A 57,671-nucleotide genomic window follows, 5' to 3' on the forward strand; every position below is an offset into this window, starting at 1 on the left:
GGTGATCGTAAAGCTTTCACCTTCGATAACGCTCTTCTCTGTCGGGGAGACGGTGATGCCCGTTACCTTGACCTCTTTCTTGGTGACGGTTACTTGGCAGGTGGCTGTCTTACCGCCGTCTGCCGTTGTGGCAGTGATGGTCGCACGCCCCGGCTTGTGTGTGGTAACATGACCATTGTCATTAACGGAAGCAATCTCCGAAGCCGAACTGCTCCACGTTACCGTCTTGTTGTCCGCATCGGCAGGAAGCACTGTGGCAGTGATGGTAAATGCTTCACCCTCTTTTACGCTCTTCTCCGTCGGAGAGACGGTGATGCCGGTAACCTTGACCTCTTTCCTCTTCACCGTTACCCGGCAGGTGGCTGTCTTACCGCCATCCACGGATGTCGCAGTAATGGTCGCGCTGCCTTCCTTATGCGTGGTTACCTCTCCGTTGCTGTCAACAGATGCCACCTCCGACTTGTCCGAACTCCACGTTACAGCCTTGTTCGGAACATCCGCAGGTGAGAACGTTACCTGAATCTTGAACTTCTCGCCCTCTACCACGCTCTTTTCCGTAGGAGATACAGCGATGCCTTCCACCACCTTCACCAGGGTTACTTTCACCTCCTGCCCGTAAGCCGTACCGGCGGAATTGGTTGCNACGCTCTTTTCCGTAGGAGATACAGCGATGCCTTCCACCACCTTCACCAGGGTTACTTTCACCTCCTGCCCGTAAGCCGTACCGGCGGAATTGGTTGCATACGCACGAGCATGGTAGACCTTGCCCGAAGTAAGGTTGCCGATGCTTACCTTGAAGCTGCCGGTCCCGGAGCCTCCGGAGACTTTATCGTTGGAAATAGTGGGAGACGAACTCATGGCATAGCAGACACCACGATCCGTAACCGCCGCTCCGCCATCTGCGGAGACATTCCCCTCGCACTCGAAACTTGTTGTTGTGATGTTGGAAACAGAGCCGGTTGCTACCGTGGGAGCTTTTGCAGGCTCTTTGGGATCTTTCTTGCATCCCATAACAGACAGGGATACAGCCAGTAATANGGTTGCTACCGTGGGAGCTTTTGCAGGCTCTTTGGGATCTTTCTTGCATCCCATAACAGACAGGGATACAGCCAGTAATAAAAATAGTACTCTTTTCATAACAACTCATTTTATTGTTTTCTCATTTAATAATCTAATTGAACAAAACGCATAACAGAGAAGACGACAGACAGTGAGCCGTATTCCAACGCATGATTGTTCCTTAATACTTACAAAGGTATTGTAAAAATATCACTATTCAAAATCATATATCGAATACTGAAACAACTTGAGATAAACGCTTATAAAACTTCCTCTGAATAGTTTTGCTGTCTGAAATCATGCCTTGACTGACACAATTCATCGCTTGAGTGCTGCAACTCGCGCCTTGTTCTCGACCAATCAAACCTCAATGTCCGATAATCACGCCCTGCTTTAGATCTCCGAAAGGGTTCAACCAAAGTTCTAAACCTGTTTGTTCTACTTTCTGAACAGATTCAGACGCAAAAGCCTCCACAAAAAAAAGAGCAGAAAGCGATGCTCCTGCATCTGCTTTCCGCTCTTCTATCGTTTCCTTCAGAAGGATTATCTTCTCCGTCTGCTATTACCTCTTTTTCCCTCGCACCGCCTTGGAGTTACGCTTTGCGCACCATGATGCCTTGCGATCCTACTTCAAAATCCCTGTAAGCCTGCGATAGATCGCCATACAGAGAGTGTCTCGTAACTGCCGGAGAAGGATGGGGTTCATTATCGGTAAATATCCCTATCTTTGCAGATGTCTAAAGCCGGGATAAGGCTTTGGGCAAAGAATGAAACACTCATACACAGACGGCTTACAACATAGATGTTAGGAACAAAAAGGCTTTACGTATATACGCTTCAAAAGTTTTTCCCACTCTTGGCTATGAACTTTCTCATCGCATGGTTCGTAGTGGTGATGCGGGCTCTTTGGAGTATCGTGGAGGATGTTGTGGGCAAGGGAATAGACGGATTTTTGCTATTCGAACTGATCTTCTATGCTGCCGTATCGGTGGTTCCGCAAGCACTCTTTCTAGCGGTGCTGCTCGCTTCGCTGATGACCTTCGGCAGTCTGGGCGAGAAGCTGGAACTTTTGGCAATAAAGACAGCCGGGATTCCGCTCTATAAGGTAATGCAGCCGGTCTTTGTGGTGGTGGTTCTGCTGGCAATAGGAAGCTATACGTTTCAGAACGACTGGCTGATCAAGAGTCAGGTTAAGTTTTATACCCTTTACTTTTCGGCGAGTAATAAAGCTCCGGAACTGGAGATTCCGGAGGGTTCATTCTATAGTCGCATTCCGCACATGAGCATCTACGTCAAGAAGAAAGATGTCCAGAAAAAGATGCTAAGGGATGTGATCATCTACGATTTTTCGCAAGGACATTCGGATGCACGCATTATTCTGGCGGACTCTGCACGTCTCTTCTCCTATGCGGAGAGCAACAAGCTGGTCATGCGACTTTATAGTGGTGAGTCTTTTGAGAATCTTCGAGGACATGCTTCCGACCCTTATGGAGAGCTTGTTCCGTATCGTCGGGAAATTTTTGAACAGAAAGATCTTGTCTCTGCATACGATGCCTCTTTCAGCCTGATGGATCAAGACGTGATTTCATCCCAGTTTGTCGGAAAGAATATTCAACAGCTCGGACACTATACGGACTCCATGAGGTTTGTGGTGGACTCTCTTCAGGCAGAGGTGGCAACGCTGATGCTCAACAAATCTTACCTCAAGACATTTGCTTCGGAACGCACCGTGCGTACGCCGAGCCGGGTCTTTGAAAATCCGGAAGAGGGGTCGGATATCATCCAAACGGAAGAAGAGTTTCTTGCCGCTTCTTATGCCGAGGGCTTCAACGAGGACAGCATCGCTGCAGGTTCGGATACAGCTACGGATACGGCTGCTTCGCAAATGGAGCAAGGGGTTGTCTATCCCGAAATGCCTGATCTCAGCGGTACGGACCAGCAGAAAAAAGAGGTCTCGAATGCCTCTGAAAATACCTCGGAGATCGTCTTGGCAAATCCCGAAAACAGATATGCCAAACTTTCGGATGAGGAGAAAGAAACGTTCAATGTATATAAGAAATTAGAGAAGGCAGATCTTGAGAAACGTCTTTTCATAATATCTCAAGCTCGTGAGTCGCTCAGCTCGAACAGAGAGTCCATTGCATTCGATCAGACGATAGTGGAGGATCAGAGCCGTGTGTACAGACGAAATCTAATAGAGTGGCATAAGAAACTGACCATACCTATTGCCTGTATCGTCTTCTTCTTTATCGGGGCCCCGCTTGGTGCGATCATTCGTAAGGGCGGACTCGGTACTCCATCCATCATAGCAGTGCTCTTTTTTATCTTTTACTTTATCATGGATTCCATCGGATACAGAATGGGACGTGACGGAAAGTGGATGGTGTGGTTCGGTATTTGGCTTCCGACAATGGTGTTGATACCGATAGGCATTTGGCTGAGCTACATTGCGACCAAAGACTCTTCCAAACTGAATGTGGATGCGTATATACTCTTTGTTAAGAAGCTATTCGGATCGGCTACGGCTCGTAAGGTAGAGTTCAAAGAAGTTACCATGGTCGATGTGGAGAAGAGCAGAGCTATGGCTGAAATAGATGATCTCGATCGCTTGGTAAAGCAAGAGCAGGAAGCTCCGCGTCTTAGCTATCGGGCTCTCTTCTTGGACAAAGATGCGCAGAAGTCCAGACGAAATCTTGTGATGCGTACAGAGCAGCTTGTGGAGTATTTGGCTAATAGCCGGGATCTGCTGTTGGTATCCAAACTGGCAGAAGTACCCTTGCTCTCGACAATAGCGTTCTTGCCTCAGTCAAGGTTTGGATGGCTCAATAAATTATTGATGATACTTCTTCCTTTGGGGCTAATGGTTTTCGGATATTACTATATACGTACTCGACAACTTCGTAAATCGCTCAAGCAGATGCAGGTAACACTGACATCGCTTCGGGAATATGCCAGTAGAGAAGCATAAAAACGGACATATAACATATTAAACATATAAATAACTCGGAAAGGAAAGCTATGGAATTCCAACTTGCCAGCGTAGAACAGGCTATTGAAGATATAAAACAAGGTAAGATTGTTATCGTTGTGGATGATGAAGACCGCGAAAATGAAGGCGACTTTGTGATAGCGGCAGAGAAGGTTACTCCTGAAATCATCAACTTTATGATGCGATATGGTCGCGGTGTATTGTGTGCTCCAATATCCGAAACCAGGGCTGCGCAACTTCAGCTCCCTATGCAGGTGCAGGATAATACTTCTCTGCACGAAACCCCATTTACTGTGACGGTGGACTTGATAGGTAAGGGGTGTACCACGGGTGTATCCATGTATGATAGAGCAATGACGATACTGGCTCTTGCCGATCCTGCGACTACACCCAATATGCTTGCAAGACCCGGACATATAAGTCCTCTGAGGGCAAAGGAAAAAGGGGTACTTCGTCGTGCCGGACACACAGAGGCTTCGGTAGATCTCTGTAAACTTGCAGGTCTTGAACCGGTGGCGTGTCTTATAGAAGTGATCAATGATGATGGTACCATGGCTCGTCTGCCACAGTTGATAGAGATCGCCAAGCAGTTTGAGCTCAATATCATTACCATCAAAGATCTCATTCAATATCGTCTCCGCTACGACTCGATAGTGGAGAAAGGAGCCTCCGCCCATCTTCCGACGCTGTATGGAGACTTTACAATAGTCCCATTCAAACAGAAATCAAACGGATTGGAGCATATAGCCATCATCAAGGGAGATATTGCAGACGGAGAGCCGGTGCTGGTTCGTGTTCACTCTTCTTGTGCAACAGGGGATATCTTCGGATCTATGCGCTGTGAGTGTGGAGAACAGCTTCACTCCGCATTAAGAAAGATAGAAGAAGAAGGACGAGGTGTGGTAATCTACTTGAATCAGGAAGGACGTGGAATAGGTCTGATGGCTAAGATAGAAGCCTATAAATTGCAAGAAGAGGGCTTGGATACAGTAGATGCAAATTTACATCTGGGCTTCAATGCCGATGAGAGAGACTATGGAGTGGGAGCAAGTATGCTACATCTGTTGGGTGTACAGAAGATGAGACTCATGTCCAACAATCCTGTAAAGCGCATCGGACTTGAAGCCTACGGGCTCGAAGTAGTAGAGAATGTGCCCATAGAGGTAACACCCAACAAGTACAACTATCAGTATATGATCACAAAGAAAGAGCGTATGGGACATAACCTTTGCAAATTGTAAAGAGGGCAAAAGCCATTTGGACTTTCTTTCTGTAAATTCTTTGGTAACTTTGTACTTGGAAACGGATATAAATATACCTCACAACACCAGTAAAGATATGAGAACAACAGCTGCAAGACTTGAACAAAAGCAACCGATGGATTTCGGTACCAATGTATGGTATGGAGCCACGTTGGATAAGCTTAAAAGCCATCTGATAGAACAGATAGATATAATATCTTCTTATCCGGAAAGGGATGCCAAGTCGCTTCGTCGTCTGTTGGCCCGTCGCTATGAACTCAAGGATGGCAATCTGATCATTACGGCAGGAACTTTCACTGCTGTCAATGTGATAGCTCGGATATTTGATCGAAAGAAATCTCTCTTTGTTACGCCTTGCGGTGGTAAGCTTATAGAGGGATGCGAGGCAAGTAATCACGAGATAGTTCTTTCGGGTGAGATCAATAGTTTGTCCGAGTTGGACTTTACGGGAATAGATCTCTGCTGGATGGCAAATCCGAACACGGTTTCCGGTAAGCAGTACAGGAGAAAAGATATTTTGGATATGGTGGATAGCCACCCCAATGTAACTTTTATCTTTAATATTACCTATGGAAATTACGTCTTGGACGATCCATTAAAGCCATCGGATATGGGCAAGAGGAGCAATATGATCATGTTCTCTTCTGTATCCAAAAGTTACAATCTACCCGGACTTCGCTTAGCTTATATTGTTGCTCCGGAAGGCATTGGAAAGGTGTTGCAGAAGCAAGTGGCTTCTTATAGTATAAGCACTATTGCACAAGAGGCAGGGAAGTATATTTTTGTGCATCCGGCTCAGTTTGTTATTCCTTTGAGAAAGTGGTTGCGCAATGCGGAGGAGTTTCGCTCTACTCTTGCAGCAATACCGGAGATAGAGGTTTTACCATCAAATACTCCTTACTTCTTGATCAAGCTGAATGTCGGAGACGGAAGAGAACTGGCACGTTTCCTTGCAGAGCATCGCAATATCAATATTCGGACAACGGATGATGTTTGTGGCTTGAGCAATCAGTTTATAGGGGTAAGTACACGCTCCTCTGAAGAAAATAGCCTGCTTGTAGCAGCGATTAATGAATGGATAGCGAGCAAAGTGAAGTAACATAAAAGTAGCTCTTTATTCCCTATCTTGCTTATATGCAAAGTTCTTAGTATCTTTGCACACCAAAGTAGAGCTTGCTCTCCTTTCCATTAAATCAAGTTTGGATACAATAATAAAATAATAGCTATATACACAAATCATGATTGTAGTACAATTGAAAGAGGGCGAGAACATAGAAAAAGCCCTAAAGAAGTTCAAGAGAAAATTTGAACGTACTGGTGCCGTTCGCGAGCTTAGAGCACGTCAGGCTTTTACTAAACCTTCTGTAACTAAGAGAAAACAGATGGAAAAGGCCAGATATGTTCAGAAGCTTAGAAGCGTAGAAGAGTAAGAGAAGCTCTCTTCTTCGTGCGTTTTGCAGTACGAGTATGGGCAATCTTCGGATCCTACTACGTCAGATCAGCTTATAGTATATATTTTTAGAGCAATCCCAAAAGCTACTTTACAACGTGAATTTTTCCGTTGTAAAGTAGCTTTTTCGTATCTTAGAGGTTACAAAAACTTAAGTTATGAATCAGAAACAAATTACTATACCATATTATCTGCATCCTAATGACAAGTTGTCGGACACGGAGCAGGCTCTTGTAGCTAAAGCCCAAGAGGCTGCGGAAAAAGCTTATGCCCCTTACTCTGGATTTCATGTCGGGGCTGCCGTTCTTCTTTCCAATGGGGAGATTGTTTCCGGATCCAATCAGGAGAATGCGGCTTATCCATCCGGGATATGTGCCGAGCGGACAACTCTCTTCTATGCAAATGCACAATATCCGGATGCTTCCGTAGAGGCCTTGGCTATCATAGCCATTCACGGTGGAGAGGTAGTACCATTCATATCTCCATGTGGAGCATGCAGGCAGGTCATGGTAGAGGTATCTTATCGCTACAATAAACCGTACAAGGTTATTCTTGCAGGAAAAGATAAAAGTGTTGTCTTGGAAGATAACAGAATGCTTCTCCCTTTTACGTTCTCCGGAGACGACCTTAAATAGTATCTGATATGATTATCAATAATACTTTATTGGTATCTTTGTTCGGTTAAAAAAGTCGTGTGTAGATAAAATTTCTTTCCGGAGTAGAAAAAGTATTTATGGAATCTATCAAACAGATATATAAGATAGGCAATGGCCCATCTTCAAGTCATACCATGGGACCTAAAAGAGCCGCAGAGATCTTCATACAGGATCTGCCTGAGACGGTAGCATCTTTCCGCACAACGTTGTATGGGAGTCTTGCTGCTACGGGTGTTGGTCACATGACAGATGTTGCGGTGTTGGATGTCCTGCGCCCGATAGCTCCTACAATAATCGTGTGGGAACCCAAGACAGAGTTGGACTTCCATCCCAATGGGATTCGATTTGAAGCTTTTGATGCAGAAAACAATCTTATCAAGGAGTGGCTGGTGTTCAGTGTCGGCGGTGGTTCTCTTGCCAATGAGGAGTTTGACGAGCGCACATCCCAAGAAATCTATCCGCATAATACTATTACGGAGATTATGGACTATTGTAAGACCAACAGTCTTCACTACTGGGAGTATGTGGAAAAGTACGAAGGTCCTGAGATCTGGGAACATTTGGACGAAGTGTGGAAAGTGATGAAGGAGGCTGTGGAGAGAGGACTCGATGAAGTAGGAATCCTTCCCGGCGGATTGAATCTGCGTCGAAAAGCAGGGGATTATATGATTCGAGCCAAAGGATATGGCAGTAATGTACAGAGTAGAGGATTGGTTTACTCGTATGCTCTTGCCGTATCGGAAGAGAATGCAGCGGGAGGCCGTATAGTTACAGCCCCTACTTGTGGTTCTTGTGGTGTATTGCCGGCAGTGCTTTATCATCTGTCCACTTCTCGTTCTTTTACTCCAAAGCGTATTCATAGAGCCTTGGCTACGGCAGGGTTATTTGGTAACGTTGCACGTACGAATGCTTCTATCTCCGGGGCGGAGGTCGGATGTCAGGGAGAAGTAGGCGTTGCTTGCAGTATGGCGGCAGCAGCAGCGAATCAGCTTTTTGGAGGAACACTCAAACAGATAGAGTATGCCGCAGAGATGGGACTCGAACACCATCTGGGGTTGACATGTGATCCCGTTTGCGGACTTGTACAGATACCTTGTATTGAACGTAATGCCTTTGCAGCTGCTCGTGCTTTGGATGCCAATACTTATGCCAACTTTTCCGATGGTACTCACCGGGTTTCTTTTGATCAGGTCGTCTCCGTCATGAAGCAGACAGGTAAAGATCTTCCCAGTATTTATCGTGAAACATCCGAAGGAGGACTTGCACTTCATGAGCAGAGCATACAAAGTATCACTTGTTAGAACCTTTCTATTTTTAACTAATAATACATTATGAGCTTAGAACTACAGGATATCCGTCGAGACTTCAAGGCCGGAAGTCTTGATAGAAAGGATATGCCGAAAGATCCGCTTGTAAAAGTGGATGAGTGGATAAAGGAGGCCGTTGAAAAGCAAGCAATAGAACCTACGGCAGTAATCGTAACGACGGCAACTCCGGATGGTCATCCTTCTTCTCGGACAGTACTTTTGAAAGAAATCTTGGATGGGAAGTTTATTTTTTACACCAATTACGAGAGCCGAAAAGGGGAGCAAATAGCTGCAAATCCCTATGTGTCGCTTACATTTTTATGGCATCAGTTCGAACGTCAGATACACATAGAGGGCGTCTGCACGAAAGTTGCTCCGGAAGTTTCGGATGCTTATTTCCGTTCACGTCCATATAAAAGCAGAGTCGGAGCTCGTATCTCTCCTCAGAGCAGACCTATACCATCTCGTACATTTATCATGACGGAGTTTATGAAAGAGTCTCTCAAATATACCGGACGAGAAGTTCCAAGACCGGATTCGTGGGGGGGCTATCAAGTTGTTCCACACAGGATAGAGTTTTGGCAAGGGCGTGAGAGTCGTCTGCATGATCGTTTTCTTTACGTACAAGATGAAAGAGGAGAGTGGACATTGGAGCGTATAGCCCCTTAATAGGATAGCGATCGGAGTATTTATATTTTGTCTATTAGGGCTACGATATAGAGTGAAAGCTACACAACAGACGTGTGGCTTTCATTTTTTTTGTGCTCTGCCATAACTGCTTGTTTGGTATGGCAGAGGTTCTTTTGTAGGGCTGATATATTATTAGTACTTTAGCGGAGGAATAAAAAAGAGGTTTTGTTTCATTTCTTTACGAGATCTCTATTTTATGGCTCCTTTTAATTGAGGATTTAAGAATAAGTATAAATAAGCAACAGACATTCTACATGAAAAAAACATTCTTTATGGCATGCCTCTGTGCTGCTATCGGATTCGGGAGCGGATCCGCAACAGCAGCTACTCCCGGTACTTCTACGGAGAAGAAAGCAATGACTCCGGAAGTTTTACTTTCACTTACTCGTATTTCGGCACCTACACTCTCTCCCAATGGTCAGATGTATCTTTATAGCCGATCCATGCCCAACATCAAGGACAATAAGATTCTTTCCGAAGTGGTATTGGCGCGTCTTGATGGCAAAGGTGCTCCGGAGGTCATTTTAGGTACGGACAAGAAAGCTTCTCAGGCTACATTCTTATCGGATACGGAGATTGCTTATGTTGCAAAAGCGGGAGACTTCTCTCAGATATGGCTTTATAATACAGTAAGTAAGACATCTGTACAGCTCTCAAGTTTCGATTTTGATGTTACCGGATTCCTCTTTTCTCCAAACCGTGAAAAGGTTGTGGTGGTAAGAGATGTGGAGTTGCCTAATATCGCAAAGGATAGAAACAAAGACCTTGACAAGATTTCCGGAAAGATCTACACCGATCTTATGTATAAGCATTGGGACGAGTGGAAGGTCTCCATACCGAAACCATTCGTTGCGAAGGCAGAAACCGGCTCCAATAAGATCGCCGGCGATCTCCTGCCTGTACTTAGAGCGGATGAGTGGTTCGAGGCTCCTACCAAACCTCATGCCGGAATCGAGCAGTTCGCTTGGTCTAATGAAGGCAAATACTTGGCTTACTCTTGCCGCAAGAAAGTCGGATTGGAGTATGCTGTAAGCACAAATACAGACATCTATCTTTTCGATACAGAGACAGCCACTACGGTAAATCTTTCGGAAGGAATGATGGGCTACGATACCAATCCTATGTTTTCTCCGGATGGTCAGTCCATTGCTTGGGTCAGCATGGAGCGAGATGGTTATGAGGCGGATATTAAGCGTCTGTTTGTGATGGATTTTAAGACCCAGATGAAGAAGCACCATGCTCCCGATTTTGAACACCATGTAGATCAGTTCGTTTGGCTACCCGATGGAAAGAAGATTCGCTTTGTCGCTACCATAGAAGCTCTTACCAATATCTACGAGATAGATCTTGCCACAGACAAGATAGAGGCCATAACCGAAGGCGTACACGATGTAACGGCATTCTCAGGCAATGGTCGTACCTTCGTTACCGGTATTCAGTCTTTCACTCACCCTACGGATCTCTTCCGCGTGGAGCTTCCTGCAAAGAAAACCAAGAAGAATAGAGGATTGGGCAAGCTCACAAAGCTCACCACAGAAAATGATGCCGTGCTTGCCGGTATAGAGATGGCTCAAGTGGAGAAGGTATGGATAGACACTACGGATGGTAAGAAGATGCTCACATGGTTCGTGAAGCCTCCGTTCTTCGATCCTAATAAGAAGTATCCTGCTATTCTTTACTGTCAGGGAGGTCCTCAGAGTACGGTGAGCCAGTTCTGGAGTTATCGTTGGAACCTCAATACATTCTCTTCTTTCGGATATGTCATTGTGGCACCGAACCGCAGAGGCTTACCATCTTTTGGCAAGGAGTGGCTCGAACAGATCAGCGGAGATTATGGTGGTCAGAACATGAAAGACTACCTTGCTGCCATTGACCATGCCGCCACCCTTCCTTATATAGATAAAGATCGTTTGGGATGTACGGGCGCAAGTTACGGCGGATTCTCCACTTATTGGCTTGCCGGGCATCACAACAAACGCTTCAAAGCATTCTTCGCGCACGCCGGTATCTTCAATCTTGAGGCGCAGTATCTCGAAACGGAAGAGAAGTTCTTTGCCAACTGGGATATGGGCGGTCCATACTGGGACAAGAGCAATGCCACCGCACAGAAAACATTTGCCACCTCTCCTCACCGCTTTGTGGGCGAGTGGGACACTCCTATCTTCATCTGTCACGGGGAGTACGACTTCCGCATCCTTGCTTCCCAAGGCATGCAGGCTTTCGATGCCGCACGCATGAGAGGGATACCAACCGAGATGTTGTTGTATCCGGACGAAACACACTGGATATTGAAGCCTCAAAACGGAATGTTGTTCTACAGAAGCTTCCGGTCTTGGTTCGACAGATGGCTTAAGAAGTAATCTCATTGCGGATGAAAATAGAAAACATTGTCCTTGATCTCGGTGGCGTCCTGCTCCATCTTGATATTGAGGAGAGCATAAAAAGATTTCAAGAGATTGGCGTGTATGATGCACGCCAATTTCTTAACCCCTACAAGCAGAGCGGACTTTTCCTCGACCTTGAACGAGGGATGCTCTCCGCCTACGAGTTTGTCCGGGCGCTCTCGCAGAGATACGGACGCAGCTACACCTATAACGATATAGAGCACTGCCTGCTCGGCTTTGTCCGCGAAGCGCAAGCCTATAAGTTTGAGTTTATAGAGCAGCATCTTCTGCCTCACTACAACCTTTATCTCCTCAGCAATAATAATCCTTTCATCTACAATTGGTGTAATAGCAACTCCTTCCTGCCCGACAGAAGGAAGCTCGAAGGATTTTTCCACAAGACCTTTTGCTCCTATCACATGAATCTGTGCAAGCCGGAAGCTGAAATCTTTCAGGCAGCCATAGATATTTCCGGAATGGATCCGGAGAAAACCCTCTTTGTAGACGACGGAGAGGCAAACGTGGAGATGGGGAAAAAGTTTGGCTTCCGAACGATCATGCCCCACAACGGAGCCGACTGGCGAAACGAACTCTTATCCATACTTCACCGGCAATGACCGCATATAAGACCATCCTTCAACGCTCCCAAAGCGCCCTGACCGAGAAGCGAAGCAAATTCATCTCCTTCGCCATCCCCGTAGCCTCTCCGGAAGAAGCACTGGAGGAGGTAGCAAAGTTGCGAAAAGAGTATTTCGATGCTCGCCATGTCTGCTGGGCTTATGTCGTGGGGACGCGAACGCGACAAGAGAGAGCCAACGACGACGGAGAACCATCCTCCACAGCCGGAAAGCCCATCTTGGGACAGATACACTCCGCCGAGCTGACCAATATCCTCGTTGCCGTTGTTCGCTACTTCGGGGGGATAAAGCTGGGGACGGGCGGACTCATCGTAGCCTACAAAGAAGCAGCCGCTCTGGCGATAGCGGCATCCGAAATCATCACCATAGACCTCGCCAGACGCTACAAAGTCTCTTTCGGATTCGACGACATCAACACCATCATGCGTGTGGCGAAGACCTATTCTGCCGAGACGGCAGATACCGAAAGCTCTCTCTCCGGATACCAATGGACTTTCTCCGTGAAAGAGGAGCTTGCCGGTTCTTTTTTTGATGAAATCTCATCACTCTACTTTGCCGGAATAGAAGAGTTGCAAGAAGAATAATCCCCCCATCCCGTCATCGCACACTCTCGTCCGCACGCCAATTTATTTCCGTCCGCACACCAATAAATTTTTGCATATACGAAAATAAATTTCTGCATATACGAAAATAAATTTCTGCATATGCAAAAATATTTTTCTGCATATACGAAAAAATATTTCTGTCCGCATGAAAATTTTTTTCCATGCCCATGAAAAATTTTTTCTTGGCCACGGAAATTTATTTTCTTACTAATCCAAAGTTTTTTTTCTGTAGACTATAAGTGAGTTTTGCCTGTCGTCAAAAAATAAGAAGCCGTAAAGATAGATTTACGGCTTCTTCTGCTTGTCTATCCGTAGCGATGCGGATAGTCTGTATTCCAGATAATGGAAGTTAGTTCAGTTTCGTACTGCCATCGGCTTGGTAGACATATTTGAAGCTGATGTATCCCGGTCTACCTTCTGCATTGGAGTAGCTGACGAACTTTACTTTGGCATACTTGCCGTCCGCCGTGCGGATGATGAAGATGTTTTCGTTGGGTGTATAAGTGGGAGGAGGTCCTTGGAACCTGATTGCCTCACCGAGTCGGATGTCTACTCTTGGTTGGAGCTGGATCTTGGAGATGCCGCTCAGCACAACGTTTGCCGTGGTTTTGTGTTCGATCACTTTACCATTGTAGCCGAGAGCAACGTAGTCTTCGTCTATGCCGTATCCTGTGATCGGTGCTTCTTTGACATCGGCAAGATTCTGCTTGTCTGTCTTGAGTGCGCCACCTTTCCCTTTGCCGGACTTACCGCTGTTCGTACGGAAGAAGAAGGAGTTGAACGCTATATCCCAGTCTGAACGCTCTTGATAGTTGGACTCTGTAACACCTCCCACTTCTTTGCCCGTAGCAAAAGAGAAGTAGATCCATTCTCCTTGAAACTCGGTAGGTTTGCTCTGTGTGTACTCTTTTGCAGAAGCATCGGGAGATGGAGCTTCTCCGGGCTTTTTTTCGCACGATGTCAGTGATAGCGCTGCCAGTATGACGAGCGAGATAAAGATTGTTCTGTTCATAAGTGATAAGTATATAAGTTGTGTTTGAAGTAAAACGGGGGCAGACTATATCTTGAGATGCAGAGATACAAAAGCGTTTCGCCCGATCCCCGTGTATGAATTGAAGCTGACGATACCTGCGTGGTAGTCGAATATGTTGTCCACTCCGAGCGTTATCTGACCTACTTTGTCGTGGCGATAGGAGAGGGAAACGTGCCAGAGGGAGTACGCCGGAATGATTGTCGTGTAGTATTCCGTTGTCGTGGTACCGTTTTGTTCGAGATCTTCTTGGACGTCAAACTCCTTTTTGCCGATATACGAACCGGAAAGGTTGATGTTGATGCCGCTCTTTCCCCATGAGCGATCGTACTCGGCACGAAGCGTTCCGGACAGAGTGCTTTGTGTGTTGAGCTGGAGACTTTTGTTCTTTGTGGGGTGGAGGTAGCTGGCAGAAGCGTGGAGATGAAGCCCGTCCACAAACGGATTGAATCGTATCTGTGCCTGCAGTCCGGCAAGGAGAGAAGACTCGATGTTGTTGTAATGAAGTTCTTTTTGATTGTTCCGCCAAATGCCCTCGATCTTGTTGGAGAAGCTGTTGTAGTAGCCGGAGATCAGCGCATAGAAGCGTCCGGAGACATACTCGGAAGAGAGAGAGAAGTAGTGGTTGCGCTCCGGTCGAAGTGCGGAGTTGCCATAGATCATGAACATACCGAGATGATCCCAGTTCATGTGCAGCTCTTTGATACTCGGCGATCGGTATCCTGCGCCGTAATTGAAGCGGAGCGTTACCGGCATCAGCTTATATATGGCTGCCGCTTTGGGTGCAAGATTGAAGCCGTAAGCGTTGTGATAATCTCCTCTCAGCCCGGCTATAATGCCAAAGCGGGGAGTGATCTGCCAGTCCTCTTGAACGTAAAGAGATGCGCTGTGCTGGCTTCGGGCGGAGTAGCCAACATTGGTAAACTTATCCGTGTAAAGCATCTCGTCGAAGTATTCTGCGCCAAGGCTCAGCTCGTGATGCTCTCCGATCTTCCGGACGTACGAGAGGCGCGGCTGCACCAAACGGTGTTTGTAGATGAGGTCTTTGCGTCCTTTTATCAGTTCGAACTTCTTGTACTTGTTGTACTGATCACCCGAAAGCGTGAGCTTGAGCATTCCCTTATTATCAAATGTATATGTTCCGGAGATGCTTCCGGCGATATCCGTGTTGTATTCGTAAAGGTTGTCCGGATTGAGATCATACTTGCTCATCTCGTACAGAGTGCCCGTAGCGGAGAGGGAGAGCCTTTTGTTCGGAGTGAATGTCAACACTTCACGTACGCTGTTGGTACGGAAGCCTGAGACATTGGTCGGGGAAGTGCTTACCGGCAGCGTGATGGTAAGATCCTGTTTCTTGAAATGTTTTTTGAGCCCTTCGCTGTCATAGAGAGCGTAAGCGTCCGCACTCCGATGCGTCAGTGTGGTCTGTGTACTCCACTTGCTATGGCGGTAGGATGCGGTCAACGAGCCGTTCAGGTTGGGTGCATCGGCATTTCGTTTGAAGAGAGCGTATTTATCGCCTGCTTCTATCGAGGGATAGTTCGTCTGATAAGCCGGGCTCCACTTCGTGTCCAGTGAGAGTCGAAAACGATCTTTGGGCTTTTTCGTGATGATATTGATGACGCCTCCCATTGCCTGCGTACCATAGATGGCAGACCCGGCACCTTGGACAATCTCTATCCTTTCTATATTGTTCAGATTGATCCGCTGGTAGTCTATATTATTGCCACTCTCTCCTGCCATACGCTCTCCATCTATAAGGAAAAGGATGTGTTTGCCACTAAGCCCTTGCATATTGATGCTTGTTCCGAAGCCGACCTCATTGAACGTAAGCCCCGGTACCTCTTGCGATAGAAGAGATTTAATGTCCGTAAGACCTCTGGACTCTATCTGTTTGGCGGTGATCACCTGCGTCATCACAGGGGAGTTAGATATCTTTTTCGGAGTACGGGTTGCCGTTACCACTACTTCCTCGATCTCCCGGTAGTCGTCGGCGTTGCGCTTCTTCCCTTGCTGTGCAAAGGAGGCAGAGTATATGAATATACCCAAGAGGGTAAAGATGATGCGAGTCATTGCTTTATACAGAACAGAGCATAGAATATTCTACTTCTGAATTTTTGTGCAAAACTATACATACCTTTCTTTCTACACAATAGCTATAAATCGGTATTTTGTTCCTCTCTTTTTGTCTGTGCATTAAGGGTAAAATCGGAGCCGTTATATTGCAGAAAGTTTCTTAAATTTGCGAGAGCAAAAACCCAAAGAATTAGATATGAATAAGAAAACAATTTTGGTAACCGGCGGTACCGGTTATATCGGTTCTCATACCACCGTGGAGCTTCAAGCAGCCGGATATGATGTCATTATCGTGGATAACCTTTCCAACTCCAATAAAGAAGTGATAGACGGGATAGAGTCCATATCGGGTGTGCGTCCGTTGTTTTATGAGTTGGACTGCAACGATAAAGAGGGGCTAAGCCGCATCTTCTCTTCTCATCCGGGTATAGAGGGTATTATTCATTTCGCTGCAAGCAAGGCGGTAGGGGAGTCTGTGCAGAAACCACTGCTCTATTACCGTAACAATATAGTAACACTACTGAACCTGCTGGAGCTGATGTCCGAGCATCATGTCAAGGGTATCGTCTTCTCCTCATCCTGCACCGTCTACGGGCAGCCGGATATACTTCCCGTCACGGAAGCGGCTCCCACAAAACCTGCACTCTCTCCGTATGGCAACACGAAGCAGATCAACGAAGAGATCATACGAGACACCATCTACTCCGGAGCGCCTTACAAGGCTATTTTGTTGCGCTACTTCAATCCGATAGGTGCTCATCCGTCTGCCAAGATAGGCGAGCTTCCCATCGGCGTACCCCAAAATCTTGTCCCTTACATCACGCAAACCGCAGCCGGTATCCGTGCCGAACTGAGCGTCTTCGGGGATGATTACGACACACCGGACGGCTCTTGCATCAGAGACTATATCAATGTGGTAGACCTTGCCAAAGCGCACGTCATCGCCATGGATCGTATGCTCAAGAGCGATAAAGGCGAGCAGATGGAAGTCTTTAACATCGGAACGGGACGAGGCGTCAGCGTTCTGGAGCTGGTACATACCTTTCAAGAAGCTACCGGCGTAGCTCTTCCGTACAAGATTGTAGGACGAAGAGAGGGAGATATAGAAAAGGTCTGGGCAGACCCCCAACATGCCAACGAAGTGTTGGGATGGCGGGCAGAAAAAGAGTTGGCTGAGACTCTTCTGAGCGCTTGGGAGTGGCAGAAAAAACTGTCTCAAAAGTAAACCTGTCCGTTTGCTCTGCTTTCTTTCCGCTCTCTATCCGCTACAAAATTAAGATGGTAGTATCAGGGTATTCAACTTTATTTTGTACTTTTGTGGGCGGAATGAATTATTCTCTAATTTTTTGAGCATAAACTTAAAAGTCACATTTAGATTACGAGACTAAAAATGAAGGATCAGAAACAACACTCTTCGTTAGGAGAGACTACAGCGGAAGCTATAACCCGTTCGGAGAAATTTTTAGACGAAAACAAGAAAGCTATTGTCTTTGTCATCATAGCAGCAGTAGCTTTGGTGGGTCTCATTTTGGGATACAAGTATCTGTACAAACAACCCCATGAGAAGAATGCAGAAAAGAGCATCTTCGTTGCGGAAAACTATTTCGCCAAAGACTCTTTCCAGCTTGCTCTTAACGGTAACGGTGCAGACATCATGGGTTTCTTGGACGTAATCAAAAAGTATGATGGTACGCCTTCAGGCAATGTGGCTCATGCTTATGCAGGTATCTGCTACTACAAGCTCGGAGACTATGCAAAGGCTGAAGAGCATTTGAAGAAGTTCGACTCTTCGGATACCATGGTCGCACCTACTTTGATCGGTCTTATCGGAGACTGCTATGTAGAGCAAGACAAGTATCAGGAAGCCATCGGCTACTTTGAAAAAGCAGCAAAGAGCGCCGATAACGAGCTGATCTCTCCGATATATTTGAAGAAAGCGGCAACCGTTTACAAGCATCTTGGTCAGAATGACAAGGCTTTGGAATGCTACAAAACCATCAAGGAAAAGTACTACGCGTCTCAAGATGCTCAAGATATAGACAAGTACATAGAGCAGCTATCGTTCTAAACATCCGTTTAGACCCGAAGAATAAGAGAGGATGCGTCTTTCATCAAGGCGCATCCTCTTTCTTTTTCAGGTGTCTGCCCGGATCTTTTCTCCCGAAAGATTTTTTCTCCGAAGCCGTTCAGAACATTCTCTAAACCTTAAAAGAGGTTGCTCTAAACGGGATAAAAGGTCAAAACTGAGCCTTGTTTTCCCTGATTCACGGCTCGATTTGCAAAACTCATGACCTGCTTTGCAGAACTCGTGGCTTGCTCCGCAAAAACTCACGGCTTGCTTTGCGGCAGTCAAAGTTTGCTTCAAAGAATATAACAGGTTCATTCTTTTATTTATACACTAAAAGAAGTATCTTTGCACAATATTTAGATCAAAAAATAGATTCAATAGGAACTTATGTCTCAAATAAAGATAACTTTCCCCGATGGCTCTCAGAGAGAGTTCGAGTCCGGTATCACTCCTCTTCAAATAGCGGAGTCTATCAGCTCCAGATTGGCCGGAGATGTCCTTTCGGCGTCTATAAATGGTAAAAATTCCGATCTTGCCACGCCCATTACGGAGGATGCTTCCATCGTTCTTCACAAGTGGGACGACAAAGAAGGCAAGCATGCGTTCTGGCATACCAGTGCTCACCTTATGGCGGAAGCGTTGCAAGAGCTTTATCCGGGAGTGAAGTTCGGTATCGGTCCGGCTATCGAGAATGGTTTCTATTACGATGTGGATCTTGGTGACAGAGTGATAAAAGACTCCGACTTGGCTGCGATAGAGAACAAGATGAAAGAGTTGGCATCTCAAGGATGCTCGCTGCAAAGACGTGCCATAAGCAAGTCGGACGCTTTGGAGTACTGGAACCAAAAAGGAGACGAATATAAGATAGAGCTTATAACAGACCTTGAAGACGGTACCATCACAACATATACACAGGGAGGATTTACCGATCTCTGTCGCGGTCCTCACCTGAGAGACACATCGCCCATAAAGGCTATAAAGCTGCTCTCCATTGCGGGTGCATACTGGCGTGGAGACGAAAAGCGCAAGCAGCTCACACGTATATATGGTATCACTTTCCCTAAGAAGAAGATGCTCGATGAGTATCTCGTTCTTCTGGAAGAAGCCAAAAAGAGAGACCACAGACGCATCGGTAAAGAGCTGGAACTCTTTGCCTTCTCACAAAATGTGGGTGCCGGTCTTCCTTTGTGGCTGCCAAGAGGTACACAGCTTCGCCTTTCGCTTGAAGACTTCTTGAAGAAGATCCAAAAGCGTTATGGTTATGATCAGGTGATGACTCCGCATATCGGCAACAAGGCTCTATACGTTACTTCCGGACACTATGAGAAGTATAAGGAAGATGCTTTCCGCCCTATCCTTACGCCTCAAGAGGGAGAAGAGTTCATGCTTAAGCCGATGAACTGCCCTCACCACTGCGAGATGTACAAGGTGAAGCCTCGTTCTTATAGAGATCTTCCGGTGCGTCTGGCAGAGTTCGGTACGGTTTATCGTTATGAACAGAGTGGTGAGCTTCACGGTCTTACCCGTGTAAGAGGGTTTACCCAAGATGATGCGCACATCTTCTGCCGTCCCGATCAGCTGAAGGAAGAGTTCTTGAAGGTCGTGGATATTATCTTCATCATCTTCAAAGCTCTCAACTTTGAAAACTTTGAAGCGCAAATATCGCTCAGAAGCAAGGAGGACAGAAGTAAATATATCGGAAGCGAGGAAAACTGGGAAAAAGCAGAAACAGCGATCATAGAAGCTTGTCAGGAGAAAGGTTTGAGTGCCGTAATAGAATATGGAGAAGCGGCATTCTATGGACCTAAGCTTGACTTCATGGTGAAGGATGCCCTTGGTCGCCGTTGGCAGCTCGGTACCATTCAGGTGGATTATAACCTCCCGGAACGCTTCGACCTCGAATATACCGGAGAGGATAACAAGAAACACCGCCCTGTGATGATTCACAGAGCACCATTCGGATCTATGGAGCGTTTTGTGGCAGTGCTTATCGAGCACACTGCCGGAAAGTTCCCTCTATGGCTCACACCGGATCAGGTGGTTATCCTGCCTATCAGCGAAAAGTATAACGACTATGCTTATAATGTTTCTCGCTACTTTGCTTCTCAAGATATTCGCTCTTCGGTGGATGACAGAAATGAGAAAATCGGCAAAAAGATCCGGGATAACGAGCTTAAACGCATCCCTTACCTGCTTATCGTGGGAGAAAAAGAGATGGAAACCAATACGGTATCTGTAAGAAAGCAAGGTGAAGGTGATAAAGGTTCGGAAGAATTTACTACCTTTGCGAAGAATTTGAACGAAGAGGTTGAGTCTATGCTTAATGCATGGCAGGCTTAATCCCTATTTTGATTATACATATACATTATAACATACACACCCATATTCACCGGCAACAGAAAAAAGTACTGAATGGCGATAAACAACAAGAAAGACGATAAGGATCAGCATAGATTAAATGAGAAGATCCGTGTAAAAGAGGTTCGTCTCGTAGGAGATAATGTAGAGCAAGGTATCTATCCTACTCAGAAAGCTCTTGCAATGGCAGAGGAACAGGGCTTGGATCTCGTGGAGATTTCTCCTAATGGTGAGCCTCCGGTGTGTAGAATAATGGATTACCAGAAGTTTCTTTATCAGCAAAGAAAGAAACTGAAGGAGCAGAAAGCAAAATCTGTAAAGGTCGTGGTGAAGGAGATTCGCTTTGGACCTCAGACAGACGAGCATGATTATAACTTCAAGCTCAAGCATGCGATAGGATTCCTCGAAGATGGTGCAAAGGTTAAGGCTTACGTCTTTTTCCGTGGACGATCCATCCTTTTCCAGGATCAGGGAGAGATGCTTCTGCTTAAGTTTGCAAACGACTTGGAGGAATACGCTAAAGTAGACCAGCTACCCAAGTTGGAAGGTAAGAGAATGATCATGATGTTCTCTCCTAAGAAGACTAAAAAGTAAAGCAGCTGCAAAGCTCTTGACTCGATAATTCATATATTTTAAGTGTTGATTGCGCTTATGGCTGCGCAACAACATTATGTTTAACAAACAATACAAACGTACGAAAATGCCTAAATTGAAGACTAACTCCGGTGCAAAGAAAAGGTTTACCCTTACCGGAACAGGTAAAATCAAGCGCAAACACGCTTTTAAGAGTCATATCCTGACTAAGAAGACAACTAAGCAAAAACGTCATCTTACCGCTACCGGTCTTGTTCATAAAGTGGACGAAGCCAGTGTGAAGAGAATGCTTAACCTCAGATAACAGAGGCTCCTGAAAGTAGTATTTGTACAGATTTTTTAACAGAGCACTTAGCCCAGCAAAGGAGTAAGAGATTCCATAATCCGCTAAGTCTCACAAAACAATTTTAAACTATGGCTAGATCAGTCAATCATGTTGCTTCAAGAGCGAAGAGAAAAAGAATTTTGAAGCTCACTCGTGGCTATTACGGAGCCCGTAAGAATGTTTGGACCGTTGCTAAGAACACTTGGGAAAAGGGTCTTACATACGCTTACAGAGACCGTAAGAACAAAAAACGTAACTTCCGTGCTCTTTGGATCCAACGTATCAATGCAGCTGTTCGTCAAGAAGGTATGAGCTACTCTAAGTTTATGGGTGCTCTTCATGCAAACGGTATAGAGATCAACCGTAAGGTTCTTGCAGATCTTGCAATGAATCATCCGGAAGCATTCAAGGCTATCGTAGATAAGGTGAAGTAAGAAACACTTTCATCTACCAAAATACTCAAGGACTCCTGCCTCTTTTAGAGGTGGGAGTCTTTTTTTAGTCATATTTGGCACGTTATCTGCTATGCTATCCAAGAGGTGTCATAGATGTCTGTCATACATTCTGCCAGAGTTAAGCTCTTGTCAGTGTACTCTGCCAGCTTTAATCTGTTGGCACACCGTTTGAATTTTATTGTGTGGAATGCTCGAAAGAGAGCTTTCCGAAATGAACGAACAAACTAAAAACAATTATATATAATGGGAAAAATAATCGGAATTGACTTAGGTACTACCAACAGCTGCGTATCTGTAATGGAAGGTAACGAGCCGGTAGTAATTGCAAATAGCGAAGGTAAAAGAACAACACCTTCAGTAGTGGCATTCGTGGAAAACGGAGAACGTAAGGTGGGAGATCCTGCTAAGCGTCAAGCTATCACGAATCCTCAAAATACCATATTCTCTATTAAGAGACTTATGGGAGAGACATTCGGACACATGGCAAACGAAGCAAGCAAGCTTCCTTATAAGGTTGTTAAGGGAGATAACGACTCTTGCCGCGTAGATATTAACGGTCGTCTTTACTCTCCTCAAGAGATTTCTGCGATGATTCTTCAGAAGATGAAGAAGACGGCGGAAGATTATCTTGGAGAAGAGGTAACATCTGCAGTGGTAACTGTTCCGGCATACTTCTCGGATGCTCAACGTCAAGCAACAAAAGAAGCAGGCGAGATTGCAGGTCTTAAAGTAGAGCGTATCGTGAACGAACCTACTGCCGCAGCTCTTGCTTATGGCTTGGATAAGAGTACAACAGATAAGAAGATCGCTGTATTCGACCTTGGTGGTGGTACGTTCGATATCTCTATCCTCGAATTGGGTGATGGCGTCTTTGAAGTACTTTCAACAAATGGTGATACACATTTGGGTGGTGATGACTTCGATCATGTTATCATCGAATGGCTTGTAGATGAGTTCCGCAAGGACGAAGGATTGACTCTTAGCGAAGATCCTATGGCGCTTCAACGTCTTAAAGAAGCAGCGGAAAAGGCAAAGATAGAGCTATCTTCTTCTGCATCTACAGAGATCAATCTTCCATATATTATGCCGGTAAACGGTATCCCCAAACACTTGGTGCGTACATTGACCAGAGCAAAGTTTGAACAGCTGGCAGACAAGTACATCCAAGCCTGTGTGGCTCCTTGTCAGAAAGCATTGTCCGATGCAGGACTTAAGGCTTCGGACATCGACGAAGTAATCTTGGTGGGTGGTTCCACTCGTGTTCCGGCTATTCAGGAGATTGTACAAAAGATCTTCGGCAAAGTTCCATCCAAGGGCGTAAATCCGGACGAAGTGGTGGCTCTTGGTGCTGCGATACAAGGTGGAGTACTCAGCGGAGATGTGAAGGATGTGCTTCTATTGGACGTTACACCTCTATCTCTCGGTATCGAAACACTTGGCGGAGTGATGACAAAGCTTATAGATGCCAACACTACTATCCCTGCAAAGAAGAGCCAAGTATTCTCCACTGCTGCGGACAATCAGCCTTCTGTAGACATTCACGTGCTTCAAGGAGAACGTTCTATGGCGAGAGACAATAAAACACTCGGTCGTTTCTCTCTCGATGGTATTCCTCCTGCACCACGTGGTGTGCCTCAAATCGAAGTAACATTCGACATCGACGCCAATGGTATCGTGAACGTAAGTGCAAAAGATAAGGCTACCGGCAAAGAGCAAGCTATTCGCATCGAAGCATCTACCGGTCTTTCGGAAGAAGAGATCCAACGCATGAAGGACGAAGCTGCGGCAAATGCAGAAGCTGACCAAAAAGAGCGTGAGCGCATAGACAAGCTGAACCAAGCAGACAGCATGATCTTCCAAATAGAGAAGAGCCTTAAAGATCTTGGCGATAAGCTTCCGGCCGACAAGAAGAGCGAAATAGAGACAGCTCTTGCCGATCTTAAGGAGAAGCACAAAGCTCAAGACATTGCCGGACTCGATGCTGCAATGGATAAGCTCAACTCTATCTTCCAAGAAGCAAGCCAACAGATGTATGCTCAGCAAGGTGCACAAGCCGGAGGTCCTCAACCTAATCCTAACGCTTCATCTGCCAATACCGGTGCCGGTGATGCGAATCAAGAGGGAGATGTTACGGATGCGGATTTTGAAGAAGTGAAGTAATTACGCTCACAAACGAGCATCAAACAAATAGTAAATCGCAGTAAGACAGTTGCTTACTGCGATTTTTTTGTTTTTAAAGACTTAACTGGATCTGTCGATTTCTAAATCTCTAAAGTGTCGGATAGCGGCTGCTAGTATAAAAAGTTCACAAACTTTTTCTTGATAGCTATTTCTATTCTACGATTTGTGAGTAGTATAGATATTTATGCCGTAATTAAGATACCTGAGAGATACAAATTTGAAACGACTTTGTCACTGTTTAGAATTATATGCTGACCAACTATTGACGTCTAATATTCAGCTTATCGATGTGAAAACCATGTCTGTCTTAAACTATTATAATATTAGCTAAAAAAATATAGAGATATCTAAGCGCAAGAAATAGAACGATATTGTTCTATTTTTTTTACCTTTTGCTGATGCGCTAAAAGGTGTTTGGAGCCAAATAACATTAAAAGGTATTTGAGAGATGACCTAAAAAACTCTTTGGGTGTAGAGGAAGTCAATGGTAAATAATATGAACAGTTAAATTCGTCAACTATTCTTACTTGTAGGTTATCCTCCTATTGGCGGTTGAAAGAGTGTACAACATTTTAATAATCGCTGAGACTCTCATGTATATATACTTTTTGAATATCTGTCTTATTGGTTTCAAAAATCGCATTTTCATCAATATTTAGCATTTTATTAATAAAATTTAGTGCTCGATTTATACTAGAATCAATACAAAAACTACATTTAAGATTCTTTTCTTTTAGTGCTTTTTCCCATCTACTTTCAAATGAATCAAATTCTTTAATAAAATTTTCATTTTTGATCCCACTTCCACGAAATAAGCCGCAGTATTGTATTAAATATCCTTCTTTGTAAGATTCAATTACTGTTCTTAGTTGAGTTGAAAGACATTTTAGTGGAATGTTAGATTTATCTTTAAAAGAGGGGAAGTGCACAAATGGTAAGTTTAAGTCTTTTGCTATTTTGATAGTGTTATTTAATTTTTTAAGATCTTCTATCTTCCATGAGATTTTTTTATGATTTATATTCCTAAATGATAAAGAATCAATACCGATTTCTGACATTTTTTTTATTGTTTCTAATATCTCATTTACATTGTCAGGGTGAAGTAGAAAGGTGGAGCATATTATTGGGAATTGAGTACGAGATTTAATCATACTTTTACAAACTTTTAATGTTTGATCAATCCCAGTATTTGATCTATGAATATGCATTCTTGTTTCATCAGTAATTGAATTTAGGCTCCATTGAATTTTATTTACGTACTCAAGCATAAGCTCTGCAATCTCACTAGTAAGAAAATCACCATTGGTTATAATTGTTGATTTTAAGTTGTATTTAGAGGGGAGCTTGATAATTTCTTTAATATCAGGATGCATTAATGGTTCACCACCACCACAGTATCTAACTGACTTAGTCCCTTTTGATGCAAGTTCTTGTAGTAGATTATCAAGCATTACTTTGTTAATGTATGAACGATAATAGTTGGGATTTTTCCTATAAGAAGATGAAAAGCAGAAATGACAATTACAATTACAGTTTTGTGTTATATCTATATCAACTTGCAATGGGACCCTATAACTTCCGTTACGAATTTTTTTTAGCGCATCCACGTAATCCAGAATCGAAAGAGGGAAAAAATCTCCATCGTGAGCATCAGTCATTCCAATTATATCCCCTTCCTGATTAAAACATATAATTTTCGACCAACCTCCAAAAATACTACTTGGCATATCTATCTTTTTTAATTTATTGGTAATTTCAACCATTTCTTTATTGACAGCGAATTTTTTATATTGCTAGCGAATTTCTCATTAATATTTTTAGAGAGTTCTTTTAAATCAGAGCGCAAGAAATAGGTTTTTTTATTTAAATCATAATTGACATGGTTGTACAGCAAGCTATTTTTATATGCTGCAATCCGTTGCGTATTCTTGTTTATTTTTATGTTATTTTCTTGGAGAAGTTTAATGGCCTGTCGTAGCAATTCATCTTTTCTTTCTTCACAGATTTTGGATAAGAAGTAACAACAATAAGCATGACAATAACGGCCAGCGATTTTACCATTTTCTGTTCGAAAAGGACCAGAATGTGCCTTTCTGGCCCAATCTAAAATATTGTCAATATCTGTTTCGTTTACTAAATTTAAGTGGATAAGTGCTTTTGCCCCCCAGAAACGACCTAAATGATGAAATGGTTCTCGCTCGGATTCAATTGGTTTAAATATTGATTCTGCATTTTTTAGATTGGTCAAAGCCTTTTTCAAACTCTCATCTGAATTAGTCGCTATATAATTGTAGTATTCAATTATTGCACCTATAGTTAAATTATTTGCTTTCAATATGCGTATTGAAGAGGGAGAAGTATCGTCTATAACAATATTCTGATCGGCCTTTATATAGCTCCTCTGTGCTTTTATTATGTTTAATGAATGATATCTTAGCAACGCTAATGAACTTTCGTGTACTCCTTTCATCAAGTTTGATATTTGTATAGGTAGAGACTTGCTCAATTTGTTTAATATTATACTTAGTTTACTATCTTGGATTGTCTCTAAACTATCCCAATCTTCAGTACTGTCAAAAATACCTACATATAGCCATAAAATTCTAGGAATTATTTCAATATTGTTTTCCCAATCACTTTCTTTAATTATTTTATCTAGTATTTTTTTTGCTTCCTCTGGTTTATTGTCGTTTCTGTACATTAATGCTTTTTGAATTGAAACCTCAATGGAGTTTTCACTTTTTATCTCAGTTTTATTTGTTAAATCTTCAAAAAAATCATACTGACACCACAGTTTAAATAAGAAATCAGACAGCTGTTCTGTTATTTTATCATCTTGGCAGTCTAAGTATATAGGGATGACATTAATATGCTTTAAATATTTTTCAAACTCTTCGTCTCGCCTTGGCAATACAATATATTTATCAGGAAGAGCTCCAGAATTTAATTTTTTTTCGCCTTCAAGAATTCTGAAAATATTATCATCCTGAAGGCTATAACCAATAAACAGTATTGTATTTGAAGCAAAAATTATTCTCACGAACTCATCCACTAAATTAGGAGTTTTTATTCTTTCGATATAATCTTCTTTTGTTAAAATAAGTAAGTCTCGTATCTCAGTGTCGCCATGGAGTTTTATTAATATGTTTTTTCCTTGATTGATCTTGGGAATGTCTGATGCTGTTCTGACTATGATCAATTCGTCATTATTATTTAGCGCAGAATTTTTAAATGATTTTTCTATTAGTTGATCATAGTTTGTAGTGATATAGATATTGGCATTTAGTCTTGTTATTAGTTGGTGTAAAATATTAGGTTTGATATTATTGTTGTCGAATACTTTATTGAAATTTTTATTAAAGTTTGGGTGAAAATGAGCTATGGACATTGCTGTTGGAAATGGCAATCTGTCAAATCCATTTTCATTTATAAATGATTTAGCGCTTGGTAGGCCTGAGGGAATGGATATTCCTGCTCCGCAAAAAGGTACTAAGCTTTTTTTCTTTAATTCTGGGGCAAGGATTTTGATGGCTTCATTTGGGTTCATATATATCTCTAAAGCTTAAATAGGGTTCGTACTTACTGATATAATTAATTCGAGGGTAAAATGTTGGCACATCTTCTTGGTTGATTATTTTTAGGGAAATGACTTCTTCTATAAACTGTTCCTCGTCTAATTCGGTGAGTTTTTTATTTATTTCCGTTCTTTTTATTTTATTTAAATATGGAATTATTAATTTCTCTCTAATTAGTTTTCCTCGTGATATTTTTTCGTTGTTGTATGGGAAAACTATTTTTACAAGGAATTCTTCTTTTATAATACTTCTATAATTGCTGAAATGAATAGAGTCTAGTTTGTTATTGATGAAAAAAAATTCTTTTTTTAGAAATTCGTGGGTGGTTTTGCAAAATAATTTGTCGAATTTTTTCACAAATTCTTCATGGGATGAAGAGTTGTAAAAATCTAAATTCAATTCGTATAACCTATTTGTAAGATCTTTGTCTTTTAGGTTGAATTTTAAAATATCCATGACCTTATCTGGAATTATTGAAGGAGATAAATTCAATGCAGTTGTTATCCAAATAGGGTCTTCGATAAAACCAGTGATAATATCAGCCATCAGAAGAATCATTGCTTCTGTGGAAATTTTATTGATTTTTTTATCAATAACATGTTTTACTTCGGAAAAATCAAAAGGAGTGCTCGTCAAATTATTATCTGTAATATATCTTTTTAGGTCTTTTCCTTGGTCGAAAAATCCCTTTTCGCTATTGTGGGAAAAAGGCCAACGATTTAGGTCGTGCCCCCAAGCTAATAACTCCAACTTATTCAAATCAACAAAGGTACCATGCCTTCTAAAATTTATCCCCATAACCAAGGATACCCAAACAACTCGTCTCACATGGTAATATCTTGAGAAGGCAATATTTCTTGAATTATGAGGTTCATGTAAGATTGTGACAAATCCTGTTATTTTTAAGAGTCTGTTTACGTTTTTTTCTATGATTTTAGGAGGCTGTAATTTTGTTATCTCTAAATTTTCCATAATTTTATAGTTGTTACGAATGAAATTACAGTGCTTGTTATTTGTTTCCTCGAAAGTAGGTATAAAATTGCGAATACACAACAGTAATAGAATGTTTTTAGGGTTATGTAAATAATATTCTTTTTTAGTGGTTAAGCACTAATGTGTATTTATAGAAAACTTCGACGGGTAAATTGTATTTGATTCACGGTAGTCTTAGAATCAATTACTAGGTCCACAAATATACAAAATTCTATTGATTTTCGAATACTTATTAAATTAAATCCATTGATAATTGTTAAAGCGCTCCGCGCTCAGAATTTTTTATTTTATGTTTTTTGATTACTTATTTTGTTTGTTCTGTAATTATTAAAAACAATCATCACGGCCAATGACGAAATTTCTTTTGAGAATTTACCCAAGGCGGTAGCTCACTTAGTGAACGAAGTAGCTGAGATCAAAGCATTGGTCGAGAAAGGGCAAGATGTGGTTATTTCTCCAAAACGTATTCCTATCGGGATAGATGAGGCGTGTAAAATCATCGGGAAAGCCAAGCCTGCAATTTATACGCTTGTGCGTAAGCGTTTACTCCCTTGCTATAAGAACGGAAAGCAACTCTACTTCTTCGAGGATGAGTTGCTCGAATGGATAGCTAATGGTCGTAGAAAAACTGTGCGAGAACTAGCCGAAGACTCAAAGCTCTTTATCTCTGAAAAGAAAGCCAAGCTCTCTCATTTCTAAATCCCTATTCAACGATGAAAGAAGAAATGGATGAACGACCAGAAGGGAAGCAATCCAAGAATGAACGGATAGAGTCCTTTCTAAGGGCGCACTATGACTTTCGATTCAACACCGTAAAAAGTCGCACGGAGTTTCGATACTCGAATAAAGATGAACCTTTCTATCCTCTCTGCAAATTCGACATCAACTCCATGCGACGGCTATTGGACTCTTCACAAGGTATCAGTACCTCGGCAGAGAATATACGAGCGATATTGGAAAGTGATTTCTGCCCGCGTATCAATCCTGTACAGGAGTATTTTCAAAAACTATCGAATTGGAACGCGGGAGAGGATTCGGAGATTATTCACTTGGCTTCGTGCGTAACGGTTCGGAATCCTGAGAAGTGGCAAACCTACTTGACCAAATGGCTTATTGCAGTGGTGGCGAATGCGATGGATGATTTATTCTGTCGCAATCACACCTGTCTGGTTTTGACTGGAGAGCAGGGTAAGTTTAAGACCACTTTCTTAGACTTGCTTTGTCCCGTGGAGCTAAAAGCATATTTGTTTACGGGTACTATTGACCCTCAAAACAAGGATACGCAGAACCTTATAGCCGAATACCTGTTTATCAATATCGACGACCAACTCAAAGCCCTCAACAAAAGAGACGAAAATGAGTTGAAGAATCTCATCACAACTCCACGGGTTAAGTATCTCAGACCATACGATACGTACATCGAAGAGTATCCTCACTTAGCCAGTTTTATGGCTTCGGTAAATGGTAATGACTTCCTTACGGATCCGACGGGTAGTCGTCGGTTTCTTCCTTTTGAAGTAGAAGCTATTGACATAGAAGCTGCTAAACAGGTCAATATCAATAAGGTTTATTCGGAGGCTTGGTGGTATTGGGAAAGTGGATATCGGTACTGGTTTGATGATGCTGAGATTGCAGAATTGCACCGAGAGAGCGAAGGCTTTCATGTGCAGACAGTCGAATACGAAATGTTACTCAAAGGCTTTGAGAAACCAAGTCCTACGGAAGAATCTTATATGACTACTTCGGAAGTCCTGAATTATTTGCGTGGATACACCACACTAAACCTCTCTGAAAAACGAATGGGTGAAGCCCTGCGCAAAGCAGGATTTGAACGAAAGTCTCGACGGATAGGAGGTAACCCTATGTATGTTTATCATATCAGGAAAGTCTTCCCGAATCCGTTCGTGAGTTCCTTTTGACCTATTGTACTACTTACTACAAGAGATACTAATCCAGTGAAAGAAAAAAGATTGAGCCTGTAGTATGGTTTTATAATCTGTCTTACAACAGAGTTACTACTCTCACCGATGATACTACTACGAAAAAATAGGTTACGACTCTTTTTCTTTTCACTGTGAAAGAGTTATCCATCCATATTCATGTAGTAAGGAAAATCTCCAAAACTTAGAAAAACATGATGAATATTGAACATATAAAATCCTTATCTCTGAAAGATTATTTGGCAAATAAAGGCCATTACCCCGTGAAGGAGTATACGACTTATGGAATGTATAGAGACCTTTTTCGAGAAGAGAGTAGTCCAAGTTTCAAGGTTGATTATAGAGCAAACCTCTGGTATGACTTTGGAAGCGGAGAAGGTGGCAGCATAATTGATTTGGTAATGAAACTACATGGCTGCACACTGTCTCAAGCAATTGGACTGTTAGAAAACCGTGTAGAGATTGGCCCTCTTACGCAGAACGACTTTGAACGACAGGTAGAGAGGCGCGAAGAGATGAAAATAATCGAAGCCGTCTCTACGCTATCGGAATGCCCAACGACTTGGGAGGTTATGCCATTCGTAATCTCTATTTCAAAGGTTGTTTTCCTCCTTCCTGTTTCTCCTCCTTTGATCGAAATACGGACACTGTAAATCTCTTTGAAGGATTTATGGATTACTTGAGTTTTTGTACTCTTTATCCTGAAAGAAATACTGAATCTGCAGTTGTATTGAACTCTGTAAACAATCTCCAGGAAGCTCATCCTTTGCTCTCGAAATATGCCGTTGTTAACGCTTATCTCGATAACGATGCAGCAGGAAAGAAGACACTTGAAGTGCTTCGGAGAATGAATCTTCCCGTTAATGATTGCCCTATTCTTTATGAGGGACATAAAGACTTGTATGATTTTCTCTGTCGAAAAAATCAAGAACTCATTTCTCCTCCGAGAAAGAGAAGTCGGGGACTCAAACGATGAATGGGTATGGAGTCAAGCCCTTTGCTTATTAGAGGAGCAAGTTTGTGTTTTGGTCAGACCAAAACCTTGCTCTTCGAGGATTGACTCATCCCGTTGGTCTATTCATAAATCAAAAAACAAATGCAGTAATGAAGACAATAGAAAATCGTAATACGAACGATCGCCCACCCAAACGACCGGTAGAAAAGAAGAAATATAAGGTTACACTGAAAATGGCAACCGAGGAGTTCTACTCTCTGAAAGCTAAAGCGCGGCTTGCAGGGATTACTCGAAGTGAATACATCCGTCGTTGTATTGCTACGAGTATAGTCAGGCAGAGACTATCTCCAGAATTGATGAATCACCTTCGCCAGCTAAGTGGTATGGCCAATAATGTCAATCAGATTGCCCACAAAGCCAATGCTATGGGATACGCACGAGTCTATCAAGACAACCTTGTGATGACTGAGAGATTGGACAATATCATAAAACGAATCGAAGATGATTGCTAAGATTGTTCAGGGGAGAGGATTTCGAGGGGTGATAAACTATGTTTTGGAGAAAGAGCGTGCTCAGCTCTTGCAGGCGGAAGGCATTCGTCTGAAAGATAGAGAAGCTATAATCCGAAGCTTTATTACTCAAAGTAAACTTAATCCCAAGATTACGAAACCTGTAGCCCATATTTCTTTAGATTTCTCAGCTCAAGATAAAGGGCGTTTAACGGATGCTTTTATGGTCAAGGTGGCACAGGAATATTTACAGAAAATGGGCTACTCCAACACGCAGTATCTTATTGCTCGTCATCACGATACAGACCATCCACACATACACATGGTAATCAATCGTATTGATAACGATGGTCGAAGAATTTCAGATCAAAATGAAAAACTACGTAGCACAAAGGTCTGCATGGAACTGACTAAGAAATACGGACTATATATTGCTTCTGGAAAAGAGAATGTCAAGCGTGAACGGCTGAAAGGGAACGACAAAACCAAATATGAGATTTACGATGCTCTCAAAAAATCTATTCCTCAAAGTTTGACGTGGAGACAGTTGCAAGCAACCCTAAAGTAATCAGGTATAGGCTTGGAATTCGAGATAAATGGCAATACGTATAAGATTCAGGGCATCATTTTTGAGAAAGATGGTAATCGGATTTCAGGCTCCCATGTAGATAGAGAATGTAGCTTCTCAAAGATTGACAGGCAGATTAAAGATAATGCCTATCAAGCACTGCAAGTGGCAGAAAAACAAGAGTTCAAAACATCGGAAACTGGAGGTGTGATGGATGCTCTTGATTCTCTTATCGGGCAACTCAACATTTTTTCTCTCTTTAATAGTCCTCATTATGATGCAACGCTTGCCGAATACATTCAGGCTCTGAAAGCCCGAAAGTTGGCAGCTAAAAGTAAAATCAGAATACGCAGGGTACTGCACTAATGTTTAATCACAAAAGAAAAAGTATATGAATACAGATAGAATGGATACCTCGGCCGTATATGGTCTATTTGAGGAATTGAAGCAAAGTCTTACGGAAATGGCTTCCTCCTTAAAGGGAAGATCTGAACAACAAACAATCGATTTGAGTAAAATCGAAGAACTTTTTGGGAAGATGAATACACTTTCAAAGCAAGAGGTGTTTTCTCCCGAACAAATCAGAGTTTTGGAAGAAATACTTACCAAGAGTGTAGTGGCAGGACTGGAAGTAGCCTTTGAGAAGCTGGATGGATGGAATGCAGAGAAAAGAGAGACTCTACAAGCCATCGAGGCGAAAATTGATGAGATGGGCAAAGAGAGTCGTACTGTCATCCGCAAAGAACATATTCTTAGTCTTGACTTTAAGAATAGTAAAACGGTTATCACTCTTTGCTGTATGGGGCTTGCTATTTTGTTTTCACTGCTTGGAAACTTCTGGCAGATGCGACAAAACAGTCAACTGTCAGATAATGACTTGAAGTATCGCCACATCAAAATGTATGGAGAAGCCAATCAGGAAAAGCTAATGGATTTGGAAACGCTCTTTACCTATGAGAGAAACGAAGAGCAGATTGCACTTATCCGAGAACAAGTGGAAACTTACGAACGATTGGTCAAAGAACAGGCAGAAAAGACAGAACGAGCCCGTCTGAACACATCGCAGGCAAATGAACTTCATAAGCAAGCAGAATCCATAAAACAACGGAAATAAATGCTTCTCTTCTATACCCATTAAAAGATTTAAAGGAATGAGAAAATAAATCTTCATTCCCTTTTTCTATGCTATTTCATTTCATATCTTTGCGCTATCAAACAGAGAATATTGAAAGAGATGGATAAACCCATGAATCGAATCAAAGAAGTGCTTGAGGAGAAAGGTATTAAGCAAACATGGCTTGCCGAAAAACTCGGCAAGAGTTTCAGTATTGTCAATGCCTATGTCTGCAACCGCCGTCAACCAAGCCTCGAAACTCTCTTCCAGATTGCAGAGATATTGGGAGTGGAGATAGAAGTACTAATCAAAATGAAAAAGTAGCATGAAATACAAGTATCAATTAATCTTATTAGGTTCAATAGAGAATCCTATTATCAAAGGAATCAAGGGCCAAATTATATCTGGAATCATTGATTTAAAGTTACCACAAGATATCATAAATATAATAGACAGAAATAATTGGAAAGATGAGTATGTGGGAAATCAACCCGCATTCTGTATATACCTTGGAAATGATAATGGGCCTTTCGAAGATTTGGCTATAGTTGAAAAGCTTATTAAAGATGGAACAATGATTCTTCCTGTATTTTTCAATGATTTCTCAAAGGAGATACCCGAAGAACTCAAAAAACAAAATGGAATTAAATATGATGATAACCAGCGAAGTCGTATTGCTAATGTTGTTTTACAAGCATTTGAACTCTTGAGAAGCACAAGAAAAGTATTCATCAGTTATAAAAGATCAGAATCAACTTCTGTAGCTATACAAATGTATGAAGCTCTAGAATCCCATCACTTCGATGTCTTTTTAGATACACATTCTATCGAAAAAGGTGAACTTTTCCAAGAGGAGTTGTGGCACAGAATGACCGATTGCGATGTTATACTATTACTAAATACCCCTGGATTTTTGGAAAGTTATTGGTGTAAGGAAGAACTCGCAGAAGCAGGTTCAAAACAAATAGGAATTGTTCAATTAGTTTGGCCTAAGCATAAGATTAATGCTATTTCCCATCTAAGTTTCCCCTTAAATTTAGAAAGCACTGATTTCGTCGATACAATCTATGATGATAAGGATAAATCAAAACTAAAAAATGATAAGGTTGAGGAAATAGTACAATTTGTTGAGTCTGTACGAGCCAGGAATCTAGCATCTAGGCAAGATAATTTAATAACCGAATTTATGAGTATAGCCAAGCAATGTGGTAGAAGCATTACAGTTCAACCCGAAAGATTTTTGACAGAAGAACTATCAGGCAAAAAGATAATCTATATACCTACTATTGGAATACCACAATCTACTGATTGTCAATCAGCAGAAATTCGACATGAGTTTGAAAAAATCCCTAATAACACTTGTATTAGATTGATTTACGATGATTTAAGAATTAGAGATAAATGGTTAAAGCATTTAGATTGGCTAAATGACAACTTCAAAAAAGACATACATACACTAAAAAAACAAGATTTTGAAAAATGGCTACAACAGAAAAAATGAAAAATATTTTCCTTTCGGCGAGTATTCCTTTGCCAGAAAGAGATGAGAAATATATAGGCACGGCAGATATTATAGCAATACGAGATGCTGTAATAGCATTAACGACAGTAGTACTCCCCCATCATAGGTTAATTTGGGGAGGTCATCCTTCTATTACCCCACTAATATATTATGTAATGGAGAGGCTGAATTTGAATATTCAAGAGCATATAACCTTATATCAATCAAGATTTTTTGAAAAATACTTCCCAGAAGACAATAATAAATTTGAAAATATAGTATTTACTGATGTCGTTGATAATGACAGAGAAAAATCTCTATTATATATGAGGCATAAAATGCTTGATGAATCTGAATTTTCTGCTGGAATTTTCATTGGAGGAATGGAAGGTGTAGAAGAGGAATATGAAATGTTTGTAAAAAAGCACCCAAAAGCGTTGGCTTTACCCATAGCAAGCACAGGTGCCGCTGCAAAAAAAATATATGATGAGCGATTTACAGACAAGAATGAGCGATTAGTAAAAGACTACGCCTATATGTCCCTATTTCAGAAGTATTTAATTAATGAAATATAATTTATTATGAGTAGAAAAGTTTTTTATAGTTTCCATTTTGATAATGATAACTGGCGAGCTGGACAAGTTCGTAATATGGGAGTGGTAGAAGGGAATCAACCCGTTAGTGGAAACAAATGGGAGGAAATCAAACAAAGTGAATCCTCTATCAAAAGATGGATCGATGACAATCTAAAAGACAAGTCTTGTTTAATCGTTTTAATAGAAGAGAAAACAAGCGAAAGAAAGTGGGTAAAGTATGAAATTGAGCGAGCTTGGGAATTAGGGAAAGCTGTTTGTGGAATTTATATTGATAGACTCGAAAAATCTTATGGAGAGCAATCTCTTAAAGGTAAAAACCCTTTGCCAAGTTATATGCCTACTTTTGAAACGGAATACAGCTCAAGTAAATATGCATACAATGATATTAAAAACAATATCACTAATCTAGTAGAAAAAGCTATCGAAGTAAGAAAACTGTATAAATAGTCATGAAAAGAAAAGTTTTTGTATCCTATAAATATTCAGATAAAAAAGTTTGTAGATTAAGTGATACCCCTTGGGGAGAAACAACAACAGCACGCCATTATGTAGATAAACTAACAGGAATTCTTGAAAAGGAAAATCATATCTATAAAGGAGAAGATGATGGAGAGAGCTTAGCCGATTTTCAAGATAGTACAATTGGGTCTAAATTAGCCGATAAAATTTTTGATAGTAGTGTAACCATAGTGTTAGTATCAAAAGGTATGAAAGAAAGCAAACCAGAAAGAGACCAATGGATACCATGGGAGATTTCTTACTCACTAAAAGAGCAAACTAGAGATTATGGTAGAAGTAAAACCAACGGTGTAATAGCAGTCGTCTTACCAGATGAGAATGGCAGTTATGAATATTACATAACGCAAGATACTATTTGCAATTGCAGAAGTTTAAATACCCCATTTCTATTTCAGATATTAAGAGAAAATATGTTTAATGTAAAAAAGCCTAATAGAAGAATTTGTGAGGGAAGTTGGGTTTATTCTGGAGATTGTTCCTATATCCAATCTGTAAAATGGGAAGATTTCGTAAGGAATCCTTCAACATATATAGATAAAACAATTGAACTTAGAGATAGAAAAGATGAATTTGAAATAGTTAAATCTATTAAATAGGATAATGAGTATGGCAAAAAAACTAGATAGAATAAATATCTTCGTGAGTCATTATCATGAAGATGAACGACAGATTAAGGCCCTAAAAAGCCTAATGGGAGAACATTATGAAATGAAAAACAGCTCTGTTACATCAGAAAAATTCAATCGAGCAAAAAATCCAGACTATATTAAATCTCTGCTTAAACCTCTTATTTCTTGGGCTGGTACTTTTATTTGTCTGATTGGAGAAAACACTCATAATAGTGAATGGGTTGATTGGGAAATAAGACAGGCAGGAAAGATGGGTAAACGCATTATTGGTGTATATTGCCATGGTGCAACTGATGCAGATGTTCCTGATGCCCTAGAAGAGTTTGCAGATGCTATTGTTGGATGGCGAAAAGATAAAATCTCTTCTGCAATTAGTGGAGAATCGTATTTTGAAAAGGCAGATGGATCTGTCCGCCCTTTTATTTCTATGGGGCGAAGTACGTGTTAAATATTCAACTTTTGATTTATTTATTTGGGAAGTCTATACTTTATACTGAAAAAACAGGATATATAGTTGCTTTGTGGGGAAAGATTACACAGTCATATATTGAAGGAAAAACTGTTTGAGTATGAGTGAAAATTAAAAAAAATACACAAAACTCATATTTGCAAAATATGGCACGAGGTTTTAGTTACATAGTCAAACGAGATTTTGGGTTTGCACCCAATCCTTTCTATGGATTTTTGACACTAGCTACATGCAAACCTAAAATTCGCAAGTATGTACGGGTCGGAGATTACATAATAGGTAATTCAGATAAAGCATCAGGTAATAAACTCATATATATGGCGAAAACTTCAAAAATTATCACTTTTGATGAATATTGGCAGGATCCAAACTATGCCTGCAAGAAATCTATAATGAATGGAAGCTATAAAAAGTTGTACGGTGATAATATTTACCATCACGAAGATGAAATATGGATGCAGGAAGACTCTCATCATTCAAATGAAGACGGTTCTACCAATATGTATAATTTAAGAAGGGATACTGGAATGACTGATAATGTATTGATAGCGGAAGAGTTTTTTTACTTTGGAAAATCAATGTTTAATGTGCCTGAAGAGTATGAGAAGTGTATCCATAGAGGGATTGGGCATCACTGTCCAGATGAAATGCAATGTATAGCACTATGGTCATACCTGCATAATAATTATGAAATGGGACTAATCGACACCCCTAATTTATTTAAAAACTTTACAAGGTATGATGGTCAATCATAAACAAATAATACCCAATGATGATATTCTTCGATATTATTTTTATTTCATGCAGGAACGCATGAGTATTTTTTGGCGAAAATATGAGGGACATGAACCATTGACAGAAGACCCCATCCTCAAAAAGTATAGATTTACCAATGTGTATAGAGCTTGTGATAGAGTCAGTCAATATCTTATTCGTGATGTAATAAGTAAAGATATAGAAGACTATACCCCACAGGATATGTTGTTACGCATTTTAGTATACAAGATCTTTAACAAAATCGAAACGTGGGAATATGTAGAACAAGTGTATGGAAACATAAGAATAAATCATTTTGACGTAACAGAAATAAGCAACCTTCTTTCAGAACGAAGAAGGTGTTTTCCTATTTTCAATAATGCTTACATGATGACTGGCACTCATAAAAAATATAATTACTTGCCATCCAAGCATGAAAAGTGGTTGTCAATGGTTAAAGAGGAGTTTTTAGGCAATGAAGTTGTTGAAAGTATTCTTAATGTAAATTCTTTAGAAGGTGTATATCGGACTTTGCGCAAGTGTTCATTTTTAGGTGATTTTTTAGCATATCAATTTGCTATTGATTTCAATTATTCTCCATATTTAAACTATAGTGAGAATTCTTTTGTAAAGGCTGGTATAGGTGCTATAAGAGGGATAAAAAAGTGTTTTGTCTCGTATGGGGATAGTTTTGAAGATGCGATCCATTATGTACACGACAACATAGATGTACTAAGAGCAAGATATGGGTATACAGATTTTCGTCCTCTTCCAGGTCATGAGCCAACACTACTGGACCTGCAAAATTGTTTTTGCGAGACCGACAAATATTTGCGAGAGAAAGTGCCTACCCTACAGGTTGGCAATATCCGCATTAAACAGAAGTATAATGCATCAAGAACTAGAATTCTCTTTAGATTCCCTGAAAAATGGGGTGTAGAAATAAATCAAGAATGTACACAAAAGAATTTGATGGAATAAACTCTTTTTTAGTAGGTAGTTGTAAACTTCTACTAAAAGAAGCTCAAGCAAGAGATACCCGAGGGCACAAATGCTTTGAGTTGAATGGACCATATATGTTCAAAATAAAAAATCCTTGTGCCCGCCATATAACTATACCTGAGCGTAAATGGTTAAAAGTCTTACCGTATGCAGAATCCTTGTGGATTGCATCAGGAAGAAATGATATTTACTTTATAAACCACTATCTGAATAGAATGGGAAACTATTCTGACAACCAGGAAACCATGAGAGGAGGCTATGGCCCAAGGATTCGACATTTTAATGGTAGCTCAGAAGATTATGATCATAGAGTAATATCCAATGAATCTGAGAAAGAAACAGACCAGTTTAGGTACATTGTGGATTGTTTTAAAGAAGACCTTAATACTCGCCGAGCGATTATAGACTTGGGAGATCCTATGAAGGATTGTTTTGACAGTGAGCGAAAACTCAAAACTACGAAGGATCTTCCATGTACGCGTACTTTACAGTTTGTCAAGCAGGCAAGTAGTGACAAACTTGATCTCATTGTCAGTATGAGATCAAATGATTTAATTTATGGGGCAAGTGCAGTAAATATTTTTAACTACACCTTTATGTTAGAATATTTTTCAAGTATTCTTGGTTTAGAAATTGGGGAATATATTCATATTGCCAACAATATGCACTATTATGAAAAGTTTGATGAATTGGTTCGACGTATAGCTTCTATAGAGGCAGTGGAAGATGTAGGAGAGCCATTAAAAAAAACATTCCATTCTTTACACGAGTTTGATGAATTAGTAGCAAAGCTATCAAAAGAGGAGGAAAAGATGAGGCAAGACAGACATAATTACAAAGAAGGAGAAATGCAAGACTCTTTCTTTCAACATTGGTATCGAGTATTGTATGACTACAATATGAAAAGATTTAAAGTCTAATTAGACTTTAAATACTCCCTTTCTTGCTGAATATAATTCTTGACTCTGACCCATTATAATTGATTCTTTATGTAAATAATTCAAAGTAGACATATGATTACAAGGAAAAACCTTCTACAAATGCTTTCAGACACTGAGAGCTACAATATCGAGAGGACAGAATCGACTGGCAATATGGATAAGTTTTGTCAGGCTATATGTGCTTTCTCAAATGATATTTCGGGTAGAGGGAAGAGTGGCTATCTCATTATTGGAGCCAAGGACAATGGAGAATTATCTGGTCTGAAGGTCGATGACAAACTCTTATTGCAGATTGCCAATATTCGGACGGATGGCAACATTCTCCCTCAGCCCACCATGACAGTAGAGAAGTTCCATTTTGATGAAGGGGATGTATTGGTGGCAGAAGTCCAGCCCTCAGAATTTCCGCCTGTACGTTATCGTGGTCGTGTTTGGGTGCGTGTCGGCCCTCGGAAGAGCACTGCAACAGAGGCAGAAGAAAAGATACTCACAGAAAGGCGACTTTCGAATGTTCGTACCTTTGACGCAATGCCTTGTCTTGGAACGAGCATTGACGACTTGGATGTATCTCTCATTCGTAAGGAGTTTTTGCCCAAGGCTGTGGCAGAGGATATTCTCGCTGAGGACAAACGAGATATTACGAATCAACTCGCCTCCCTTGGCTTATATGATTTGCGTTATAATTGTCCGACTAATGGGGCTATTGTCCTGTTTGGAAAGAATCCTGAGCGACACGTACATGGGGCGTATATTCAATATGTACGCTTCAAGGGTAAGGATCGTGCGGGTGATATTCTCAATGAACATAAGTTTAGCGGAAATCTTTGTAGGGTATTGCCTAAGATTGATGCTTTTGTCGAGACAAGTATCTCACAAAAGCGTCCCATTCCCGTAAGTGTACTTCGGGAAGAAACAGTTTCCAAGTACCCATATTGGGCTACTCGAGAGTTGTTGATGAATGCCATTATGCATAGGGATTACGAAGGGAATGCACCTATTCAGTTTTATGAGTATGACGACCGTATCGAGATTCAAAACCCTGGCGGATTATATGGCAAGGTTAGTCCCGATAATTTCCCCAATGTGAGTGATTATCGGAATCCCTTTATTGCCGAAGCAATGAAAGTCTTGGGGTATGTAAACCGATTCAGCCGTGGAGTCTACCGAGTTCAGAAGGAGTTGGAAGAAAACGGTAACGGGCAAGCCTATTTTGATTTTTCATTGATTACAGCTTTTCGAGTAGTTGAGAACGTTTCTCAAAAGTATTTTGAAGAGGGCTTTGGAGGAGAAACTGCCCAAGAAAAGCCCAAGAAAGGCCCAAGAAAAGCCCAAGAAACATCCAAGAAACATCCAAGAAACATCCAAGAAGAACTATTAGGCATAATCCAAGAAAATCCAGAGATTACACGGAGAGAAATGGAAATGATACTCGGATGTTCAACGGGTAAAATAAAGTATTACATTGAGAAAATGACTAAGCAAGGTGTCATCAAGCACGAAGGCTCTACAAAGGCTGGAAAGTGGATAATAATCAAATAGAACGTGAAGAATGTGTTGTACATAATATTGAGCAGTCTTTTGTTGCTTGTCGTGCTCACAGGAGCACTCCTTCCGAGAATCAGTACAGCTACAAAATGGTGTTTTATATACCTTTGTTGTGGTTAAACACTTATCATAGGTTTAAACATATATACTATAGCAAATGTCAAATAATGCAGTTTTTCGAAGAATGTTCCCTCATGAGTATTGCATGTTGGAGGACTTTTTGTATGAAGCCATTTTCATACCTGAAGGAGTAGAGCCTCCTCCGTATGACATTATTTATCTACCAGAGCTATATATGTACATTGAAGACTTTGGGAGTAAAGCTTCAGATCTAGCAGTAGTAGCTGAAGTGGATGGAATCATAATCGGAGCAGCATGGGCACGTATCATGATGGACTATGGACATATTGATGATCAAACGCCCTCTCTTTCCATCTCGCTACATCAAAACTTTAGAGGACAAGGCATCGGTACAAAACTTTGGAAGACATTACTTGATCATCTCTTTCTGGCTGGTTATCACCAATGTTCTCTATCTGTACAAAAAACAAATTTTGCTACTAAACTGTATGTACGCAGTGGATTTTATGTCGTCAAAGAGAATCAAGACGACTATGTAATGGTAAAGAAGCTCAGAGAGTAGATAAATCAGAAACACTACTACATTGTCTACAATATAACCATAACCGATTGTTTGTAATCGATTTCAGAAATCATATTTGTACCATGTGATTGCAATCTGCTGTAAATCAGTATAGATTTGTTTTGAAGAAGTCAAATAAGCATTAGATTCCAACATAAATAGAAAAATCGCAGCAAGTGTTTAGCTTGCTGCGATTTTTCTTTTTACCTCATCCCTTATGCCTAACTAGAGGAAGGTATAGTACTTTTATCGTTTGGTCGGTTATACTTTTATAGTTCTAATAAGGTTATATCATTGAGTAGAAGCCAAATAAAGGAAAGAGGCGAGATAGAATAGGTAATGAAGATAAAATCTCTGATTTTTATCTTGCTTTTTTCTATCTAACACATTATTCCATTTCATATCTTTGTGTTAGTGCATTATCCTACATTAGTGATAGGCGAGAGATGATATGACAAGATGATAATAAAGTGAAATCTTGATTTAGTAAGAATATGGAATTACAAACAGAACGTTTAATTTTGAGACCATGGCAAGAGAGCGATGCCGAAGATCTTTACAAGTATGCGCAAAACCCTAATGTTGGTCCAATAGCCGGTTGGCCCCCACATACGAGCATAGAGAATAGTCGTGAGATTATTAAGAGCGTTCTTTCGACTCCTGAAACTTATGCTGTTGTATTGAAAGCGACAGGAGAAGCAGTCGGTAGCGTTGGGTTAATGACGGCAAGAAGTGAAATTCACTCTGCAAAAATGGCAGATACCGAGTGCGAAATAGGCTTCTGGCTTGGAGAGCCATTTTGGGGACAGGGTTTGATACCCGAAGCTATAAATGAGTTACTTCGATATGCTTTTGATGACTTAAAGCAGACTGTCGTTTGGTGCGGTTATTTTGACGGAAATGAAAAATCAAGGCGTGTACAAGAGAAATGTGGATTTACTTACAGCCACACAGAGCACGACAAAGCAGTTCCATTATTGAATGAATTTCGCACAGAACATTTCACGAAACTCACATTAGACAATTGGAGAAAAACCAGAAACAGATAAATATGTTCGGTGATGCTTTTGTGGACTTAAACCTGTTTATGACAGTATTATATCGAGAAGAATTCAGGATAGGGTTAAGTGTTAACTTTTAATTTTCAACCAAAATCGATATGAAAAATAACATAACCATAGCTATAGCTACGATCTTTCAAAACGGAGGGGATGCAACAAGAGCCCTTGAGATAGCGAAGATTATAGATGAATATAAACCAGAGAATTGTAATCTCAGGATTGTATTCCTCACAAGAGGAAGCCTATACGAAGATAAAGTTATTGAAGCAGGATTTGAGCTCTATCGGGCTACTCCTCGATTGGAAGGTATTCGCTATCAAGATGATTTCGAAACTAAATTCGGAGAGCTGATCGGAAACGAATCATTAGCTTATGATATATTGCAGGGGGAGATTAAAGCATATAAAGAAATCAACCCCGATTTACTCATTTATGGATTTTGGCCGATAGGGAGCATCTCAAAGCGTTTGGCTATTCCAAGTGTAAAAAGCATTGCTTTCCTGCCACTGCCGTTAACGGAAACTTTTCTAAATGAGAGCCTCACCTTTCCTGATGAATTATTCTTTTCTCGATTCCCAGCTAAGTTTCAGAAGTGGGTAATGAGCTGTATTCCCCATTCATTTAAAAAGAGGAATCCGGCATTAAAGCATTCCTTAATCAGAAAGGCTGCTGAAAAATCCGGATGGGATGGATCTCCTTTAATCAACATATTTGAGATGCTTAAGTCTGATCTTTTATTGGTCAATGATTTGGCAGTCTTTTACCATACAGAGCAATACGACAGTACGGTAATCTTTACAGGACCGGTGTATGCTCAGGAAAAGCAAGAAGAAATAAAAGACAAAGAAATTCTCAAAATTCTTGATGATACAAATACACGCAAAAAGTTCTTTTGCACTCTTGGAACATCAGGAAGCAAGGAGGAGTTATTAGAAATAGTAAAGATGTTCAACTCTCCTTGGGGCATGAAGTGTGGTGGTATTATTCTTTCTCCTCCTTCTGTTTGTCCATTGGAAGAGTCTCAACGACTGCTTAACAATAAAAATGTTTATGTAACCGATAAATTTGTTCCGGCAAAAGCTATTAGTAAAAGAGTTGATTTAGTAATATGCCATGGAGGACAAGGAACGCTGCAAACAGCAATAACGAGCGCAATTCCTTTGATAGGAGTCGCTACGCAACCTGAACAGAAAATCAATTTGGAGCATTTAGAGGCGTTTGGTTCTGCTATTCGGATACCTATGAGAAAGTGGAACTGCAAAACTCTTGAGAAAAAAATTCAAGAGGTTTTGGAGCATTACCCCGAATATAAACAAAGTGCAGAAATGCTGTGCAGACAATACAATGAAACCAATGCAAAAAAAATCATTGGAGAATCAATTTGGGAATCAATAGAAGTTGTCAGAAAGTAATACCCAAACAACCGGTAATAATATTCTGATTGTTTATAATTGATTTCAGTAGTCATATTTACTCCATGCTATTGCAATCTGTTATAAATCAGAATGTTTTTTTTGTTTTTACTTCAAGGAGGAATTATTAAATAAGTAGTATTCCTACTCGTTGCTACTAATCTCAGTAGCCAATTATCGGAAGTTATACGAATCCGATAATTGGCTGTTTTTATTTCTATATTTGATTCCCTATAATTTTAAGATAAATGAATAGTCGGATTGTAGCTGTTTAGAAAATCATTTGAACGTGTTAGAAAGATAGGTGAAAGGTGTTTAGAAATATGAAGTGAGTCTTGGTTGCTGAAAATCAAAGTTTGGATTCTGGAAATTATGACTTGATTTTTACCAACCGAGCTTTGATTTCTCTTGTTAAACGTATTCACCGAAGGAAGTGAACAGGTTCTTTGGAAATTTGAAATATGGTCAGACTATAAATTCTTCACACTGTTTCAGATGAAGAGAGGGGTGTTTTGTGGATCTGTCAGTGATTATTCTCTTGTGAACAAGAGAGCGTGAGAAACGATTTATGTATGACGTTTTTTGCGGAGCCTTATGGATGTGTACTTTGCTTAGCCTTTCCTGCCATGTTGATCTTTGTGGGGTGTCTGCAAAAGGTATCTGTTGAAGGCTTTTCTAATCTTGGCTCCGGTTTTTCGGCTATTATCTGTTTATTTTTCTTCGCACGAAGAGCGCATGGCATCTTTGTTCTTGGTGCGAGAGGCATGCTTGATGATCCATGCGCACTCCTTTGTCATGTCCGGGCTTTCCCAGTCGGTAATGATCTGCTCAAACTTTAGAGGATCGGCTTTGTAAAGATCGTTCAGATTGTTGGCAACGCTCTTTTGGATGGTTTTGTCCGGATCGTTCCTCAGGTTAGAGAGAATCCTCCGGTAGAGATCAAAGTGCCGTAGCGCGACATCTGTTTTCTTTGACCATGGGAGGTATATGCGGAGGCATTCGCTTGCCAATCGACGTACTCTTTGATGCTCGTCTTTGCTCCACTCCAACATCAGCCGCATGGTCTTTTCGGGAAATCGAATGAGGATCGGACGCATACAGTATTCGCCTGTGAATCTTTTGGTCAGCTCTTTGCTGAATGCCGTGCTCGGCTCGAAGTGAGTGTCTCCGTATAGCTCTACGAACTTGCCCACGGGCCAAAGCCACCACCCCTCGCTGAACATACCTAAGCTCCCTTCGACTTCCGGTCCGAGAATCCGGATGAAGATACTTAGTGTCTGTTCGTAGCTCTCAGGCAGGCATGCTTTGAGCGCAGTGGCAATGAGGATTTGTCTGTCGTTGAACTCTAAGAACTCCAGCCGTTGCGATACCAAGTTGATAAACTTGCCGGTATCAAACGGAGGATATACCGATGCTATTTTATGTCCAAGAAAGAGGCAATACTCCTGATTATAATACTCCTTTAGTTTCTTTGCCATGTTGTTGTCTGTTCGTTTATCGGATTTGAGTGGGCTGAGACTTTGGGTGGTGAAGTAATTGATAAGAAGAGGTCCGATTTCGGATGTTGTTGCGGCATGGAAGCTGCAAAAGAGGAATGACGGAAGGAAAGCATGGGAATATTCGAAGAGAGAGCAAGAGCGCAAACGCGTGCCGAGAAAAAGAGAGTAGAATCGGAGCTTGGAGATAACTTGGAGATAAATAGAAGAGCGAAACAGTAATGTTTCGCTCTTGTGTTATGGTAGTATCAGTCCCACTTATTTTTTGTAGAGACGGCATATTTCCCTCCGCCTGTAAAGAATAGAGCAAGAGCCCCGAATAAGAAGAGTCCGGGTAGTTCTGCCCCCCATCCTCCGTACTGATTGAGAGAAAAAACGGGGTGCCCTCCTAACCAGATAATGGCAATACAATTAAATACGAACAGGAGTGCCGCTAAGCGTGTCCTTGCTCCAAGTATCAGCAGAAGAGGTGCCAGAATCTCTCCTATATATACACCATAGGCGATAAATGCAGGTAGGCTTTTTGCTTCAAGCATCCCTTGTACGGGGCCCATGCCTCCTTGTAGTTTGGCGATGCCATGCAACAGCATCATCACCCCGATCGAGAGTCGGAGGATCAAAATGCCTAAATCTTTGTTTCTATCCATAATGATATTGTGTGTTTGATGTTGTCTTATTTTGTGTCTGTTTTCTGTATTGCTCTGATCAGGCAGTCATAGGTACTTCCATAAGAAGTATTTCGGTGCCCGAAGCATCGGACGTCACGGAGAGAGTGTCTATATCCCAAATTCCGAGACCGTCTCTTGTTGAGAGCGAGTGGCCCGAAATAGTGGCTTTACCTTTTATGATAAAGGCATAGACGCCGTTGCCTTTGTGCTTTATCTTGTATTCGGATGTTGTGCCGTGGTCAAACTTTCCCATATGGAACCATGCATTTTGGTGTATCCATACCCCTTCATCATTCGGATCGGGGGAGAGGATTTGGTGGAATCGGTTGATCATGCTGTTTATATCCAAGCTTTTTTGATCGTAGCGAGGAGCAACATTTTTTTTGTTTGGGAAGATCCAAATCTGTAAAAATTTGGTCAGACGATCTTTGTTCCTATTATATTCACTGTGCTGAATACCTGTCCCGGCACTCATGACTTGAATATCTCCCTGCTTGATCACAGCAATATTGCCAAGAGTATCTTTGTGTTCAAGATCTCCCTCCAAAGGAATGCTGATAATCTCCATATTGTCGTGCGGATGTTTACCAAAGCCCATTCCTGCTGCAACGGTATCATCATTGATTACTCTAAGTGCACCGAAGTGTATGCGTTCGGGATTGTAGTAGTTGCCAAAGCTAAAAGTGTGATAGGATTCTAACCATCCGAAGTTAGCTTTACCACGTGTTTCTGATTTGTGAATTACAAAATTTTTCATGTTAATTAAATCTTATGTGGATTGTGTATAGCTTTTTATAAATTGGTTATCGACAATCTATCCGTAGAGATGTTCTGAAGAGTGTGAGGATTGTTTTATATCTCTTCTTCTGGGAACAACACACTATGAAGCCATGTAACTTAAGTAATTTCCCAAGTGAAACGAAAGCACTATATGTAAAGTGAGCATTATCTCGCTTTTTACATATAGTGCCATCTGAATCGGGTGATTTTATCTTACCCGAGTGTAGAATAGTAGATAAAACGAATCTTCTATCTTCTGTTTTACTTCACTATAAGTGTCTCTGCAAGAGAGAGTTTTTCTTTTGCACTCACCTCTTCAACCGGCGCTCCGAAAGGCATCTGTGCTGTGAGTACCCATGAAGGGTCTACACCTGCAAGGGTCTTGATTTCATCGTCTATCATACCGATGTAGTGCTGAAGATTTACTCCAAAGCCAAGTACATCCAGACCCATCCATACGGCGTATTGGTGAGAGCCCTGAGTCTGTTGAGCCCAAAGAGGAAAGTTTGCAGCGTATGCGGGGAAAGATGCTTGAAGGCCTTCTGTGACAGAAGGTACATCAAAGAAAAGAATAGTGCCGACACCGCTTGCAAAAGCTTGACGTACTTTAGGTGCTGTATTAGCTTCGTACTTCTCTTGCCCCATAAACCCTATCAATGCCTTTTCTATAAGTTCCCAGTGAGCGGTATGCGCTTCTCCCGTAAGAAGTACCATACGAACAGGTTGAGAGTTGAAAGCTGAAGGTATGTTTTGTAGAACATGACCGAGAAGGTCTTCGACGGCTTCGCGTGGAGCTACCCATTCCGGACGGATAGCATAATGAGAATGGCGATGCGAAAGGGCATCTTTAAGAGTTTCTATTTTTGTAGTCATATATTCAAAAAAACCAACTAAGGTGCTATGTCTTTTTATAAATCAAAAATTTGATTTAGTTTGTCCGCAACAATAACTAAAAACAAAACAGATATTTTGTGTAGAACCTTTGTTGGAATATTTATTGTTATTTAGAAGAACTATTTTATATGTTTTGTAATGGAAATACGGACTTCACGTTGCAAAGATACAAAAAAAATAGATTTAATGGCGCAGATATGAACGGATAAATTTATCCTCGTAGGGAGTTGCTTATCCAAATCTTTTTTGTATTTCTTCTGCCGTTATTTTAGAAAAGATTGTATGTCCATCAAAAGTAACTCTGGTTTCTGACAGTTTACGTAGGGAGTAGAGAAGTTTTTGTGCTTCCTGTTTTCGCAGAATAGGTGTAACTCTTTTGTGTAAAGCTTTTACCATCGAAGCAACAATCTGTTCGAGGACAATCTCTTTTGATTTCTTTTCCAAGTGCTTACTTTCATACAGTATCTGGACAAGAAGATCGGGATCTGTCGGCATTCCTTCCGGAATGGCTACCAAGCTGAATGTGTTCCCTCCCATATCGGTAAGGTCGTAGCCTACTTCACTCAATTCATCCATGTATCTGTGTAAAAGATGTGCCTCTTGAGTGTTGAGCGTGAGAAGTTCAGGGAACATCAGCGGTTGAGATACCGGCTTAGAGGCAAGAAGACGTGCCATATATTTGTGGTGCGAAATAGCTCTTGCCGCCTGATGAGCATCTATAATAGAAAGACTATCCTCATCCATAGTGATGATATATCGCTGGCGAAGGATGATGAGAGACTCTCTCTCCGGCTCATCCGACAGGCTTTCTCTCTCTTGGGGAGCAGGGGTCAGGAGCGAGTCTGTATGTGTTGTGTCGTCCGGCTTTAGGGATGAAGAGCGAGACGTGAATACGGAAGCAGCTGTCTCCGGCTCTTGTGATACGGAAGAGGAGAGGGAGGAAGTGCGCCTCTTTACTCTGATGCCGCCGGGGGATGATGTCGTTATGCCGGAATCTTTTTCAAAGTCTTTGTAGAAGGCTTCCCATTCCACATCCTTTTCCAACTCGAAACCTCCGAAATCTTTATAGTCGTCCGGGTCGAATGAAGGGATATAGTCCGTGTTTTCTCCTCCGATGTTGGGTTCTACCAACTCGTTATCGGAAAGAGATTTATAGTTCGGAATGTCTATCTTGTCTTGAGTGAAGTCTATGGCATGCGCCACTGCTCCTTTCATGAGCGTCTCTCGAAGGACGGTATTGAGTATCTGCCCGATATAGGTTTCGTTCTCGAACTTTATTTCGGTCTTAGTCGGGTGGATATTTACGTCTATTGAGGAGGGATCGACATAGAGGTAGATAAAGTAGTCTGGCATATCTCCCGATGGAATCATTCCCTCATAAGCATTCATGAGCATCCGATGAAAGTAGGAGTGCTTCATGAATCGGTCATTTACAAAGAAGTATTGCTGCGCTCCTCTTTTACGGCATTCGGATGGTGCGCTTGTGAATCCGCAGATGCGGACAAGAGGAGTCTCGGCTTCTATCTTGAGTATTTTGTTCTCCAGTCTGTGCCCGAAGAGGTCGAGGAGACGCTTTTTAAGTTCGCCCGGATGGTAGTCGAAGATAACCTTTTCCTGATGCAAGAGGCGAAATCTGATCTGTGGGCAGACTGCGGCAATACGGTATATTTCGGTCTGTATGCGCCTGAACTCGGTGTCGTTGGTCTTTAGAAACTTGCGGCGAGCCGGTATCTCGTGAAAGATGTTCTTTACCGAGAAGATGGATCCGGGGGGACAAGTGGCTATCTCGTTGGAGATAACCCGACCTCCTTTGAGCTCTATGCGCACACCGGTATCTTCATCGTGTTGGCGGGTGATAAGCTCCACCTCTGCCACGGCTGCTATCGAGGGCAATGCCTCTCCCCGAAAGCCCATAGTACAAAGGCGGAAGAGGTCATCGGCTGTCTTTATCTTGCTGGTGGCGTGTCTCTCGAAAGCCATTCGGGCATCTATGGGAGACATCCCTTTCCCGTTGTCTATAACGCGGAGAAGGGTGCGCCCGGCATCCAAGACTTCTATCTCTATCTCTGTGGCTCCTGCATCTATACTGTTTTCGACCAATTCCTTTATGACGGATGCGGGTCGTTGTATGACCTCTCCGGCTGCTATTTGATTGGCAATATTATCAGGAAGAAGATTGATGACATTCTTCATACAGCAGGTTTATCTGTAATATAGGACGTAAAAGAGCACAGCAAGCACCACGAGAAGAAGAAGCATCCACCAGTTGGACTTTGCACGGCTCTCCTTGCTCTGTCCCTTGTCTTTACTGCGTTGGAGATGCTTGGACTGTTTGGAGATAGAGCCTTCGATGAGATCTTTATAGTCTTCCGCAGAAAGAGAGGCCTCGTCTCCGTTCAGCTCTCTCTGGATGCGTCTTACGCGCTTTTCCAGCTCCTGCTTCCTGACATCTGTATAGATGTAGGAGTATCTGAAGCTTTTAGGCTTTTGAGGATTAAAAAAAGATTTCATGGTTAAGATTCTTCTTCTCTGTTAGTAATATTGAGAGACTCTGTTCCGGAGCTTTCTTCTTTCTTCTCTTTATCTTCTTTCTTGCCTCTGTTTGGGGTTGTCCGGAAAATATCTTTCGGAAAGAGCGGACGTCCGGTAGCAAACCAGAAGAAGTTTGGGAAGTTGTAATTTTTACTTTCTACAAGGAAAATAGGATTGACGATGCCTTTTGTCTTTTCAAGGAAAGAGATAGACTCCAACTCCTCTTTCTGGAACAGCATCAGTATGGATGCGCTCTGAACGCGAACCTGAGAGGAGACAACAGAGTCTCCTTCTACGGTATAGTAGATGGTTTCAGCGTTTCCACTGGTTCGGACAGAGTCCATCTTGTTGTCATTAAAATAGGCAAGGATTTCGTTTCCAACCATTTGGTTATAGAAGAGATCCTCGGTCAGCTCCATGGAGACCAACGCATTGTTCGAGATCTGTGCCTTGTACGGGTTGCCGTCTTTCATGAACAGACGAATGGTGTCTCCCGATATTTGTGAACTGTCGCTCCATATAATGGGCTTGCCCAGAAGGTTCAAAACGGAGTCTTTGGAGCGGTAAAGGAGAGTGTCGGACACGGCTTGAACATCCTTTCGATATATCCGAACATTCTCCAAGCCCTTTACAATGTCTCCGTTGATGGTGTCTCGTATCAGCTGCATCTCCAATGCGTGCGCCCAAAGCGTGTCTTTGGAGGAGAAGTCCATCACGTAAGCGTTGTCTCTTGCCAAGCCTTTGCCCTCTTTTTCATGGTACTCCGCATACTCTCCGTGAAGCGATACGTTTTCGGCTGTATCTTTCAGCTCTACGTTCCCGAAGAGCTTTGCCAGAGATTCGCTACGGCTATACACCATAGAGTCTCCCGTAGCAGTGCGAGAGCCTGAATAGAGTTTGCTCTTGTCCAAAAGGTAAGCGATGTCTCTTTGAGTGTCGTATACTCCTTTGGATGTGAGGATATATCCGCTGTCTCCTACGATGCGAGAGGGGCTTTTAATATCTGCAACCTTAGTCTCCGTATTGTAAAAGAGCTTGTCGGAATAGAGTGTGAAGTTGGGGTTTTCCAGCCTCACATCAAACTTGAATATGGCTGTCTTGTTGTCCGTATAGTACTCTCCGTACTGGGAAGTGAGTGTGTTCAGCGAGTCCACTATGGTTCCGCCCTCGAAGTAGTAGCCCAAACCGATGTTTCTGTCGTAGTCCAGACTGTCGGTAAAGAGGGTATTCTCTCCGTGTCGCATGATCACATTGCCACGCAAACGAGCTATCAGGCTGATGCCATCGTAGTCGAGATAGTCGCAGGTAATGTGCAGAGAGTCTCCTTGAATGATATGAACATTTCCGAAAGACTCTATGGCGTTGCGCTGTTCGTACAACAATGCACTGTCGCACTTCATTACCGCTCCTTTGTGATAGAAGTTGACATCTCCCGTGAATATCTTAGCATCCGGATTGATATCCCTATCGTACCACAATCGTCTGGCTTCCGCCTCTATCTTCTCTACCTCCTGATTCTTTTTTTGTTGGGTCGGAGGGTTTTGATAATAGGGCAAGAGAGCGGAGGATGAACGCAATGTCGCACCACCCACACCTATGATAAAGAAAGCGGTTATACAGCAAAAAACGACCTGTCTTACTCTTTTATCCATCCCGGGTAGATGAATTTACAGTGACGCCACTTAGGATTTATCTTAATGTATGTCTCTGCTTGCTTCTCTTGGATCCACTTGTTCAGAGCTTGCTGTTGTTTCTCTCGCAAGACAAAGTCTTTGATGATCTGGAAGTCTTGAGACACGTTTGCTCTGTGTCCCGGATTGCGTTTGCGCAGCTTCACAATAGCCACAACCGTATTGCCATCCTTGTCTTCCATGGTAAATGGCTGTGATACTTCTCCCTCTTTCATCTTGCTGACAATAGGACCGATCTCTTGTGGAAGATCTTCCATTTGGAATTGGGCTGTACCTTGAAGGTGTCCGGAGCCGGATGCTTTATTGTTTACCATGACGCCGCTATTGTTTCGCGTATCTTCGTCATAAGATAGATACCTTGCGGCATCTGCGAAAGAAAGGGAGTCTACGGCTATTTTGTGAGCGATGGAGTCGAGTCTGGCTGTTGCAGCGGTAACTGCTTCTTCGGAAGGTGAAGGGCGAAGCATGATGTGCCGTACGTTCACAAGATCGCCTTTCTTCTCGATAAACTGCATGATGTGATAGCCATATCTCGTCTGTACTATGCGGGAAACCTTTTGGGGATCCATGGAGAAAGCAACATTTGCAAACTCCGGTTCCAACTCCGCTTTACCATAGAACCCAAGCTCTCCGCCCTTTAGAGCCGAGCCTTTATCCTGGGAATAGAGTCGGGCCAATAGTGAAAAGTCTCTCTTGCCGGCATTGACTTCCGCTGCGTACAACCGAAGTTTTGCTTTGATTTTATCTATCTCCTCTACGGACACTTTGGGTTTGATGGTTACGATCTGTACCTCTACCGTTTCCGGCATAAAGGGAAGGGAGTCTTTGTTTACCTTTTCATAGAAACGATTAACCTCGGACGGAGACACCTTTATATTGCCCATAATGGTCTGTTGTACCTGTTGCACCACAGACTCTTCCCGTAGTGCCTTGCGACGCTCTTCACGTATCTGGGAGATGGTTCTGCCTAAAAGTTCTTCGAGTCTTTCTCTTCCCCCCACTTCGTTGATCTTTTGGCTGATCCAGCGTTCGGCTGCCTGAATTACCATCGACTCGTTCGGGGAGATACTGTCTATCTTTGCCTGTCTCAAGAACAGCTTCTGTATCGCCATCTGTTCAGGGATAAAGCACATCGGGTCGCCATCCACTTTCGATCCGCTCTGCTTTAGGTATATGAGCTGATTCTCTATATCGGATAGCAGGATTGTCTCATCTCCCACCACCCAAGCTATTTCATCTATTATTGTTCTCTTTTGAGCATGGAGTTGCAGTGAAAAAAGCATAGAGACACCGAGGCTCCACATTATCCATTTCAGTGTTTTCATTATCTCTTAGTATGGGATTTTCTATTAGTTTATCTTTTTGCTCCAAGTATCTTTTAGCGATACGGTGCGGTTAAAGACCTTTTTATCCGGTGTGCTGTCCGGGTCTACATTGAAGTATCCAATGCGTTGGAACTGGAAGTGTTGCAGGGGTTGAGCATCCGCCAAATACTTTTCCGCTTTGGCATTGGTGATGATCTTCAACGAGTCCGGATTGAGATAATCTCTGAAATCTTCAATCTTAGGATCCGACGGATTCTCTACCGTAAAGAGTCTGTCATACAGACGCACTTCGACGTCAATACAATCATCGACGGCAACCCAGTGCAATGTCCCCTTCACTTTTCGGTTTGAAGTATCCGATCCACTCCTGCTGCTTGGGTCATACTCCGCATATACCTCGACCACCTTGCCTGTTTCGTCCTTCTTGCAGCCGGTACAGGTAACGATGTATCCGTTCTTAAGACGCACATCTTGCCCCGGAGTCATACGGAAATACTTCTTCGGTGCATTTTCCATAAAGTCTTCCTGCTCTATGTATAACTCGCGTGCAAAAGTTATCGTATGGGTTGTGGAGTTTGGATCTTCCGGATTATCTATGGCAACCATCTCCTCTTTCTTATCTTCCGGATAGTTGGCGATGATCAGCTTAACAGGGTTCAACACAACACTTACACGAGTAGCATGCTTGTTCAGATCCTCTCTTACCGCATATTCCAACAGTCCTACATCTACCACCCCTTCGTATTTGGTGTATCCGATTCTGTCTATAAAGTTTCGGATGGATTCGGGTGTATATCCTCTTCTTCTAAGCCCCGTGATGGTCGGCATACGAGGATCGTCCCATCCCTTAACGGCTTTCTCCTGTACGAGTTGAAGCAGCTTGCGCTTACTCATCATCGTATATGTGAGGTTGAGACGGTTGAACTCATACTGACGAGGGCGATAATCGCTCTTCATGAGCAGGTCTATGAAGTAGTCGTAAAGTGGTCTGTGCACAACAAACTCCAGCGTACATATCGAGTGAGTAACACCTTCAAAATAGTCGCACTGCCCATGAGCAAAGTCGTACATAGGATAAACCTTCCAAGCCGTACCCGTACGATGATGAGGAACATTGATGATGCGATAGATGATCGGATCCCTAAAGTGCATATTGGAATGCGCCATATCTATCTTTGCTCTCAGTGTCAGAGAACCTTCCGGAAACTCTCCTTTATTCATCCTTCTAAATAGATCCAAACTCTCTTCTATGGGTCTGTCGCGGAACGGGCTGTTTATACCCGGAGTGGTTGGAGTGCCTTTTTGAGCGGCTATCTGCTCTGCAGACTGCTCCTCGACGTAGGCGTGCCCCTTTTTGATAAGATCTTCGGCGAAGTCGTACAACTGTTGGAAGTAGTCCGATGCGTAGAAGATTTCTCCCCATTTGAATCCAAGCCACTCTATATCCTCTTTTATGGCATCCACATACTCCACATCTTCCTTTATCGGATTGGTGTCATCGAATCTGAGATTGCAGATACCATTATACTTTTCAGCGATACCGAAGTCTATACAGATCGCTTTGGCATGACCGATATGAAGGTAACCATTGGGCTCCGGAGGAAATCGGGTCTGTATGCGACCGTCGTGTAGTCCTTCCCTTATATCTTTTTCTACTATGGCTTCGATGAAGTTCAGCGACTTTCCTTCTCCGCTTTCCATCTTGGTGTTTCCTGCTACGCTGTCATGTGTGTTCATATTATATCTCTTTATGGTATTTCTCTATTGTTTTATGTCATTATTCTTTGTTCACGAAAACAAACTGCTTGAGTCTCTCGTTGTTTGAGTTCATAATATCCTTTCCTCTCCCTTCCCACTCGATGCGTCCGCGATGAACGAATATCACTTTCTCGCCCAACTTCTCCAGCGAATTCATATCATGAGTATTGATGATAGTAGTCATGCCGGACTCGTGAGTGATTTCAAGCAGCAGATCATCTATAACCGAAGAGGTCTGCGGATCCAGTCCGGAGTTCGGCTCATCGCAGAAAAGGTATTTCGGCTTAAGGGCTATTGCTCTGGCTATGGCTGCTCGCTTCATCATTCCACCACTTACTTCGGCAGGATATTTCTTGCCTGCATCCACCATCTTAACTCTGGCAAGACACTCTTTTGCCACACTTATCCGTTGGGCTTTAGGCAGTGGAGAGAACATATCAAGCGGAAACATCACATTCTCCAGTATTGTCATGCTGTCGAACAGAGCCGATCCCTGAAAGAGCATACCTACCTCCTGTCTCAGCTTCTTCATTTCGTTCTCCGAAAGGTTATAGATAGAGTTGCCATCGTATAGCACCTCGCCTTTGTCCGGGAACACAAGCCCTACGATGCTTTTCAGCAGTACAGTCTTTCCGGCACCGCTTTTGCCTATTATCAGAGACGTTTTGCCGGACTCGAAAGTGGCGGATATGCCTCTCAATACATCCTTTCCGCCAAAAGATTTTTGTACGTTTTTTATCTCTATCATTCTATTCGGATTCTAACGTTTAACCTCTCCTACACCAACATGAGTTGGGTCAGGAGCAAGTCTGCCACAAGGATCATGATACTGCTTGATACCACCGCTTTGGTACTTGCCTTGCCCACTTCCAATGCTCCTCCCTTTACAAAGTATCCGTAAAACGCGGCTATGGAGGCGATGAGAAATACATACACTTCGCTCTTGACCATGGAGTAGAAGAGGTAGTAAGGCTCGAAAAGGTACTGGATTCCTTGAATATATGCACTGATAGGCATTTCCGGATTGATGCTGCAAGCGATATAGCCACCGATGATACCGGTAAACATACTTATCAAGACCAATACCGGAACGAAGAGCATGATACCTACAATCTTCGGAAGGATCAGGAAGTTGGCAGAGTTTATCCCCATTATTTCTATCGCGTCTATCTGCTCCGATACACGCATTGTTCCTATCTCACTGGCAACGCTACTGCCTATCTTGCCTGCGAGGATAAGGCACATCACGGTGGAAGAAAATTCCAACAGCACTATCTCTCTCGTTGTGAACCCGATGGTAAACTTGGGTATCAGAGGCGATGTGAGGTTCAGTCCCAACTGAATGGTTATTACAGCTCCGATGAAGAAAGATATAATGATGACGATCCAAAGAGAATCATATCCCAGCTTGTACATCTCCTTCAGCATCTCCCGAAGGAACATACGAAACTTGTCAGGTCTTTCAAAAACCCGCTTCATCAGCAAGAAGTATTGTCCTACTTCTTCTATCTTTTTTTTCAGTAAGCCAAGCATCTGTTCTCTCTTACAACTTTCCTTGTTTGCAATTCGGTATTCAACAAGCAAATATACAGAAAAAACAGCTTTCCGGTGCTTTACATACATCATTCCGGAAATAGGATAGTGCAAAGCCACATTGCTCTGCTTTCTTTTG

General features: G+C 42.0%; 55 protein-coding genes. 38 read left to right on the forward strand and 17 right to left on the reverse strand.

The genetic code is table 11. The annotated features are described in order from the left end of the window. Positions 1-1,137 (reverse strand): Ig domain-containing protein (locus tag HQ39_RS09325; protein ID WP_160216125.1); only part of this gene is annotated, 1,137 nt, incomplete at its 3' end. Between the two features lie 724 nt (positions 1,138-1,861). On the opposite strand from HQ39_RS09325, the gene HQ39_RS09330 reads away from it, so the two are divergent. The 10 genes from HQ39_RS09330 (at position 1,862) to HQ39_RS08795 (ending at position 13,019) form a co-directional block, all read left to right on the forward strand. Beyond that, positions 1,862-4,027 carry an LptF/LptG family permease gene (locus HQ39_RS09330; RefSeq protein WP_052079574.1) on the forward strand — a complete coding sequence of 722 codons (2,166 nt, stop codon included), beginning with the start codon at positions 1,862-1,864 and terminating at the stop codon, positions 4,025-4,027. A 50-nt stretch (positions 4,028-4,077) separates the two neighbouring features. Continuing rightward, entirely contained in the window at positions 4,078-5,289 is a 1,212-nt protein-coding gene (locus HQ39_RS08755; protein ID WP_036865522.1) for a bifunctional 3,4-dihydroxy-2-butanone-4-phosphate synthase/GTP cyclohydrolase II, read from the forward strand. Between the two features lie 97 nt (positions 5,290-5,386). Beyond that, positions 5,387-6,409, forward strand: a complete 1,023-nt coding sequence (locus tag HQ39_RS08760) for an aminotransferase class I/II-fold pyridoxal phosphate-dependent enzyme (protein ID WP_036849444.1) — start codon at positions 5,387-5,389, stop codon at positions 6,407-6,409. Positions 6,410-6,548: 139 nt separating this feature from the next. Next, positions 6,549-6,740: a 30S ribosomal protein S21 gene (gene rpsU / locus HQ39_RS08765; protein WP_036788479.1), complete on the forward strand. Its 192-nt coding sequence runs from the start codon at positions 6,549-6,551 to the stop codon at positions 6,738-6,740. 178 nt (positions 6,741-6,918) lie between these two features. Beyond that, positions 6,919-7,395, forward strand: a complete 477-nt coding sequence (gene cdd, locus HQ39_RS08770; protein ID WP_036865524.1) for a cytidine deaminase — start codon at positions 6,919-6,921, stop codon at positions 7,393-7,395. 98 nt (positions 7,396-7,493) lie between these two features. Then, a complete protein-coding gene (locus HQ39_RS08775; RefSeq protein WP_036865525.1) occupies positions 7,494-8,717 on the forward strand; it encodes an L-serine ammonia-lyase in 1,224 nt (407 codons plus the stop codon). Positions 8,718-8,747: 30 nt separating this feature from the next. Then, positions 8,748-9,392, forward strand: a complete 645-nt coding sequence (gene pdxH / locus HQ39_RS08780) for a pyridoxamine 5'-phosphate oxidase (protein WP_036865526.1) — start codon at positions 8,748-8,750, stop codon at positions 9,390-9,392. Positions 9,393-9,667: 275 nt separating this feature from the next. Continuing rightward, complete coding sequence (locus tag HQ39_RS08785) at positions 9,668-11,773, forward strand: S9 family peptidase (protein WP_036865528.1); 2,106 nt, start codon at positions 9,668-9,670, stop codon at positions 11,771-11,773. An 11-nt stretch (positions 11,774-11,784) separates the two neighbouring features. Next, positions 11,785-12,414: an HAD family hydrolase gene (locus tag HQ39_RS09485; protein ID WP_081965428.1), complete on the forward strand. Its 630-nt coding sequence runs from the start codon at positions 11,785-11,787 to the stop codon at positions 12,412-12,414. Further along, the gene (locus tag HQ39_RS08795) at positions 12,411-13,019 is read left to right on the forward strand and encodes an IMPACT family protein (RefSeq protein ID WP_036788491.1); all 609 of its coding nucleotides are present in this window, start codon (positions 12,411-12,413) and stop codon (positions 13,017-13,019) included. The genes HQ39_RS09485 and HQ39_RS08795 overlap by 4 nt, the downstream gene beginning before the upstream one ends. Before the next feature lie 370 nt (positions 13,020-13,389). On the opposite strand, the gene HQ39_RS08800 is transcribed toward HQ39_RS08795, so the two are convergent. Both HQ39_RS08800 and HQ39_RS08805 read right to left on the reverse strand, forming a co-directional pair. Beyond that, positions 13,390-14,052: an HmuY family protein gene (locus HQ39_RS08800; RefSeq protein WP_036865530.1), complete on the reverse strand. Its 663-nt coding sequence runs from the start codon at positions 14,050-14,052 to the stop codon at positions 13,390-13,392. Positions 14,053-14,097: 45 nt separating this feature from the next. Further along, complete coding sequence (locus HQ39_RS08805) at positions 14,098-16,143, reverse strand: TonB-dependent receptor plug domain-containing protein (RefSeq protein WP_036865532.1); 2,046 nt, start codon at positions 16,141-16,143, stop codon at positions 14,098-14,100. A gap of 199 nt (positions 16,144-16,342) precedes the next feature. Here HQ39_RS08805 and galE point away from each other — a divergent pair, with 199 nt between their 5' ends. The 7 genes from galE to dnaK all read left to right on the forward strand — a co-directional run bounded on the left by galE (position 16,343) and on the right by dnaK (position 24,106). Continuing rightward, positions 16,343-17,371, forward strand: coding sequence for a UDP-glucose 4-epimerase GalE (gene galE, locus HQ39_RS08810; protein WP_036865534.1), 1,029 nt, complete (start codon positions 16,343-16,345; stop codon positions 17,369-17,371). 165 nt (positions 17,372-17,536) lie between these two features. Continuing rightward, positions 17,537-18,214: a tetratricopeptide repeat protein gene (locus tag HQ39_RS08815; protein ID WP_036865536.1), complete on the forward strand. Its 678-nt coding sequence runs from the start codon at positions 17,537-17,539 to the stop codon at positions 18,212-18,214. 387 nt (positions 18,215-18,601) lie between these two features. Continuing rightward, entirely contained in the window at positions 18,602-20,554 is a 1,953-nt protein-coding gene (thrS, locus tag HQ39_RS08825) for a threonine--tRNA ligase (RefSeq protein ID WP_036865539.1), read from the forward strand. A 72-nt stretch (positions 20,555-20,626) separates the two neighbouring features. Continuing rightward, a complete protein-coding gene (gene infC, locus HQ39_RS08830) occupies positions 20,627-21,166 on the forward strand; it encodes a translation initiation factor IF-3 (protein ID WP_036788507.1) in 540 nt (179 codons plus the stop codon). Positions 21,167-21,272: 106 nt separating this feature from the next. Next, positions 21,273-21,470: a 50S ribosomal protein L35 gene (gene rpmI, locus HQ39_RS08835; RefSeq protein ID WP_036789010.1), complete on the forward strand. Its 198-nt coding sequence runs from the start codon at positions 21,273-21,275 to the stop codon at positions 21,468-21,470. 110 nt (positions 21,471-21,580) lie between these two features. Beyond that, on the forward strand, positions 21,581-21,925 hold the full coding sequence (gene rplT, locus HQ39_RS08840) for a 50S ribosomal protein L20 (protein ID WP_036788510.1): 345 nt from the start codon (positions 21,581-21,583) through the stop codon (positions 21,923-21,925). Between the two features lie 264 nt (positions 21,926-22,189). Further along, entirely contained in the window at positions 22,190-24,106 is a 1,917-nt protein-coding gene (gene dnaK / locus HQ39_RS08845; protein ID WP_036865540.1) for a molecular chaperone DnaK, read from the forward strand. Positions 24,107-24,699: 593 nt separating this feature from the next. Here dnaK and HQ39_RS08850 read toward each other — a convergent pair. The 3 genes from HQ39_RS08850 to HQ39_RS08860 are packed head-to-tail and all read right to left on the reverse strand — an operon-like array spanning position 24,700 to position 28,674. Then, on the reverse strand, positions 24,700-25,890 hold the full coding sequence (locus tag HQ39_RS08850; RefSeq protein ID WP_036865542.1) for a radical SAM protein: 1,191 nt from the start codon (positions 25,888-25,890) through the stop codon (positions 24,700-24,702). Then, positions 25,866-27,674, reverse strand: a complete 1,809-nt coding sequence (locus tag HQ39_RS08855; RefSeq protein ID WP_036865544.1) for an SIR2 family protein — start codon at positions 27,672-27,674, stop codon at positions 25,866-25,868. The genes HQ39_RS08850 and HQ39_RS08855 overlap by 25 nt, the downstream gene beginning before the upstream one ends. Beyond that, on the reverse strand, positions 27,661-28,674 hold the full coding sequence (locus tag HQ39_RS08860) for a hypothetical protein (protein WP_152565552.1): 1,014 nt from the start codon (positions 28,672-28,674) through the stop codon (positions 27,661-27,663). Before HQ39_RS08860 ends, HQ39_RS08855 begins: the two co-directional genes overlap by 14 nt. Before the next feature lie 360 nt (positions 28,675-29,034). Between HQ39_RS08860 and HQ39_RS08865 the strand changes: the two genes are divergently transcribed. The 21 genes from HQ39_RS08865 to HQ39_RS08955 all read left to right on the forward strand — a co-directional run bounded on the left by HQ39_RS08865 (position 29,035) and on the right by HQ39_RS08955 (position 44,855). Then, complete coding sequence (locus HQ39_RS08865) at positions 29,035-29,394, forward strand: helix-turn-helix domain-containing protein (RefSeq protein WP_036865548.1); 360 nt, start codon at positions 29,035-29,037, stop codon at positions 29,392-29,394. Between the two features lie 14 nt (positions 29,395-29,408). After that, entirely contained in the window at positions 29,409-30,614 is a 1,206-nt protein-coding gene (locus HQ39_RS08870) for a VapE domain-containing protein (RefSeq protein ID WP_410524601.1), read from the forward strand. Between the two features lie 215 nt (positions 30,615-30,829). Then, on the forward strand, positions 30,830-31,288 hold the full coding sequence (locus HQ39_RS09705; protein WP_235317660.1) for a CHC2 zinc finger domain-containing protein: 459 nt from the start codon (positions 30,830-30,832) through the stop codon (positions 31,286-31,288). 17 nt (positions 31,289-31,305) lie between these two features. Beyond that, a complete protein-coding gene (locus tag HQ39_RS09710) occupies positions 31,306-31,611 on the forward strand; it encodes a toprim domain-containing protein (protein WP_235317661.1) in 306 nt (101 codons plus the stop codon). A 128-nt stretch (positions 31,612-31,739) separates the two neighbouring features. Beyond that, positions 31,740-32,102: a MobC family plasmid mobilization relaxosome protein gene (locus HQ39_RS08880; RefSeq protein WP_036865550.1), complete on the forward strand. Its 363-nt coding sequence runs from the start codon at positions 31,740-31,742 to the stop codon at positions 32,100-32,102. After that, positions 32,092-32,667 carry a relaxase/mobilization nuclease domain-containing protein gene (locus HQ39_RS09715; RefSeq protein ID WP_235317662.1) on the forward strand — a complete coding sequence of 192 codons (576 nt, stop codon included), beginning with the start codon at positions 32,092-32,094 and terminating at the stop codon, positions 32,665-32,667. Before HQ39_RS08880 ends, HQ39_RS09715 begins: the two co-directional genes overlap by 11 nt. A gap of 12 nt (positions 32,668-32,679) precedes the next feature. Beyond that, complete coding sequence (locus HQ39_RS09720) at positions 32,680-33,033, forward strand: hypothetical protein (protein WP_235317663.1); 354 nt, start codon at positions 32,680-32,682, stop codon at positions 33,031-33,033. Between the two features lie 172 nt (positions 33,034-33,205). Then, positions 33,206-33,781 carry a hypothetical protein gene (locus HQ39_RS08890; RefSeq protein WP_235317664.1) on the forward strand — a complete coding sequence of 192 codons (576 nt, stop codon included), beginning with the start codon at positions 33,206-33,208 and terminating at the stop codon, positions 33,779-33,781. 120 nt (positions 33,782-33,901) lie between these two features. Further along, positions 33,902-34,105 carry a helix-turn-helix transcriptional regulator gene (locus HQ39_RS08895; RefSeq protein WP_036865553.1) on the forward strand — a complete coding sequence of 68 codons (204 nt, stop codon included), beginning with the start codon at positions 33,902-33,904 and terminating at the stop codon, positions 34,103-34,105. 1 nt (position 34,106) lies between these two features. Beyond that, positions 34,107-35,282, forward strand: a complete 1,176-nt coding sequence (locus HQ39_RS08900; protein ID WP_036865555.1) for a toll/interleukin-1 receptor domain-containing protein — start codon at positions 34,107-34,109, stop codon at positions 35,280-35,282. Continuing rightward, entirely contained in the window at positions 35,261-35,857 is a 597-nt protein-coding gene (locus HQ39_RS08905; RefSeq protein ID WP_036865557.1) for a hypothetical protein, read from the forward strand. The genes HQ39_RS08900 and HQ39_RS08905 overlap by 22 nt, the downstream gene beginning before the upstream one ends. Positions 35,858-35,860: 3 nt before the next feature. Further along, on the forward strand, positions 35,861-36,325 hold the full coding sequence (locus tag HQ39_RS08910; RefSeq protein WP_162832523.1) for a TIR domain-containing protein: 465 nt from the start codon (positions 35,861-35,863) through the stop codon (positions 36,323-36,325). Between the two features lie 2 nt (positions 36,326-36,327). Beyond that, positions 36,328-36,993, forward strand: a complete 666-nt coding sequence (locus HQ39_RS08915; RefSeq protein WP_036865560.1) for a TIR domain-containing protein — start codon at positions 36,328-36,330, stop codon at positions 36,991-36,993. 10 nt (positions 36,994-37,003) lie between these two features. Next, entirely contained in the window at positions 37,004-37,474 is a 471-nt protein-coding gene (locus HQ39_RS08920) for a TIR domain-containing protein (RefSeq protein WP_036865594.1), read from the forward strand. A 125-nt stretch (positions 37,475-37,599) separates the two neighbouring features. Further along, on the forward strand, positions 37,600-38,250 hold the full coding sequence (locus tag HQ39_RS08925; RefSeq protein ID WP_152565553.1) for a hypothetical protein: 651 nt from the start codon (positions 37,600-37,602) through the stop codon (positions 38,248-38,250). Then, a complete protein-coding gene (locus HQ39_RS08930) occupies positions 38,234-39,232 on the forward strand; it encodes a nucleotide kinase domain-containing protein (RefSeq protein ID WP_036865561.1) in 999 nt (332 codons plus the stop codon). Before HQ39_RS08925 ends, HQ39_RS08930 begins: the two co-directional genes overlap by 17 nt. After that, positions 39,205-40,173 (forward strand): thymidylate synthase, encoded by a 969-nt coding sequence (locus tag HQ39_RS08935; RefSeq protein ID WP_036865563.1) that lies wholly within the window; start codon positions 39,205-39,207, stop codon positions 40,171-40,173. The genes HQ39_RS08930 and HQ39_RS08935 overlap by 28 nt, the downstream gene beginning before the upstream one ends. A gap of 93 nt (positions 40,174-40,266) precedes the next feature. Beyond that, positions 40,267-41,733, forward strand: a complete 1,467-nt coding sequence (locus HQ39_RS08940; RefSeq protein WP_036865564.1) for an RNA-binding domain-containing protein — start codon at positions 40,267-40,269, stop codon at positions 41,731-41,733. 163 nt (positions 41,734-41,896) lie between these two features. Next, positions 41,897-42,382, forward strand: a complete 486-nt coding sequence (locus HQ39_RS08945) for a GNAT family N-acetyltransferase (RefSeq protein WP_036865565.1) — start codon at positions 41,897-41,899, stop codon at positions 42,380-42,382. Positions 42,383-42,876: 494 nt separating this feature from the next. Then, a complete protein-coding gene (locus HQ39_RS08950; protein ID WP_036865567.1) occupies positions 42,877-43,431 on the forward strand; it encodes a GNAT family N-acetyltransferase in 555 nt (184 codons plus the stop codon). Positions 43,432-43,541: 110 nt separating this feature from the next. Further along, positions 43,542-44,855, forward strand: a complete 1,314-nt coding sequence (locus tag HQ39_RS08955) for a nucleotide disphospho-sugar-binding domain-containing protein (RefSeq protein WP_036865569.1) — start codon at positions 43,542-43,544, stop codon at positions 44,853-44,855. A 710-nt stretch (positions 44,856-45,565) separates the two neighbouring features. Here the strand turns inward: HQ39_RS08955 and HQ39_RS08960 are convergent. The 11 genes from HQ39_RS08960 to HQ39_RS09010 form a co-directional block, all read right to left on the reverse strand. Beyond that, positions 45,566-46,333 carry a DNA alkylation repair protein gene (locus HQ39_RS08960; RefSeq protein WP_036865571.1) on the reverse strand — a complete coding sequence of 256 codons (768 nt, stop codon included), beginning with the start codon at positions 46,331-46,333 and terminating at the stop codon, positions 45,566-45,568. 266 nt (positions 46,334-46,599) lie between these two features. After that, on the reverse strand, positions 46,600-46,998 hold the full coding sequence (locus HQ39_RS08965) for a DoxX family protein (protein WP_200878524.1): 399 nt from the start codon (positions 46,996-46,998) through the stop codon (positions 46,600-46,602). A gap of 58 nt (positions 46,999-47,056) precedes the next feature. Next, positions 47,057-47,776 carry a pirin family protein gene (locus HQ39_RS08970; protein ID WP_036865573.1) on the reverse strand — a complete coding sequence of 240 codons (720 nt, stop codon included), beginning with the start codon at positions 47,774-47,776 and terminating at the stop codon, positions 47,057-47,059. Positions 47,777-48,060: 284 nt separating this feature from the next. Then, the gene (locus HQ39_RS08975; protein WP_036788566.1) at positions 48,061-48,672 is read right to left on the reverse strand and encodes a nitroreductase family protein; all 612 of its coding nucleotides are present in this window, start codon (positions 48,670-48,672) and stop codon (positions 48,061-48,063) included. A 252-nt stretch (positions 48,673-48,924) separates the two neighbouring features. Then, positions 48,925-50,886: a DNA mismatch repair endonuclease MutL gene (gene mutL / locus HQ39_RS08980; protein WP_036865575.1), complete on the reverse strand. Its 1,962-nt coding sequence runs from the start codon at positions 50,884-50,886 to the stop codon at positions 48,925-48,927. Positions 50,887-50,895: 9 nt separating this feature from the next. Further along, the gene (locus HQ39_RS08985; RefSeq protein WP_052079580.1) at positions 50,896-51,204 is read right to left on the reverse strand and encodes a hypothetical protein; all 309 of its coding nucleotides are present in this window, start codon (positions 51,202-51,204) and stop codon (positions 50,896-50,898) included. Positions 51,205-51,206: 2 nt separating this feature from the next. Next, the gene (locus HQ39_RS08990; RefSeq protein WP_052079581.1) at positions 51,207-52,877 is read right to left on the reverse strand and encodes an OstA-like protein; all 1,671 of its coding nucleotides are present in this window, start codon (positions 52,875-52,877) and stop codon (positions 51,207-51,209) included. Beyond that, a complete protein-coding gene (locus HQ39_RS08995) occupies positions 52,862-54,241 on the reverse strand; it encodes a peptidylprolyl isomerase (protein WP_052079582.1) in 1,380 nt (459 codons plus the stop codon). The genes HQ39_RS08990 and HQ39_RS08995 overlap by 16 nt, the downstream gene beginning before the upstream one ends. Positions 54,242-54,265: 24 nt before the next feature. Beyond that, positions 54,266-55,978: a glutamine--tRNA ligase/YqeY domain fusion protein gene (locus HQ39_RS09000; RefSeq protein WP_081965429.1), complete on the reverse strand. Its 1,713-nt coding sequence runs from the start codon at positions 55,976-55,978 to the stop codon at positions 54,266-54,268. Positions 55,979-56,018: 40 nt separating this feature from the next. Then, positions 56,019-56,747 (reverse strand): ABC transporter ATP-binding protein, encoded by a 729-nt coding sequence (locus tag HQ39_RS09005; protein ID WP_036849382.1) that lies wholly within the window; start codon positions 56,745-56,747, stop codon positions 56,019-56,021. Between the two features lie 29 nt (positions 56,748-56,776). Next, positions 56,777-57,532: an MlaE family ABC transporter permease gene (locus tag HQ39_RS09010; protein WP_036789020.1), complete on the reverse strand. Its 756-nt coding sequence runs from the start codon at positions 57,530-57,532 to the stop codon at positions 56,777-56,779. Positions 57,533-57,671: the final 139 nt, after the last annotated feature.

Source organism: Porphyromonas sp. COT-108 OH2963, from assembly GCF_000768895.1.
GTDB classification, from domain to species: Bacteria; Bacteroidota; Bacteroidia; order Bacteroidales; family Porphyromonadaceae; genus Porphyromonas_A; species Porphyromonas_A canoris.

Bases quoted from the DNA above. Each gene is read 5' to 3' on its own strand.
- HQ39_RS09330 (WP_052079574.1), top strand. From the start codon at position 1,862: ATGTTAGGAACAAAAAGGCTTTACGTATATACGCTTCAAAAGTTTTTC.
- HQ39_RS08755 (WP_036865522.1), top strand. From the start codon at position 4,078: ATGGAATTCCAACTTGCCAGCGTAGAACAGGCTATTGAAGATATAAAA.
- HQ39_RS08760 (WP_036849444.1), top strand. From the start codon at position 5,387: ATGAGAACAACAGCTGCAAGACTTGAACAAAAGCAACCGATGGATTTC.
- rpsU (WP_036788479.1), top strand. From the start codon at position 6,549: ATGATTGTAGTACAATTGAAAGAGGGCGAGAACATAGAAAAAGCCCTA.
- cdd (WP_036865524.1), top strand. From the start codon at position 6,919: ATGAATCAGAAACAAATTACTATACCATATTATCTGCATCCTAATGAC.
- HQ39_RS08775 (WP_036865525.1), top strand. From the start codon at position 7,494: ATGGAATCTATCAAACAGATATATAAGATAGGCAATGGCCCATCTTCA.
- pdxH (WP_036865526.1), top strand. From the start codon at position 8,748: ATGAGCTTAGAACTACAGGATATCCGTCGAGACTTCAAGGCCGGAAGT.
- HQ39_RS08785 (WP_036865528.1), top strand. From the start codon at position 9,668: ATGAAAAAAACATTCTTTATGGCATGCCTCTGTGCTGCTATCGGATTC.
- HQ39_RS09485 (WP_081965428.1), top strand. From the start codon at position 11,785: ATGAAAATAGAAAACATTGTCCTTGATCTCGGTGGCGTCCTGCTCCAT.
- HQ39_RS08795 (WP_036788491.1), top strand. From the start codon at position 12,411: ATGACCGCATATAAGACCATCCTTCAACGCTCCCAAAGCGCCCTGACC.
- HQ39_RS08800 (WP_036865530.1), bottom strand. From the start codon at position 14,052: ATGAACAGAACAATCTTTATCTCGCTCGTCATACTGGCAGCGCTATCA.
- HQ39_RS08805 (WP_036865532.1), bottom strand. From the start codon at position 16,143: ATGACTCGCATCATCTTTACCCTCTTGGGTATATTCATATACTCTGCC.
- galE (WP_036865534.1), top strand. From the start codon at position 16,343: ATGAATAAGAAAACAATTTTGGTAACCGGCGGTACCGGTTATATCGGT.
- HQ39_RS08815 (WP_036865536.1), top strand. From the start codon at position 17,537: ATGAAGGATCAGAAACAACACTCTTCGTTAGGAGAGACTACAGCGGAA.
- thrS (WP_036865539.1), top strand. From the start codon at position 18,602: ATGTCTCAAATAAAGATAACTTTCCCCGATGGCTCTCAGAGAGAGTTC.
- infC (WP_036788507.1), top strand. From the start codon at position 20,627: ATGGCGATAAACAACAAGAAAGACGATAAGGATCAGCATAGATTAAAT.
- rpmI (WP_036789010.1), top strand. From the start codon at position 21,273: ATGCCTAAATTGAAGACTAACTCCGGTGCAAAGAAAAGGTTTACCCTT.
- rplT (WP_036788510.1), top strand. From the start codon at position 21,581: ATGGCTAGATCAGTCAATCATGTTGCTTCAAGAGCGAAGAGAAAAAGA.
- dnaK (WP_036865540.1), top strand. From the start codon at position 22,190: ATGGGAAAAATAATCGGAATTGACTTAGGTACTACCAACAGCTGCGTA.
- HQ39_RS08850 (WP_036865542.1), bottom strand. From the start codon at position 25,890: ATGGTTGAAATTACCAATAAATTAAAAAAGATAGATATGCCAAGTAGT.
- HQ39_RS08855 (WP_036865544.1), bottom strand. From the start codon at position 27,674: ATGAACCCAAATGAAGCCATCAAAATCCTTGCCCCAGAATTAAAGAAA.
- HQ39_RS08860 (WP_152565552.1), bottom strand. From the start codon at position 28,674: ATGGAAAATTTAGAGATAACAAAATTACAGCCTCCTAAAATCATAGAA.
- HQ39_RS08870 (WP_410524601.1), top strand. From the start codon at position 29,409: ATGAAAGAAGAAATGGATGAACGACCAGAAGGGAAGCAATCCAAGAAT.
- HQ39_RS09705 (WP_235317660.1), top strand. From the start codon at position 30,830: ATGATGAATATTGAACATATAAAATCCTTATCTCTGAAAGATTATTTG.
- HQ39_RS09710 (WP_235317661.1), top strand. From the start codon at position 31,306: ATGGATTACTTGAGTTTTTGTACTCTTTATCCTGAAAGAAATACTGAA.
- HQ39_RS08880 (WP_036865550.1), top strand. From the start codon at position 31,740: ATGAAGACAATAGAAAATCGTAATACGAACGATCGCCCACCCAAACGA.
- HQ39_RS09715 (WP_235317662.1), top strand. From the start codon at position 32,092: ATGATTGCTAAGATTGTTCAGGGGAGAGGATTTCGAGGGGTGATAAAC.
- HQ39_RS08890 (WP_235317664.1), top strand. From the start codon at position 33,206: ATGAATACACTTTCAAAGCAAGAGGTGTTTTCTCCCGAACAAATCAGA.
- HQ39_RS08895 (WP_036865553.1), top strand. From the start codon at position 33,902: ATGGATAAACCCATGAATCGAATCAAAGAAGTGCTTGAGGAGAAAGGT.
- HQ39_RS08900 (WP_036865555.1), top strand. From the start codon at position 34,107: ATGAAATACAAGTATCAATTAATCTTATTAGGTTCAATAGAGAATCCT.
- HQ39_RS08905 (WP_036865557.1), top strand. From the start codon at position 35,261: ATGGCTACAACAGAAAAAATGAAAAATATTTTCCTTTCGGCGAGTATT.
- HQ39_RS08915 (WP_036865560.1), top strand. From the start codon at position 36,328: ATGAAAAGAAAAGTTTTTGTATCCTATAAATATTCAGATAAAAAAGTT.
- HQ39_RS08920 (WP_036865594.1), top strand. From the start codon at position 37,004: ATGGCAAAAAAACTAGATAGAATAAATATCTTCGTGAGTCATTATCAT.
- HQ39_RS08930 (WP_036865561.1), top strand. From the start codon at position 38,234: ATGATGGTCAATCATAAACAAATAATACCCAATGATGATATTCTTCGA.
- HQ39_RS08935 (WP_036865563.1), top strand. From the start codon at position 39,205: ATGTACACAAAAGAATTTGATGGAATAAACTCTTTTTTAGTAGGTAGT.
- HQ39_RS08940 (WP_036865564.1), top strand. From the start codon at position 40,267: ATGATTACAAGGAAAAACCTTCTACAAATGCTTTCAGACACTGAGAGC.
- HQ39_RS08945 (WP_036865565.1), top strand. From the start codon at position 41,897: ATGTCAAATAATGCAGTTTTTCGAAGAATGTTCCCTCATGAGTATTGC.
- HQ39_RS08950 (WP_036865567.1), top strand. From the start codon at position 42,877: ATGGAATTACAAACAGAACGTTTAATTTTGAGACCATGGCAAGAGAGC.
- HQ39_RS08955 (WP_036865569.1), top strand. From the start codon at position 43,542: ATGAAAAATAACATAACCATAGCTATAGCTACGATCTTTCAAAACGGA.
- HQ39_RS08960 (WP_036865571.1), bottom strand. From the start codon at position 46,333: ATGGCAAAGAAACTAAAGGAGTATTATAATCAGGAGTATTGCCTCTTT.
- HQ39_RS08965 (WP_200878524.1), bottom strand. From the start codon at position 46,998: ATGGATAGAAACAAAGATTTAGGCATTTTGATCCTCCGACTCTCGATC.
- HQ39_RS08970 (WP_036865573.1), bottom strand. From the start codon at position 47,776: ATGAAAAATTTTGTAATTCACAAATCAGAAACACGTGGTAAAGCTAAC.
- HQ39_RS08975 (WP_036788566.1), bottom strand. From the start codon at position 48,672: ATGACTACAAAAATAGAAACTCTTAAAGATGCCCTTTCGCATCGCCAT.
- mutL (WP_036865575.1), bottom strand. From the start codon at position 50,886: ATGAAGAATGTCATCAATCTTCTTCCTGATAATATTGCCAATCAAATA.
- HQ39_RS08985 (WP_052079580.1), bottom strand. From the start codon at position 51,204: ATGAAATCTTTTTTTAATCCTCAAAAGCCTAAAAGCTTCAGATACTCC.
- HQ39_RS08990 (WP_052079581.1), bottom strand. From the start codon at position 52,877: ATGGATAAAAGAGTAAGACAGGTCGTTTTTTGCTGTATAACCGCTTTC.
- HQ39_RS08995 (WP_052079582.1), bottom strand. From the start codon at position 54,241: ATGAAAACACTGAAATGGATAATGTGGAGCCTCGGTGTCTCTATGCTT.
- HQ39_RS09000 (WP_081965429.1), bottom strand. From the start codon at position 55,978: ATGAACACACATGACAGCGTAGCAGGAAACACCAAGATGGAAAGCGGA.
- HQ39_RS09005 (WP_036849382.1), bottom strand. From the start codon at position 56,747: ATGATAGAGATAAAAAACGTACAAAAATCTTTTGGCGGAAAGGATGTA.
- HQ39_RS09010 (WP_036789020.1), bottom strand. From the start codon at position 57,532: ATGCTTGGCTTACTGAAAAAAAAGATAGAAGAAGTAGGACAATACTTC.